Raw genomic sequence first — 52,899 nt, forward strand, 5'->3', positions numbered from 1 at the left:
TTCCTGATCGGCATTCAGTGTTTGGGACATAGTGAGCTCCTTATAGAAAGGTCGTCATAGTACCTATTCAGCGCTCGAAACGGTAGCGGTGCAAGCAGTACAACCGCGCTGAAAATAAAAAAACAGACCCAGTTAATTTCGTTTGAGATGGCAAGCACAACATGAGTGAACATTTAGCGGTTGAGAATAAGCGGGGTCTTTCTCCGGCTGCACTACTGGTCGCCGGGGCCTTCTTTATGGAGTTCATCGATGGCACGGTGATTGCGACGGCCCTACCCGATATGGCAAAAAGTTTCGGCGTGCAGGCCGTTGATCTGAACATCGGCATCAGTGCTTATCTGATTACGCTGGCGGTTCTCATCCCTGCCAGTGGCTGGATTGCCGATCGTTTTGGTGCCCGAAAAGTATTTACCCTGGCACTGGCGATCTTTACCTTCGCCTCAGTCTTATGTGGACTCGCCACCAGCATTGAAGGCTTTGTGGCAATGCGCATTTTACAGGGTGTCGGGGGGGCACTGATGGTGCCGGTCGGCCGCCTCGCCGTTCTGCGTACCACGCCTAAACACCAGTTAATCACCGCAATCGCCACCCTGACCTGGCCTGCCTTAGTGGCCCCAATAATTGGCCCCCCCCTGGGCGGATTTATTACCAGTTACGCCAACTGGCGCTGGATCTTCTTCATTAATGTGCCGCTGGGGTTGCTGGCGATTGCGCTGGCGCTGCGTTTTATCCCGGATATTCATGATGACGAGCGACGCCCGTTCGATTTTCCCGGTTTTATTGCCACATCGGTCGCGATGGTCAGTCTGGTATATGCGATGGAACTGCTGGGAACCCAACAGCCGCAGGGCTGGTTAACCGCGGGACTTCTGGCACTTGGAATAGCCACGTTCCTGTTTGCCCTGCATCATTTTCGCCAATCCGCATGGCCGATGATTCGTCTGGATGCCATGCGCGTGCCTACATTTCGTGTCACGATGTACGGAGGCTCGCTGTTTCGTGCCTCTATCAGCGCGGTACCCTTTCTGTTGCCACTGATGTTTCAGGTTGGGTTTGGTATGAATGCTTTCCATGCCGGTTCGCTGGTGTTGGCCGTGTTTGTTGGCAACCTAACGATTAAACCCGCTACTACGCCGTTAATACGCTGGTTAGGCTTTAAAAAGCTGCTGTTGATAAACGGTGCGCTTAATGTGCTGGCGCTATTGGCGTGTGCGCTGATCACGCCGCAAACTCCCGTATGGGTAATATTACTGGTGCTGTATCTGGGCGGCGTTTTTCGCTCAATTCAGTTTACCGGTGTCAGCACGTTGGCATTTGCGGATGTTCCTGCATCGCAGATGAGCTATGCCAATACGCTGTTTAGTACAGCGACGCAACTGGCTGTTGGATTAGGGATTTCGTTGGCGGCTATCGGGATCCGTATCGGGGATCAAGTGAGTGAATGGTTGTCACTGGGTGCGATACCCGGCATCAGTTTCCGGCTGGCATTCGTCGCTATCGCCATGATTTGCCTGATAGGAATGGTTGATACCCTGCGCCTTACCCGCGATGCGGGAAGCGCAGTGTCAAATAAGCGTCGATAAGCCCGATAGTTCGCGCCATCGGGCCAACCGGGTTTAGCCAATAACTTCACGGACAAAGGCTTCGATCGCTTTATCCTGACAGTTTTCAAAGAAACACTGCTGGAAACGTGGGCCTGAAACGGCGGTCTTCACCAGTTCAGGATCGATAGCGCGCAGGGTATCAAGATAATTTTCTTTTACTACTGCCGCTTTCACCTGGTTTAAAATCCCCGCATTACGCACCTGCGGGTCTTTCCGCTCCGGCGGATAACCTTCACCATTACGACCGGTAAACGCTTTTTCAAACATATACCGGACGTTCAGTTCAGCCCCCCAGCCAAACCCTTTCGCAAAGGCCAGCGAGAACGCATTACCGTTGTTGATCTGCGCAAACAGGAACGCATCCGCGGGATCAAGGCAGTAGCCACACACCACGCCCGGGTGAATATTCAGTGACATCATGGCCCCCTGACCCGTACCGCAGCCCGTGACAACGAAATCAACCGCTTTTGAATTGAGCAGAATGCTGGCCATAATCCCTAAATGGATGTAAGTCAGATGGTGATCATTTTCGTCGCTCATCCCGACGTTGAATACCGGAAAACCCTTTTCATCCGCGACAGACTTAAGCTCATGGTGAATGATCGCGTTTTTGCTTGCCTGGCTGTTTTCCATCATCAATGCAATTTTCATTGTGTATTCTCCTGAATGCGTCGCGGGGGGCCCGCCGTAAGTCATGACATTTCAGCCACATTACTATTTAGCAAATCAGCTTTCAAATTTTATGAAATTAAGTTTCATAAAATATCGAGATGCTCACGGTTTTTACGCCAGCCTTCAGAATTGACTCATAAACAGGGGGTCGTTGCGATTAATCACAGGTGATCTTCTGGCTATTCAGGCCATTGATTAGCCGTGATGTATGTCAGGATAGCGTATCACCGATTTTTCAGAGCGATTTCATGAAGACCTTTATTCTTGCCCTCTTACCGCTCATGCTGACGGGATGCACCATCACCAGACAGGCTCAGGTCAGCGAAGCCAGCAGCATTACCGGCGTGGTTCGTCTGACTTACAACCAGGCCATGCTACAAACAGCACGTACCGACGACTATGTTGCTCAGGGAACGGCGACAAAAGCATGTCAGCGCATGGGTTATGCCAGTGCAGTCGGATTTGGCCAGCCGGTTGCGACCTGCAGCGTTTATGCGGGTTCTCTGTGTTTGAATACCAAAATCACGCTGTCCTGGCAGTGTCACGGTGTTGCCGTACCACAAACTTCCACTTTCCATTATTAATCATTCCGACCAGCACATCTGCTGGTCATCTATTCTATTTTTATTTATATCATCAATTTAATAGCGTTAATGCGTTTTATTCCCATTCGCATTTTTAATAAATAAATTTATTATTTTACCTTTTGCAAATAATTAAATAACAAATTATAGTGGCGCCACGTCAATATATAATAACGTTCGTGGAGCAGAACCATGCTGAAAACAGAAATGATCGACAAACTGAATGAGCAAATGAATCTTGAATTATATTCATCCCTGCTCTACCAACAGATGAGTGCGTGGTGCAGCTATCACAGCTTCGAAGGTGCCGCCGCGTTTCTGCGTCGCCACGCCCAGGAAGAAATGACGCACATGCAGCGTCTGTTCGATTACCTGACGGATACCGGCAGCCTGCCGCGTATTAATACTGTTTCTTCACCGTTTGCAGAATATGCGTCCCTGGATGAGCTGTTCCGTGTAACCTATGAGCACGAACAATTGATCACGCAGAAAATTAATGAACTGGCGCATGCGGCAATGACCCACCAGGATTATCCGACCTTTAATTTCCTGCAATGGTATGTTGCTGAGCAGCACGAAGAAGAGAAGTTATTTAAATCTGTCATCGATAAGTTATCGCTGGCCGGTAAAAGTGGCGAAGGTCTTTATTTCATCGATAAAGAACTGGCAACCCTTGATACACAGAATTAATGTTGTTGGGTAACGGTGGCTGTTTGCCACCGTTATTCGAGAATCTTAGTGACGGCAGATCTTGCTTTCATGCGTAGAGAAGCCGTCTTCTTTGGCAATAAACTTCCCCTTCGCCGCTAAAAACGCGACCAGCTCACCCGCCGTCATGCCTTCTGCTGAACAGGTGTGAAAACGTGCCTGCTCACCAAAACGCGCGGTAATTGCCGCCTCAAGGCTGGCATGTGAATACTGCTCACCAGATTCAATCATCATGTTGAGCACCTCGTGACCGTGAATAGATTCCATACTACCTCCTCAATAAAGCCCGTAGCCTAATGTGAACCGTACAACGCTGCTTTGCGCTAACGCAGGTTTATGCGGGCAGAGAGCAGATAAATATTATTTTTAATACATCTTAATCCCCAAACATCTGTAAACATTAATATACAGCATTTGTAACGGTGATTTGACGAAAATAGCGTTATGCCTTAACCTGCGCCGCAGATATAACCGTTGATTATCTCTGGGACAGAGGAAAGCGTGAAAAACAGAACCCTGGGTAGTATTTTTATCGTGGCGGGAACCACGATTGGTGCCGGTATGTTGGCAATGCCGCTGGCGGCGGCAGGCGTGGGGTTTAGCGTCACGCTGGTGTTGTTGGTTGGGTTATGGGCCCTGATGTGCTACACCGCGCTGTTGCTACTTGAAGTGTACCAGCATGTACCGGCAGACACCGGGCTTGGCACACTGGCAAAACGCTATCTGGGTCGATACGGGCAGTGGGTAACGGGCTTTAGCATGATGTTCTTGATGTATGCCCTGACCGCCGCCTACATCAGTGGTGCAGGCGAGCTGCTGGCCTCCAGCATCAGCGACTGGACCGGAACCAGCATCTCGCCCACCACAGGCGTATTGCTGTTCACCTTTGTTGCCGGTGGCGTGGTATGCGTCGGGACTTCACTGGTTGATTTATTCAATCGTCTGTTGTTCAGCGCCAAAATCATCTTCCTGGTGGTAATGCTCGCGCTGTTGATGCCGCATATTCATAAGGTGAACTTGCTTACCCTGCCGCTTCAACAAGGCCTGGCGCTTTCCGCGATCCCGGTTATTTTTACCTCATTTGGTTTTCACGGTAGCGTGCCCAGCATCGTCAGCTATATGAACGGCAACATCCGTAAACTACGCTGGGTGTTTATCAGCGGTAGCGCCATCCCGTTAGTAGCCTATATTTTCTGGCAACTGGCCACGCTCGGTAGCATTAACTCGTCAACATTTATGGGACTTTTAGCCAATCACGCTGGCTTAAACGGTTTGTTACAGGCATTACGTGAAGTCGTGGCTTCGCCGCACGTCGAACTGGCGGTGCATCTGTTTGCCGACCTCGCACTGGCAACCTCTTTCCTCGGTGTCGCACTGGGGTTATTTGATTACCTGGCAGATCTCTTTCAACGCCGTAATACTGTGGCCGGCAGAATGCAAACTGGCGTCGTGACGTTCCTGCCACCGCTGGCATTTGCTCTTTTCTATCCGCGAGGTTTTGTCATGGCGCTGGGATATGCAGGCGTTGCTCTGGCCGTTTTGGCTCTGTTGATCCCCTCCATGCTGGCCTGGCGGAGCAGAAAGCACAATCCACAGGCAAACTACCGCGTAGCCGGCGGTGCTCCGGCGCTGGCACTGGTATTTCTGTGCGGCATTGTGGTGATAGCAGTACAGTTTTCTATTGCAGCAGGATTACTACCAGAAGTGGGTTAAAACAAAGGGGCTTTCGCCCCTTTCTGTTAATGCAAACAGCACTGCTTATATTTCTTGCCGCTGCCACAGGGACAAGGGTCATTGCGCCCTACTTTGGCATCCACTTTCACCGGTACTTTGACTGGCGTTTCCTGAGGATGCGCCATCCAGTAAGCATGCAGGTCCAGCGCAGCCAGGCGGATGGCATCGACGCTCGCTTCAAATGCCTCTGGCGTCAGTTTCTCTACCACCTCGAAGTTTTCTTCTGTCCCGTGTAGCGCAATAGCATCGAGAGCGGGTTTCAGTGAATCAGGTAGCGTTGACCAATCCGACAACGCGACGCCTCGCATATAGCCAAAGCACCACTCTTCTACAATAGTCAGCTCATGCTCTTCAATTTCCCGCAGGCCGAACAGCGGTTCAAACTGCTCCGGGAACTCATCCAGACGATCGGCCGTATCCGCCATATGCTGGAACGCCAGATTCATAAAACGCGCCATTTCTTTTTCGGAGGACCAGCGCGGAACATACTGTGCACCGCCCCAGATAGCGACCAGCCACTGCTCCGGCTCGATCTCATACGGTGAACTGAGCACCGCCGTCAGTAAGCCATCCAGCTCTGACACATCCAGAATAGACTTGTCCGTATTGTACTTAGTCAGCACATCATCCAGCCATTCCAGCTCGCTCTCGTTTAGTGGTCCCGTTTTCATAACGCTTTTCCTTAGTAAAAATTCTTGCCTGTGATTATCTTACATGGCTGGTGGGATAGCAGATCCAAATGGGCATGAGCGGCTTACAGGTACCGCCAATTCAGGTTAACAGGAAACGAGGGGAATTCCGGTAGTTAACGCACAAAAGGGAGCATCAGCCGCCGGGCATCATACGCGGAAAACAGAACAAAACCACCCGAAGGTGGTTTATTGTGGCTCAATACGGTTCAACGTTGCGGTATATCCCGTTTTCGCCACCGCGTTAAGTAGCGTATCGGTAGAAAATCCCTCCGGGACGATAGCCTCTGCCTGCCGGGTCTTGAGCGAAGATTTGGCTTTAATCACCCCATCAGTTTCACGTAACGCCTGATTGACCGAAATGACACATAACGAGCAGGTCATATTTTGGATATCCAGCACCACTTTCTGATTGGCAGCCTGAGTCCACAATGGCAACAGCAAACATGCGATTAACGTAATAATCTTCACTCAAACACCTCATAAAACCAGGCCACGATCGTGGGGTAAAACAACACGGGCAGAATCAGCGCCAACGCACACCAGTAAAGAACGCGCGCTTGCTTCAGGGACAGCCATCCGGAACACCATAGCTTTTTAGAAAAGTAGAGTCGCCAGAAAACGCGTAATAATAGCCCTAAGGACAGCAACATCAGAGGAACGCGCAGAAACTCAAACTGAGTGAACACGGCAAAGCTCGCCGCCGAAATACCAAACAGCAGATACAGCAGCGGTCCGACGCAACATAAGCCAGCCGTGACGGCAGCCGCGGCGGCCGTCAGCAGGGTCAATCCCGCCCCTTTAGCGTTGTTCTGTTGCGACATAGTGGTAAGAGAACGCTTTCGGGTCATAGAAATTGATGGGGTCACCGTCTACTTCAGCATAAGGATAACCAAAGTTGTTCATCGCTCCCTGCTCAGTAGCTGGGTACAGTTCAAAGTCACGACCATAGTTGAAGCCAACCCAGTTCATTTCCCAGTTGCCAAACAGATAGGTATTCACTGCCTGGACGTCCGCATCCTGATGCGTTTTTTTCTCCGCCAGACGCATTTTGGTCACATCGGCCGGATCGCATGGTAACCAACCGTAACCCGCCAGGTAGAACTCCGCACGGCAGTGCTGTCCCCCGCTAACATCAGCAACACCTGCACTGTCGGCTTTGCCAAATGCGCTTTTTGAGTAGCGCTCCAGCTTGCTTGCTTTCCCCAGACGAATCCCGAACAATTCACGTGCAGGAATGCCGCTGGCTCGGGCCAGGGCGACAAAAACTGAGCTCATGTCGGTGCATTTGCCCTTGAGCTTTCCGCTTTTCAAAATCTCCGCGACATCCCCAGTTCCGCAGCCGATAACGTCATTATCACGCTCCATATGACTGCTCACCCACTCGTATATCAGGCGAGCTTTTTTCAGCGGATCTTGTTCATTACCGGTAATTTTACGCGCCGTTTCCAGGACCTGCCCATCAATCGGTGTGTGCGTTGTTGGCAGCAGATACGGTTTTACATCCAGCGGATACGTAATCTGTTCCGGTGCTTGCCAGTTTTTTAGCGCGTCATGTTGCAGTGGTTCCCAATCGGCTGTCTCAATGTCGAGATCAACCTTGATCAGCAGTTCTCCCTGCGAGTCAGGCCAACTGGCAAACAACGTTTTCGCGCCATAAGCATTGTTGGTTGTGACGTACGCCTGTTTATAATTGCCGCTAAAAGCAAGATTCGTCATTTGCTGGAATGCGGTATCGACCGGCAAAGGGATCCACAACTTCACGACACCATTCGACCCCTTTGGTGGGTTGAGCTTATACGTTTGCGATAGCACAAAGCGCCGACGTGCCACCGGCACGATTGCAGGCTCAGCAGCCTGGACCGTGCGGCTAACAATCGAAGGGCCGACTATACCGGCGGCGGAAAGGAGAACGCTATTTTTGAGAAATTGTCGACGTTGCATTGCTGTCTGTCCATGTTATGAGAGTTGAGCGGCGGCTGAATAACAAACCGTAGGCGATCATCACAGCAGACAGACGCTTCCATAAAAAGGCGAGTCGATGGAGGTTATTCATCAATAACAGACCTGTTAACTGTGAATGAAATAAGAAACTACGTGGTCGCCATTAAGCCACTTACCGGCGAGAAAGTACAGTAATGGCGGCATGAAGATCCCTCATTCTCATTAAGGAAAGACCGCCGAAAACCTGTCTATATTTAAACGCAGGCACTTCCACATGTAGTCCTCCGCTTTCATGTTTCATACACTGAGGGGAAGTCAAAATGGCGATGAGAATACTGTCTATTGATGGCGGTGGCATCAGAGGCATCCTGCCAGGTATGCTATTAGTCGCACTGGAGAAAAAGTTACAAGAAAGAGCAAAAAAGCCAACAGCAAGAATCGCTGATTATTTCGATTTAGTTGCAGGCACCAGTACTGGTGCCATCCTCTGTTCTGCCTATGTGTGTCCCGACGCGACAGGAAACCCCAAATTTTCCGCACAGGAAGCCGTCAACTTCTATCTTCAGGACGGCGATGAGATTTTTGACGTCGGCATTTGGAAAAACATCACTTCATTAGGCGGTGTCAGTGATGAAAAATACTCGGCAACGGAACTGGAGCGAGTATTAAAAACAGCCTTCGGTGATACAAAACTGAGTGAATTATTAAAACCAACCTGCTTTGTTGCTTATGATGTCAGCAGTCGTCTTCCTGTGATCTTCAAACAACACTCTGCCGTAGCCAAAAAACGGGATTTTCTGGTCAGAGATGTTTTACGTGGTACCTCCGCGGCACCAACGTACTTCGAAGCAGCGCGTATTTACTCACTTCCCCCATTGCCGCAAAAGTATGTCCTGGTCGATGGTGGTGTCGTGGCGAACGATCCAGCACTGTGTGCCTATTCCGAGGCGATTAAGTTTTCAAACGTCGCTGGCATCAAAGACATGATCATTGTCTCTCTGGGTACCGGTAAAAAGCTGCAGGGTTATTCATATTCAGAGGTTAAAGACTGGGGACCTTTTGGCTGGGCGAAACCCGCTATCGATATCGCGCTCGAAGGCGGTCCGCAGATGACTGCCTACTATTTACAACAAATCGCCTCAACGGTAAAAAACGCGAATTATTACAGGCTTCAACCCGAATTATATGGTGCCGATCCAACGCTGGATAACGCATCGCGAGAGAATTTAGAACGGCTGCATAACGCAGGACTGCAAAATGCAGCGGAATTCGACAAGACGTTAAATGAAATTGCCGCATTGTTAGTTAGCAACGGCGGGATTTTTAACTTTCAGGGATAAAACAGCCCCTGAGAACAGAGAACTAAAACCTATCCTGGCAGACGTCATTGGCGCAAACAGTTTGAGCACTGCCCAGCGGCGAAATGGCAAGCAAAATAGCCCTGATGGGATAGGTTCTGAATCAAAATATATACACATGGGTGCCAAGTTTACGGGCTAATCCCTTCGCTCCCTCGCGCATTACCGTATCGTGGTTCCAGCGAAATACCGGCGCCGCCAGTGGGGCAAGTATATTCATCCAGCGAATCGTGGTTCGTACATTCCAGTCGTACCTGACAATCGTCTCCTTACCGGTATCAATAAAAGACCATACCCCGCGCCCTTCAACCTCGCCGCTGGCAGCACCTTCAAGAAGAGAGTACTGCATAATATTTAATACATTGATATCAAAGGTTAAACGATACGGAAGTACACCCTTCCAGGTGTAACGATGCAACGCTCCGACCCCCTGTATATCGCCTTTCTTGATCTCAACAACACGCTCAAGGCTTCTCCACCATTCTGGCCACTGATCCGGGTGGGAGAAAACATCCCAGACATCCTGCAGTGAAGCCTCAACCCGCCAGACTGTGGAAAACTGATAGTCAGTCATCGCCTTCTCTCCCCTATGGGGTGAAAAATCTGCGGCACCTGCCTGTGCTACGAACAGGCATAATCACCTGTGAGCTGTTTTTATTATAGTGCTTAATACACAGCCAGGCCCTCCAGAATCACCGCCTCAGCCGCCAGAAAATGGTTTTACCGCCCGGATTAGAGCGCCATTAAACGCTATACTTTAATAGCCACATTATTTATGGGTATTTATCATGAAACTGCCACGGGTATTTTCATGCGCCGTCCTTGCACTACTGCTGTTGACGTCTTCATCTGCTGCAGCCGGCACATTGCAACGTCAGGCTCAACGAGAGCAAGAATTGAGTGCTGCGTTAGCTGCCGGCAATGGCGTTATCGTGATTGGCGGCGCGGATGATTTTGCGTTTACGCTCAGAGCCCGTAGCCGGATCCACAGACCCTTTGCGATTGAGGATGGCATTAACGATCCCCTCATAATAAGCGGTTTTCAGAACCAGAACCCCGCCCGTGATGGGTTCATGAACAACCCGGCCCGGGGAGGGTTTATGCTGAGCACGCCTATTCGCCGATAAGCGAATGGGCTAAATCATGTTGGTGACTGGGCCGTTTTGGCGGTTTTGCTTTATTGGTGGGTATTGTGACGCACGCTATTAGCTGTCAGTAAGTTTCAGGCACAAAAAAACCACCCGTAGGTGGTTTCACGACACTGCTTATTGCTTTGATTATTCTGTTCTTTCCCATGGTACCCGGAGTGGGACTTGAACCCACACAGCGCGAACGCCGAGGGATTTTAAATCCCTTGTGTCTACCGATTCCACCATCCGGGCTCGGGAAGAAATTGGAGGCGCGTTCCGGAGTCGAACCGGACTAGACGGATTTGCAATCCGCTACATAACCGCTTTGCTAACGCGCCGAAATCTTCTGGCTTTACAGCCAAACATCCGCAAATGCCGATGTTTTAAATTTGGAGCGGGAAACGAGACTCGAACTCGCGACCCCGACCTTGGCAAGGTCGTGCTCTACCAACTGAGCTATTCCCGCATCACCAAGTAACTTTGTTAATCACTTGATTTTGTTATCGTCTGGCAATCAGTGCCGCCGTTCGATGCGTTGCATTCTACTTACCTGACGCAATGAGTCAACGATATTTTTCACCACTGACGATCGTTTGCTGAAATTTGCGGCGAAACGATCACTGATCAAGCAAATCTCCCCGTGCAGCGCTCAAATACTGGAACATTGACCATAAAGTCAGAATCGCGGCGACAAAGAAAAGTGCAATCCCGGCATACTCTACCCAGATATTTGGGCGCCACAGCAGCCATGCCAGCGCCGCCATTTGCGATGTCGTTTTGACTTTACCGATCCACGACACCGCCACGCTGCTACGCTTGCCAAGTTCTGCCATCCATTCACGCAGCGCTGAAATGATAATTTCTCGCGCGATCATCGTGGCGGCAGGCAATGTCACCCACCAGCTGTGGTAGTGCTCCGTCACCAGCACCATCGCAATAGCCACCAGGACTTTATCTGCCACCGGATCGAGGAACGCCCCGAAACGTGTGCTTTGGTTCCAGCGGCGCGCCAGAAAACCGTCAAACCAGTCGGTAACGGCTGCGATACAGAAAATCAGCGCACAAACGAAGGGAGCCCAGGTGAATGGCAGATAAAACGCCAATACAAAGAATGGGATCAGAATGACGCGAAACAGCGTGAGCAATGTAGGGATATTAAATTGCATATGACGGATAACTATCTGTTGTCAGTGAAATTACCCCTATGTTGCTACAGAGGGCTTAATGTTTCAACGAGTAGAAGATCTTTTCTGCCAGAGCTTGCGAAATACCCGGCACTTTTGCAATTTCTTCGACACTGGCGTTACGAAGCCCTTGCAAACCCCCCATATATTTCAACAACATTTGTCGGCGCTTAGGGCCAACGCCTTCGATGGTTTCCAGCGTGCTGGTGCTTTTTACCTTCGCCCGTTTTTTACGGTGTCCGCTGATGGCGTGATCGTGAGACTCATCGCGGATATGCTGAATAACGTGCAACGCAGGGGAGTCCGGCGGCAGGCTAAACCCCTCACCTTCCGGTTCGAAGAACAGGGTTTCCAGGCCAGCTTTGCGATCTGCCCCTTTTGCCACACCCAGTAACAGAGGATGCTGTTTATCCCAGGGCACGTCCAGTTCAGCAAAAACAGCTTTCGCCTGCCCTAGCTGGCCTTTACCGCCGTCGATCAAAATAACATCCGGGATCTTACTTTCTTCTATTGCCTTACCGTAACGCCGACGCAGTACCTGGTTCATCGCCGCGTAATCATCACCCGGCGTAATACCCGTAATGTTATAGCGACGATACTCTGCGCGCAGCGGCCCGTTAGCGTCAAAAACCACGCAGGAGGCAACGGTCTGCTCGCCCATCGTGTGGCTAATGTCAAAACATTCCATGCGTTTCACCGCAGGCAGTTTCAGCACGGATGCCAGCGCCGTCAGACGTTGGGTAATAGTGGACTGCTGGGAAAGTTTGGTGGTTAACGCCGTAGCCGCATTGGTACGCGCCAGCTTCAAGTATCGGGCGCGATCGCCTCGCGGTTTCGTCTGGACGTTAATCTTCCGCCCGGCCAGTTCAGACAAAGAGTCAGCCAACAGCGTCTTATCGCTAAGATTAAAATCAAGCAGGATCTCCCCGGGCAAGGTACGCACCTGGCTACCCTGTAAATAGAACTGCCCAACGAAGGTTTCAACTACCTCGCCCAGCTCCGTTCCCCCTGGTACTTTAGGAAAATAGCTGCGACTGCCTAACACTTTACCCTGACGAATGAACAAGACGTGTACACAGGCCATTCCGGCATCAAATGCCACGCCGATAACATCCAGATCGTCGCCAGTATTGGAAACAAACTGTTTTTCAGTGACACGGCGAACCGCCTGAATTTGGTCGCGGATGCGTGCGGCCTCTTCAAACTCAAGGTTCTGGCTGGCCTTCTCCATCCGGGTTATCAGTTGCGTTAACACCTGATCGTCTTTGCCGGATAAAAACAGCCGTACATAGTCGACCTGCTGTGCGTACTCTTCTTCACTCACCAGACCGGCGACGCATGGCCCAAGGCAGCGGCCAATCTGATATTGCAAACACGGGCGTGAACGGTTGCGATAAACGCTATTTTCGCACTGACGTATTGGGAAAATTTTCTGCAATAGCGCCAGCGTCTCGCGGACGGCATAACCGTTAGGAAACGGTCCAAAGTATTCACCTTTAGCATGCTTCGCGCCGCGATGCGTCGCCAGACGCGGATGGGTATCGCCACTGAGGAAAATAAAGGGATAGGATTTATCATCGCGCAGCAATACGTTATAGCGCGGCTGGTACAGCTTGATGTAATTGTGCTCAAGCAATAATGCTTCAGTTTCGGTGTGCGTCACCGTGACATCAATCTGCTGAATTTGTGCCACCAGCGCTTCGGTTTTACGCGACGCGAGATTGCTGCGGAAATAGCTGGAGAGCCGTTTTTTCAGGTCTTTCGCTTTACCGACATAGATAACCGTCCCGGCGGTATCGTACATACGATAGACGCCAGGCTGGCTGGTCACGGTTTTCAGAAACGCTTTAGCATCGAACTGTTCGGTCACAGGCTTGTTAATGTCTCCGCATTACACAGGCCATGGCGAATTGCCAGGTGAGTCAGCTCCACATCGCCATGAATGTTTAATTTACTGAACATTCGATAGCGGTAGCTGTTCACTGTTTTGGGACTAAGATTCAGTTGTTCTGAGATCTCATTGACCTTCTGGCCTTTGGTGATCATCAGCATAATCTGCAACTCGCGTTCAGACAAACTGGCAAACGGGGTTTCCGTTTTCTCTGGCTCAATCTGGCTAAGCGCCATTTGTTGCGCAATATCGGAAGCAATGTAGCGCTGCCCGGAAAAAACCGAACGAATCGCGCTCACGACTTCCTGAGGGGCGGCCCCCTTGCTGAGATAGCCCGCGGCTCCCGCCTGCATAACTTTTGCCGGCAATGAGTTTTCGGTATGAACAGTCAACATGATCACTTTAATGTCAGCCGAGGAACGCGCAATTTTGCGGGTTGCCTCCAGACCGCCAATACCGGGCATATTCATGTCCATCAGCACAACGTCGACGGCGTTAGTGCGGCACCATTTGACCGCATCTTCGCCGCAGCACGCCTCGCCGACAACTTTAATGCCTTTTATATCTTCCAGAATGCGTCGTATCCCTGCGCGCACCAGTTCGTGGTCATCAACAAGAAAAACGTTGATCAAAGGAATATCTCCAGAATAGGGATAACGCTACCGATAGTTAATCGGTCCTATGTTAACGGGTTTTATCTCAACTTTGAAATCTAAAAAACACCCGACTTTCGATTTTGCTCTCGTTTTTGGAAATTAGATTGTACGAACCGTGGAAACTTTCACGGTTGAAGGCTGTTTGCCCGCGCTTATATCTGCATAGCTGTTTCAGAATAGTGACAAAAAATTCATATTCTTACGCTGAATGCTAAATAGGAAGGTAAGCTTGTAACAATAATTAACGAGTAAAATACTCGGAATAAACAATGAATGGAGAAAATATATGCACTGCAACATCTTGTTTATTTTAATCTCATTGGGTTTTGTTTGTGCAAAAAACAACCTCAGATATTTTTAGCCGAGCTTATGGTATACTCCGCCGCCTTGACGTTTGCCATCGCACTTTTTCATTGAAACATAACGAGGAAAATAAATGAGTACGCCTGATTTTTCCACTGCTGAGAATAATCAAGAACTGGCTAATGAAGTCACCTGCCTGAAGGCCATGTTAACGCTGATGCTGCAGGCTATGGGACAAGCCGATGCAGGACGCGTGATTCTTAAAATGGAAAAACAGATCGCGCTGATTGAGGACGAAACACAGGCCGCGGTATTTACCAGCACTGTTAAACAAATTAAACAGGCCTATCGTCAGTGATAAGAAACCGGCTGACAGCGATGCTCTCAGCCGGTTTTGCGTCTGACACTCAGAACGACATTTTATTCAGATAAGCCCTGTTGCAGCGGCATAACAAGCAATCTGTGTTTTGTTTGGCGCGTTAAACTTCTTCTGCATATTCTTCTGATGAAAGTTAACGGTATTTTCAGAGATCGACAGAATCATTGCTATCTCGGAAGAGGTTTTCCCCTCAGCGGTCCATTTCAGAATCTCTTTTTCGCGCTTGCTAAAACGCATCTCCGGCGCCATGACCATGTCATCTTCCAGCCGCATAAGTACTGACAGACTTTCTCGTACCAGCAGTTGCATCCTGAGTTCGACTTCATCCTGGGCATAGCGGCCATTACGCACACTTGCGCGTGAAACGGACAAAAAGCCTAGCGCCCGATTTGGCAACATTAAGCATTGCGTCATCCCCTTGCGCAGACCGTGATTACGCGCGGCGTCCCACAGCGGTTGTGCGTCACGGAACAAGGCGTCATCCCACGGTAAGTGGCCCTGACTGAAGTTTTCGGGTTTCAGTACCGGATCGATAGCGAAATAATTTTCTGATTGGTAGTGTGCGACCCATGCTTTGGGATACGTCGTATGAAGTACCGTTTTAGGTCGGGTAAAGGGTACGGGATGCCGGACACAGAGCGCATAAAAATCGAACTCTAAGTGCTGCGTCTGAAGTTGTAATTCGTTATAGACATCCTCTGCCGCCGCCATTTCCTGAAAGCGTAACAGCATGCTCCGTCGCCAGGTGAAGAAATCATGATCCTGCATACTAAGTGGTAATGCCCCTGAGATTGATAATCATCCAAATGTACGAAACAAGCTAACACATAAATGTATTTTATATATGCAAATTATCGGACAAATAAGAAATTACTTGAGTGTAATGTAACAGCCCACAATGCTGACAGGATGAAGCAATAATAATAAAGCAGTAATTATAAATAGTTATGCAACAAGCACTCACCAAAAAAACTATTTCGATGAGTGCTCTCTGACCTTTTATTGCATCAGGAATTTTTCAAGAAACTGACGGGTTCGCGGTTGCTGCGGATGCGTGAATAATGATTTTGCAGGCCCCTGCTCCACTATCTTGCCCTGATCCATAAATATCGCCCGGTCAGCAACGTCACGCGCAAAACTCATTTCGTGCGTCACAATGACCATGGTGCGTTTTTCCTGCGCCAGTTGACGAATAGTATTAAGCACTTCGCCAACCAGTTCCGGGTCAAGCGCGGAGGTCGGTTCATCAAAAAGAATAACTTCCGGACGCATAGCCAGCGCCCGGGCAATAGCGACACGCTGCTGCTGACCGCCGGATAACCGCCGTGGATAGCTGCTCTCTTTACCCGCAAGCCCAACCTTTGCCAGAAGTTCACGCGCGCGCGCTGTCGCTTCCGCCTTCGGTTCGCCCTTCACAATTACCGGACCTTCAATAATGTTTTCCAGTACTGTGCGATGTGGAAATAAATTAAAGTTCTGGAACACAAACCCCACATGCTGGCGCAACTGGCGAATCTGTCCTTTCTGCTGGCTTAAGGAACGCGCGGTATCAATGGTAATATCTCCAACCTTGATGGTGCCCGCCTCCGGTTGTTCCAGCAAATTTATACTGCGCAGCAGCGTGGTTTTACCTGAACCGCTCGGCCCGATAATCGCCACGACTTCACCAGGCTTAACGTCCAGATCAATGCCGTGCAGTACCGTTTGCCCGTGAAATTTTTTCACCAGGTTTCTGACTTCAATAGTACTCATTTCGGATCTCTCTCCTGGCGGTTGAGCTGTTCTTCAAAATAGTTCTGCAGCGCAGAAAGCACCGTCGCCATGACCCAGTAAATCAGCGAGGCCGCCAGATACATGGTAAACACTTCCAGCGTGCGTGAAGTAATCAGCTGCGCCTGGCGGAACAGTTCCGGTACCTGGATGGTCGCGGCCAGTGATGTGTCTTTCACCAGACTGATAAAGCTGTTGCTCAGCGGTGGAAGCGCAACCCGCGCAGCCTGCGGCAGGATCGCCCTGCGCATCGTCTGCCACGGTGTCATACCGATACTCGCCCCGGCTTCCCACTGACCTTTATCAATGGAGGAGATGGCCGCACGCAGCGTTTCTGCCGCATAGGCCGCAGTATTCAGCGACAGACCGATCATTGCAGCCGGTATCGGGTCCAGCTCAATACCAAACTGCGGCAGACCGTAGTAGATCATAAACAGTTGGGCAATTAACGGCGTACCGCGAAAGATAGAGATATAAAAGCGCGCCAGCCAGCGCACAGGCAACAGTGACGATAAACGCATTAGCGCCAGGATGAACCCCAGCACCAGGCCAAAAAACATCCCGCCGATACTCAGTTGGAGCGTAAATACCGCCCCTTTCAGCAGATACGGCAGCGAATCAATGACCAGTTGGATACTTTCTTGCATTAGTGTTTTTCTACCTGGTTGTCATACATGTGGATGGTAGGCAAACAACGCAGGTGCCCCACCGGTATGAATAAAGAGGATTGGCCCTTCATCTTTAAAGCGTTTCTGGCTGATACCGTCAATCAGGCCTGCCATCGCTTTACCGGTATACACCGGATCCAACAAAATGCCCTCCAGACGCGCCAACAGTTTTACCGCCTCCATGCCTTCTTCATTTGGCGTACCGTAACCCGGCGCAAAGTAATCATCCCACAGTAAAATATCTGCCGCCGCAGTCAGCTCCAGCTCACTGGCAATAGCCTGCTGCAGCGCAACGACTTTTGGTTTTTGGTCAGCAACACTGCGCGAAACGGTGACACCGATAAGCTCAACGTTCGGCATCAATTGTTCCAGCCCTACCGCCAACCCGGCGTGCGTTCCTGCACTGCCCGACGCCACCACGACGGATGAAAGTTCTACGGCACCTTCACACTGCTGAGCAATTTCCAGCGCGCTTTCGACATAACCCAATGCACCCAACGCGTTAGAACCGCCAACCGGGATCACATACGGGCGGAACCCCTGCGCTTCAATCCGCGTCGCCAGTTCCTGAAGCTGCGCATTCGGGTCGGTCAGCGCATCACACATTTCAATCTGGGTATTGAACAGATCCAGCAGCAGGCGGTTACCGTTACTGAGATAATTTTCCGCAGTCGTGCCTATTGGGTTTTCTAACAGCGCCACACAGTGAAGCCCCAGCTTCGCCGCGACCGCCGCCGTCTGACGCACGTGGTTCGACTGGATAGCCCCTGCGGTGATCAATGTGTCTGCGCCTTCACGCAGCGCGTCCGCCGCCAGAAACTCCAGTTTGCGCAGTTTATTGCCGCCCATCGCCATCGGCGTGACGTCATCGCGTTTAATAAAAATATCGCGGCCGAGATAATCAGAGAAACGCGGGAGATATTCGAGCGGCGTGGGCGCGCCAATAAATTCCAGACGGGGAAAGCGCGTTAAGTTATGCAGTGGCATAGAGCCTCCGGTGTTTACTCATCATCTTGTGGGCAACAAGCAGCCCAAAAGCCTGAGAGTAGAAGTTGTTGTGATGTTCTTTTTATTATGCACGTTCAGGCGCAATGGAATAAAAAAAGGCGCTGTTAAAGGCGCCTTTTTTATCCGGATGATGATTATTTCGTCACATCCGCTCCAAACCATTTTTCGGACAGGGCTTTCAGCGTGCCGTCTTTTTGCATATCGGCAATGGCTGCATCCACAGCTTTCAGCAGATCTTCATTGCCTTTACGTAGCGCCACACCAGATTCCTGGCGGGAGAAAGCTTCACCAGTCACGGCCAGTGTGTCTTTGGTTTTCTTCACCAGATCCAACGCTGCCAGACGGTCAACCAGAATGGCATCGATACGGCCTACGCGCAGATCCTGATATTTGGTCGGGTCATCATCATAGGTACGAATATCTACGCCCTGCACGTTCTGACGCAGCCACTCTTCGTAGTTGGTTCCAAGCCCAACACCGACTTTTTTACCTTTCAGGTCCGCCGCGGTTTTAATAACGCCTTCGTTACCTTTTTTCACCAACGCCTGGATACCAGAAACCGTATACGGGGTAGAGAAATCGTATTTCTTCTTACGTTCGTCAGAGATGGTTACCTGGTTTATCACCACATCGATACGTTTGGAATCTAACGACGCTAGCATGCCGTCCCATTTGGTCGGCTTGAGCGAGGCTTTCACACCCAGATGTTTAGCCAGCTCCTCGGCAAATTCCACTTCAAAACCAGTCAGTTTGCCATCGTCGCCCTGGAAACTAAACGGGGGGTAAGTCCCTTCAAGCCCCACCAGCAGCGTGCCGCGCTCTTTCACTTTATTTAACAGACCTTCGTCCGCAAATGTTTTTGCGCTCATACCAGCGACAAGTGCAACAGCCATTACACCCATCAGCGCCTGACGTCCCAGAAGTGCTAATTTCATAGTTACCCCGAATATTGTCATTAGTGACTGCTATTTATCCACAAAATCATTCGAGTTGCATCAAGGCGGCAAGCGAGTAAGTCCCCAGGAGCTTACTAAAGTAAGTGACTGGGGCGCCAACGCAGAGACAGCTTGAAGGATGACGTGTATATGACCGTAGTGTAGAGCGTTTGTCATGATCCACAAACACCACTCTGTTACACCTTATTCGTTTTTAATATATATCAGAACTGGCTGTCCAGGAGGATTTCTGCATATGCCCCATATGTGTATGGGCTTTAAACTGCTCATACTTACGTAGCGCAATGCGGTAGTTATTGGTGCTGGTTTCTGGCAGCCACGGGGCGAGGTTTTCGTCGAGGAACCCTTCCTGCAGCAGGTCATGAGAAATTTTTTGTTCAGTCAGATGATTGCCGAGACGACGCAGGCGAACAACATATTCGCGCACCGTACCGTGGCTCATTTCGGTTTGCTCAAACAAAAATTGTTTAAAGCCGATGATGTCAAAGAAGTCGCTTTGCTCTTTGCAATGCAAATCACCGCAGAAACGGCATAACGCCACCCACTCTTTTTTCTCTTGCGCCCATTCAGCATCATCAAGCAGCGTGTCCAGGCGGGAGATGGCTATCTTATTCACAATCTGCCCGCGACGAACCAGCGTGATCCTATCAAGCAACTTAAAGCAATGGGCGCAATGCGTCTGGCTGTGTTTGAAATCTTTGAGGTAGCGGCTTAGTGGCCGTCTTTTTGATTGCTGCACCGTCATGAGAACTCCTGGTAGTCAATACGTTATGCGGCATTGTTCAGGGGCAAAGATTACCCCTTATAGCTTACCCAGCTTGGTGCGTAGACGTTTGATAGCCTGGCTGTGCAACTGGCTGACCCGTGATTCGCCCACTTCCAGAACAGCACCAATCTCTTTCAGATTCAGCTCTTCCTGATAGTACAGCGTCAATACCAGCTTCTCGCGCTCCGGCAATGCATCAATCGCATCCATCACGCGCTGACGGAGGTTCCCCTCAAGAAGCTGTTGTAACGGGTTTTCTTGCTGATGTTCTTCTGTCACCAGCTCAATACTATCGCCATGCTCTTCCCGCCACTCGTCGTAGGAGAAGAGTTGGCTGTTATTGGTATCAAGCAACATCTGACGATACTCTTGTACAGGGATCCCCAGACGCTCCGCCACTTCAGTTTCCGTCGCGTTGCGCCCTAATTCCTGCTCCAGTTGCCCCATCGCCTGTGCCACTTCGCGGGCATTGCGCCGAACGCTACGCGGCACCCAGTCCCGGCTGCGTAGTTCATCCAGCATAGCCCCACGAATACGCTGCACTGCGTAAGTGGTAAATGCCGTTCCTTGCAAAGCGTCATATCGGTCAACTGCATTCAATAACCCGATGCCGCCCGCTTGTAGCAGGTCATCCAGTTCCACGCTCGCCGGCAAGCGCACCTGAAGGCGCAATGCTTCGTGACGCACCAACGGTACATAACGCTGCCACAGCGAGTGTTTATCCATTACACCTTCAGCGGTATACAGTGAATTCACGATAAACAGCCCTGCGTTAAATGAGTTATCGGCATGATTATCCGTTTCTGCAGGGGTTTTAATCGGGTGAATAGTGGGTGAAATGGGGGGTTATTTGGGGGTTACGGGTAAAGCAGAATGTAAAAAACCCCGCCGGAGCGGGGTTTGCGCGATAAGTGTAAATTAACGCAGCAGAGACAGGACGTTCTGCGTGGTCTGGTTTGCCTGCGCCAGAACAGAAGTACCCGCCTGTTGCAGAATGTTTGCACGAGACATGTTGGACACTTCGGTCGCGTAGTCAGCATCTTCGATACGGCTACGGGCTTCAGACAGGTTGTTTACGGTGTTACCCAGGTTGGTAATGGTAGAGTTGAAACGGTTCTGTACCGCACCCAGGTCGGAGCGCAGGTCAGCAACTTTCGCCAGCGCCGCGTCGATTTTAGCCAGCGGGCTTTCGGTTTTGGTTTTTGCAACTTCGTTCAGCGCGGCACCCGATTTGAAGTTATGATCTTTTACACTGGATGCCAGGTACTCTTTACCACCCACGCTAGCCACTTCGGTTTTACCGTTCACACCACCAAACTGAATCGCTGCCTTCTGGGGAGCGCCTTTGTCATCAGTATAAGCAACCGTTTTAGCAGTGATAGTTCTGGTTTTCTCATCATATTCAGCGGCATATTGTTTACCGTTGTAGCTCAGAGCATAACCTCCATCAATAACTTTGCCATTTTTGTCTTCAAAAGACATTTTGACTAAAGTAGTATTATCCTTATCCGCACCTACAACGCCAGCAGCAACTAATGCTTTTGCTGCGTCTTCAGTCACTGGCTTGCCGCCTGCAAAATCTTCAGCTTGATATTTTGTTACTGTTGTAGTTTCAGCTTTAGTAATATTTGTCTCTTTAGCGCCAATCACTACGGCACCAGTAGTGTCGCTGATAGTCGCTTTGTACATTCCGTTACCTTTACCGGCGTCGGTACTACTTGAGCCAGTGATATTTACATAATGTTGGCCATCTTTGAACTCAACTGTCGCCTTACCCTCGCCTGCAGTACCACCAACAGCGTTATCAATTTCTGTCTGAGTAGGTGCAACAATGTCCACACCATTTTTATAAGTCTTAGGAGCCGTAACCTCAGCAGCAGTCGTCTTATAACCATCCTGCACGCTCAGGCTATCCAGACCCAGGGTTTTGGAGTTGATTTCTTTCAGGTTGATATCGATGGTTTCGCCATCGTTAGCACCGACCTGGATGGTCAGGGTGTTGTCTTTCGCCAGTACTTTCACGCCGTTGAACTGGGTCTGACCGGATACACGGTCGATTTCGTTCAGACGCTGAGTGATTTCAGCCTGGATGGAGTCGAGGTCAGACTGGGAGTTGGTACCAGTAGAAGACTGAACCGCCAGCTCACGAACACGCTGCAGGTTGTTGTTGATTTCAGACAGAGAACCTTCAGTAGTCTGCGCGATGGAGATACCATCGTTGGCGTTACGGGACGCCTGAGTCAGACCTTTGATGTTAGAGGTGAAACGGTTTGCAATCGCCTGACCTGCAGCATCGTCTTTCGCGCTGTTGATACGCAGACCGGAAGACAGACGCTCGATAGCGGAGCTCAGAGAAGACTGAGATTTGTTCAGGTTATTCTGGGTCAACAGCGACAGGCTGTTTGTATTGATGACTTGTGCCATGATCTTTTCCTTATCAATTACAACTTGATGTTATTGGGCTGTTGCCCACGGTTTCTGACCGTAACCCATGTATCGGCACCTTAAATTCGAACTTTAGAAAATTTTTACTTTCCGCCCATTTTTTTCTTAGCCCCGGAAATACCCGCTTTAATTACCACTATTCCGCGCATTATTTTTGCAAAACTATTATTAAACTTTGCGCGCAGATTGCCGATATAGCGGTTAACTACTGTTTGCAATCACAAGGAATTAGGCATGCCTTCATTTACATCACTGGGCGTTGGCTCGAACTTACCACTGGACACATTGCTGACAAACTTAACCACTGCTGAGAAAAAGCGCTTAACGCCCATTACCCAGCAGCAGAGCGCTAACACCTCGCGTCTGACCGCGTACGGTACGCTGAAAAGTGCATTAGAAAAATTTCAAACGGCGAATACCGCACTGAACAATGCCGACCTGTTTAAAAGCACCACGGCAACCAGCAGCACAGAAGACTTAAAGGTCAGTACGACCGCCGGTGCTGCTCCCGGTAAATATACCGTCAGCGTGTCCAAACTGGCACAAGCACAGTCGCTATCAACCACGTCCAAAATTACCTCTACCAAAGAACAGTTGGGCGATACCAGTGTTGATGAACGCACCATAACGATTTCACAACCGGGTCGTAAAGAACCCCTGGAAATCAAATTAGGCAAAGGCGAAACCTCTCTGGAGGATATTCGTGACGCCATTAACGATGCGGACAGCGGTATTTCGGCAAGTCTGGTAAAGGTTAAGGAAGACGATTATCAGTTAGTGTTAACCGCGGAAAGCGGCACTGAAAGCGAAATGACCATCTCAGTCTCGAATGATTCGAAACTGAGCGATTTACTGTCCTATGACAGCAAAGCGGGCAGCGGCAAAATGAAGCAACTGGTCGGTGCGCAAAATGCGAAACTGACCGTCAACGGCATTGATATTGAACGTCAAAGCAATACCGTAACTGACGCACCGCAGGGCATCACGCTGCAACTGACCAAAGAAGTCAAAGATGCCTCAATCACGGTAACAAAAAGTGATGAAAAGGCCACAACGGCAATTAAAGCCTGGGTGGAAGCCTATAACTCACTGGTCGATACCTTTGGTACGCTGACTAAATATAAAGAAGTTGAACCGGGTGAAGCGGCCAGTGCAGATAACGGCGCATTACTGGGCGACAGTGTTCTCCGTACCATTCAAAACGGTATTCGTGCGCCATTTGCTAACAGCGGCAGCGAGTCCCCGTTTAAAACCATGTCTGAGATTGGCATTACTCAGGACGGTGGTACCGGCAAGTTAAAAATTGATGAAGAAAAACTGGCTAAGGCACTGAAAGATAACACAGCAGCGACCCGTGAACTGTTGGTGGGTGACGGCAAAGAAACCGGTATTACCACCAAGATTGCCACCGAAGTAAAAAGCTATCTGGCCGATGACGGTATTATCGACAATGCGCAAGACAATATTAACGCCAACCTGAAACTGCTGACTAAGCAGTATCTGACCGTGAGTAACAGCATTGATGAAGTCGTGGCTCGCTATAAAGCACAGTTTACCCAACTCGATTCCATGATGAGTAAGCTGAACAGCACCAGTACCTATCTGGGCCAACAATTTTCAGCGATGAATAATTCCTGATAACACGAGGTAAGCATGTATACCGCGAGCGGTACCAAAGCCTATGCACAGGTCAGCGTGGAAAGCGCCGTGATGAGCGCCAACCCGCATCAGTTGATCGAAATGTTGTTTGATGGCGCACATAGCGCCCTGGTGCGCGCTCGTCTGTTTATGCAGCAAGGCGATATCGTTGCCAAAGGTGAGGCATTAAGCAAGGCAATCAATATCATCGATAATGGTCTGAAGGCGGGCCTGGACCACGAAAAAGGAGGAGAGATCGCCACCCATCTTTCTTCGTTGTACGACTATATGGTTCGCCGTTTATTGCACGCAAATCTGAATAATGATTGTCAGGCGATTGAAGAAGTCGAAGGGTTGCTCGGAAACATCGCGGATGCCTGGAAACAGATCTCACCAAACGCGTCGTCCCAGGAGTCCCGTTAATGACCTCAGCCGTGGAGTTTATCAACCGTTGGCAGCGCATTGCGCTGCTCAGTCACTCGCTGCTGGAACTGGCGCAGCGAGGTGAATGGGACCTTTTACTGGAACAGGAAGTTAGCTATCTGCAAAGTATTGAAGTGGTCATGGAAGAACAAACTCCATCTGGCATCACGCGAAGCGTTCAGGATTTGATTGCCGGGTATATTAAACAGACGCTGGATAACGAACAGTTGCTCAAAGCATTACTACAGCAGCGTCTGGATGAACTCAGCACGCTGATCGGTCAGTCAACCCGCCAGAAGACGCTAAATAACGCCTACGGTCGGCTTTCCGGTATGTTACTGGTTCCGGATGCGCCAACTGCCCCACAATAATTTCCCGCTTCGTCTGAATAATCTTCCATACTCCAGAGGTCGGCCAAACGGCTTCTGGAGCACGGAAGATGAAAAACCCCACCTTATTGCAGTACTTCCACTGGTATTACCCTGATGGCGGCCAGCTCTGGTCGGAACTCGCCGCACGCGCGGACGGACTTAATGATATCGGCATCAATATGATATGGCTGCCTCCTGCCTATAAAGGTGCGTCCGGCGGATACTCCGTTGGCTATGACACCTACGATCTGTTTGATTTAGGCGAATTCGACCAGAAAGGCACTATTGCCACCAAATACGGCGATAAAAATCAGTTACTGGCGGCAATCGACGCGTTAAAGCACAACGATATCGCGGTACTGCTGGATGTGGTGGTCAACCACAAAATGGGGGCCGACGAGAAAGAACACATTCAGGTTCAGCGCGTAAACGCCGATGACCGCACGCAGATTGACGATGAGATTGTCGAATGCGAGGCCTGGACGCGGTACACCTTCCCTGCCCGTGCGGGTCAGTACTCTCAATTCATTTGGGACTACAAATGCTTTAGCGGCATCGATCATATTGAAAATCCCACCGAGGACGGCATTTTTAAAATCGTGAATGATTATACCGGCGAAGGCTGGAACGATCAGGTCGATGACGAACTGGGCAACTTTGACTATCTGATGGGCGAAAATATCGATTTTCGCAATCATGCCGTGACAGAAGAGCTCAAATACTGGGCACGCTGGGTGATGGATCAAACCCATTGCGATGGTTTTCGCCTGGATGCCGTCAAACATATCCCGGCATGGTTCTATAAAGAGTGGATCGAGCACGTCCAGGAGGTGGCACCCAGGCCGCTGTTTATCGTCGCGGAATACTGGTCCCATGATGTCGATAAACTGCAAACCTATATTAACCAGGTCGAGGGGAAAACCATGCTGTTTGATGCCCCTTTGCAAATGAAGTTTCACGAAGCGTCCCGCCAGGGTCGCGATTATGACATGAGCCAGATTTTCACCGATACGCTGGTGGAGGTCGATCCCTTTCATGCGGTGACGCTGGTTGCGAACCATGACACCCAGCCGTTACAGGCGCTGGAAGCCCCCGTCGAGGCGTGGTTTAAGCCGCTGGCCTACGCGCTGATCCTGCTGCGCGAAAACGGTGTGCCGTTGGTGTTCTACCCCGATCTTTACGGGGCACATTACGAAGACACTGGCGACGATGGCGAAACTTATCCTATCGACATGCCCATCATCGAACAGCTTGATGAACTGATCCTCGCACGTCAGCGCTTCGCTCACGGCGTACAGACGCTCTTTTTCGATCATCCTAACTGTATCGCCTTTAGCCGCAGCGGAACGGACGACGATCCCGGCTGCGTGGTTGTTCTGTCTAACGGCGATGACGGGGAGAAGACCATCAATCTCGGCGCGAATTACGGCAATAAAACCTGGCGTGATTATCTGGGAAATCGCGAGGAAAGCGTGGTCACCGATGAAAATGGCGAAGCAACGTTTTATTGTAACGGCGGGAGCGTCAGCGTGTGGGTCATTGAAGAAGTGATTTAAAACTCAACCCCGGTGGCCATTGGCTACCGGGGCGTATGGCTTATGGCAATGGCGTAGGCAACGGCGTTTTCTTTAACGCATCGGCGCACTCCTGCGTCGGGCGATCAACCCGCTGCAGCGTCATACCGTCATATTCCAGCGTATTGCCGTCACGCTCAATCTCATACAGCTCGCGTTTCACCGTCACGTTGGTGAGATCGCCAGAGAGCATCGTTAGCTTGCCCGGCAGCGCGATCACTCGCTGCCACTGACGGCAATCCAACGTATCCCCCTCTTTTGTGACAATCAGACTGGCGATCGCTTCCGGGCTCACCAGCGCGCGCTGCGGACCTTTCGACTGCCAGTATCCTGCCAGACCGGCAGGAGCTGGTGTTTTCACCACGTCATTATAATTTTGTACCTCGGCGCAGCCAGCAAGCACCAACAATGCACCAACGATTGCTAATTTTTTCATCATTCATCCTGCATGCGAAGAAAAGGGGATTGTGGCATTAAAGCCCTGATGTCGCCAGCCTTTCGGCAGCCCGGAGAAAGATTGATCCAGACGGTGTTACCTCTTATTACTCATAGTCAAAAATTCTGATCGGTGTAATATCCACGCTTCTTGTTACATACCTTCTGAGTTCAGAGGCAAAACGCATGTCATGGCAACACTTCAAACAGGCCTGGTTAATTAAATTTTGGGCCCCTGCCCCTGCGGTTATCGCAGCGGGTATTCTCTCCACTTACTATTTCGGCATTACGGGAACCTTCTGGGCCGTTACCGGCGAATTTACCCGCTGGGGTGGGCAAATCCTGCAACTGTTTGGCGTGCACGCCGAAGAGTGGGGATACTATAAACTGATCCACCTCGAAGGTTCGCCCCTGACGCGTATCGACGGGATGATGATCCTCGGTATGTTCGGCGGCTGTTTCGCTGCCGCACTGTGGGCCAACAACGTCAAATTACGCATGCCGCGCAGTCGGATCCGCATTCTGCAGGCGGTGGTCGGCGGGATGATCGCCGGTTTCGGCGCCCGTCTGGCAATGGGCTGTAACCTGGCCGCGTTTTTTACCGGCATTCCACAGTTCTCGCTGCATGCCTGGTTCTTCGCGCTGGCAACGGCTATGGGCTCATGGTTTGGCGCCCGCTTTACCCTGCTACCGATGTTTCGTATTCCGGTCAAAATGCAGAAAGTTTCCGCCGCCTCGCCGCTGACGCAAAAACCGGAACAAGCGCGTCGTCGTTTCCGCCTCGGTATGCTGGTATTTATCGGCATGATCGGCTGGGCGCTATTGACCGCAATGGACAAGCCGAAGCTGGGTCTGGCCATGTTGTTTGGCGTTGGGTTCGGCCTGCTGATTGAACGGGCGCAAATCTGCTTTACCTCGGCCTTCCGCGATCTGTGGATTTCCGGGCGCACCCATATGGCAAAAGCCATTATCTTCGGCATGGCGGTGAGCGCCATTGGTATCTTTAGCTATGTGCAACTGGGCGTTGAGCCGAAGATTATGTGGGCTGGTCCAAATGCGGTGATCGGCGGCTTACTGTTTGGTTTCGGTATCGTGCTGGCGGGCGGGTGTGAGACCGGCTGGATGTACCGCGCGGTTGAGGGCCAGGTGCATTACTGGTGGGTGGGGCTGGGAAACGTTATCGGCTCGACCATTCTGGCTTACTACTGGGATGACTTTGCCCCTGCCCTTGCCACTCGCTGGGATAAAGTGAATCTGCTCGACACCTTTGGGCCGCTCGGCGGGCTACTGGTGACTTATCTGCTGTTGTTTATTGCATTGATGCTCATCATCGGTTGGGAAAAACGTTTCTTCCGCCGCGCAGGGCTGACGCCTGCTAAGGAATCCGCATGAAAAATATCGTCCCTGATTATCGCCTCGACATGGTCGGTGAACCGTGCCCTTACCCGGCGGTCGCCACGCTGGAAGCCATGCCGCAGTTGAAGAAAGGTGAAATTCTGGAAGTGGTCAGCGATTGCCCGCAGTCAATCAACAATATTCCGCTGGATGCGCGTAACCATGGGTACACGGTGCTGGATATTCAGCAGGATGGGCCAACGATTCGCTATCTGATTCAAAAATAAGTGTAGGCCGGATAGCGCTGCGCTTATCCGGCCTACATTCTCTGCTTATTGCACCTACACCTGCATGGACATCACTTCCTGGTAGGCTGATACCAGTTTGTTGCGCACCTGAATACCCATCTGCATCGAAACCGACGCTTTCTGCATATCGGTCATCACATCATTCAGCGCAATGCCTGGTTCACCCAGGGTAAATTTTTCAGCCTGAACGCGAGAGGCGGTTTGCACATCGCTGATTCTGTCCAATGCCGCGTGCAGCTGACCGGCAAAACTCACGGTCGATTGTGGCTGCACATCCTGCATTTTCGCTGACATTGCCGTGGCCTGTAGCTGACTGATAACCCCTTCAATCCCCTGTATTGCCGACATTCTGATCCCCTGGATGATTTTTTACGTAGCAGAGATTACCAGCTCGTCAATAAGATAAAGGCGCTAAATAACGATAAAAAACCTCGGTTTTTAACGCATAGAAAAATTCGAAACCGCAAATAATGAGACCGTCAATTTTTCGAGTTTGCTGACCCGGGAGTGAGTCTTGTTCCACTTTGCAAAAAACGCCGTCCACGATAAGCCACGAGGTGCGAGATGAGTGCGACAGCATCGACTGCAACCCAACTGAAACCTCTCGAGTGGTTAAATCGCCTGCGCGCGAATCCCAAAATCCCTCTGATTGTGGCGGGTGCCGCTGCCGTCGCTATCATCGTTGCGATGGTCCTGTGGGCCAAAGCACCTGACTACCGCACACTGTTCAGCAACCTATCCGATCAGGACGGTGGCGCGATTGTCACGCAGCTGACGCAGATGAACGTTCCTTATCGTTTCACTGAGGGAAGCGGCGCCATTGAAGTCCCTGCTGATAAAGTTCATGAACTGCGTTTACGCCTGGCACAGCAAGGCCTGCCGAAAGGCGGCGCGGTGGGCTTTGAGTTACTGGACCAGGAAAAGTTTGGTATCAGCCAGTTTAGCGAGCAGGTCAACTACCAGCGAGCTCTGGAAGGCGAATTAGCCCGTACCATTGAAACACTGGGGCCGGTAAAACGCGCCCGTGTCCATCTTGCGATGCCCAAACCATCACTGTTCGTACGTGAACAAAAAGCCCCTTCTGCCTCCGTCACGGTAAACCTGGAGCCGGGTCGAGCACTGGACGAAGGTCAGATTAGCGCGGTAACGCATCTGGTCTCCAGCGCTGTCGCAGGCTTGCCGCCGGGCAACGTGACGCTGGTCGATCAGGCAGGACATCTGTTAACCCAGTCGAACACCAGCAGCCGCGACCTGAACGATGCGCAGCTGAAATATGCCAGCGATGTTGAAGGTCGCGTACAGCGTCGTATTGAATCAATCCTGTCGCCCATTGTCGGTAACGGCAACGTACATGCACAGGTTACTGCCCAGCTGGATTTCGCCAACAAAGAGCAAACCGAAGAGAAGTACAGCCCAAATGGCGACGACTCACAGGCTGTTCTGCGTTCACGTCAGCTTAACGTCAGCGAGCAGATAGGAAGCGGAGCGCCTGGCGGCGTACCGGGCGCACTGTCTAACCAGCCCGCGCCGGCGAATACGGCCCCGATTAATACACCACCGGCAAATCAGCAAAACCCGCAGAATGCGCAAACCACGCAAACGGCGAATAACGCCAATGCCGGACCGCGCAGCACGCAGCGTAACGAAACCAGCAACTATGAAGTTGACCGTACAATTCGTCACACCAAGATGAATGTGGGTGATGTACAGCGCCTGTCGGTGGCGGTAGTGGTCAACTATAAAACGTTACCGGATGGCAAACCGCTGCCGTTAACCGCCGACCAAATGAAACAAATTGAGGACCTGACCCGCGAGGCCATGGGCTTCTCTGAAAAACGCGGCGATACCCTGAATGTCGTGAACTCCCCCTTCACCGCAAGTGATGACGCGGGCGGAGAGCTTCCATTCTGGCAACAGCAGTCCTTTATTGATCAGCTAATGTCCGCTGGCCGTTGGTTGCTGGTTCTGTTGGTGGCCTGGATCCTGTGGCGTAAAGCGGTGCGTCCGCAGTTGATGCGTCGCAGCGAAGAGGTCAAAGCCGCACAAGAACAAACACGTATTCGCCAGGAAACGGAAGAAGCGGTTGAAGTTCGCCTCAGCAAAGACGAGCAGACCCAGCAGCGCCGTAACAACCAGCGGCTGGGTGCTGAAGTCATGAGCCAGCGTATTCGTGAAATGTCAGATAACGATCCGCGCGTCGTGGCGCTGGTCATTCGCCAGTGGATAAATAACGAACATGAGTAATCTTAGCGGCACCGATAAAAGCGTCATCTTATTGATGACCATTGGCGAAGATCGCGCGGCGGAGGTCTTTAAGCACCTTTCCACGCGCGAAGTACAGGCCCTCAGTACGGCAATGGCCAACGTGCGTCAGATCTCCAACAAGCAGTTGACGGAGGTTCTGGCCGAATTTGAACAAGAAGCCGAGCAGTTTGCCGCACTGAACATCAACGCCAACGAATACCTGCGCTCCGTGCTGGTAAAAGCGTTGGGCGAAGAACGTGCCTCCAGCCTGCTGGAAGACATTCTGGAAACTCGCGATACCACCAGCGGCATTGAAACGCTCAACTTTATGGAGCCACAAAGCGCCGCCGATCTTATTCGCGACGAGCACCCGCAGATTATCGCCACCATTCTGGTTCACCTCAAACGGGGCCAGGCCGCCGATATTCTGGCGCTGTTCGACGAGCGCTTACGCCACGATGTCATGCTGCGTATCGCGACTTTCGGCGGCGTACAGCCTGCCGCACTGGCAGAACTGACCGAAGTGCTGAACGGGTTGCTCGACGGTCAGAACCTCAAGCGCAGCAAAATGGGCGGCGTGAGGACAGCAGCAGAAATTATCAACCTGATGAAGACGCAGCAGGAAGAAGCGGTTATTACCGCGGTACGCGAATTCGACGGCGAGCTGGCGCAGAAAATTATCGACGAGATGTTCCTGTTCGAAAATCTGGTGGATGTCGACGATCGCAGCATCCAGCGTCTGTTGCAGGAAGTGGATTCCGAATCGCTGCTGATAGCCCTGAAAGGTGCCGAGCAACCATTACGCGAGAAGTTCCTGCGCAACATGTCGCAGCGTGCCGCCGATATCCTGCGCGACGATCTTGCCAACCGCGGTCCGGTACGTTTGTCGCAGGTGGAAAACGAACAGAAAGCAATTCTGCTTATCGTACGTCGTCTGGCCGAGACCGGCGAGATGGTGATCGGCAGCGGCGAGGATACCTATGTCTAACGATCTGCCATGGAAAGTCTGGACGCCTGACGATCTCGCCCCGCCAATGGCGGAGTTCATACTGGCCGATCATACCGACGATCAGCCGTCCGACGAGACAGAGGAGCCACAGCTATCTGCGGAACAACAGCTTGAGCAGCAGTTGGCGCAAATGCAGCTCCAGGCCCATGAGCAAGGATATAATGCCGGCCTGGCTGAAGGTCGGCAAAAAGGGCACGCACAAGGTTATCAGGACGGACTGGCCCAGGGTCTGGAGCAGGGTCAGAACCAGGCTCGCGCCCAACATGCGCCGATTCATGCCCGCATGCAGCAACTGGTCAGTGAGTTTCAGAATACACTGGATGCCCTGGACAGCGTCATTGCATCGCGCCTGATGCAAATGGCGCTGGAAGCGGCGCGCCAGGTTATCGGCCAGACACCCATCGTGGATAACGCCGCGCTGATTAAGCAAATCCAACAGCTGTTGCAACAGGAGCCGCTGTTTAGCGGTAAACCGCAGTTGCGCGTCCATCCGGACGATCTGCAGCGGGTGGAAGATATGCTGGGGGCGACCCTCAGTCTGCACGGCTGGCGACTGCGTGGCGATCCAACGTTGCATCACGGTGGCTGTAAAGTCTCTGCTGATGAAGGCGACCTGGACGCCAGTGTTGCCACCCGCTGGCAAGAGCTCTGCCGTCTGGCAGCGCCGGGAGTCGTGTAATGACCACTCGCCTGACTCGCTGGCTCAACACGCTGGACAACTTCGAAGAAAAAATGTCGCTGCTGCCTGCGGTGCGTCGTTACGGGCGTCTGACCCGCGCCACCGGGCTGGTACTGGAAGCCACAGGTCTGCAGTTGCCGCTGGGTGCCACCTGCGTCATTGAGCGTCAGGATGGCAACGAAACCCAGGAAGTCGAAAGCGAAGTGGTTGGCTTTAATGGTCAACGCCTGTTTCTGATGCCGCTAGAAGAGGTCGAAGGCGTTCTGCCGGGCGCGCGCGTTTACGCGAAAAACATCGCCGGCGAAGGGCTGCAAAGCGGGAAACAATTACCGCTGGGTCCTGCCCTGCTGGGGCGTGTTCTCGATGGCAGCGGGAAGCCGCTTGATGGGTTGCCTGCACCCGACACCACGGAAACAGGGGCGCTAATCACCCCGCCATTTAACCCCCTGCAACGTACCCCGATTGAACACGTGCTGGATACTGGCGTACGGCCTATCAATGCGCTGTTAACCGTCGGGCGCGGTCAGCGAATGGGGCTTTTCGCTGGTTCCGGTGTGGGTAAAAGCGTCCTGCTCGGCATGATGGCACGCTATACCCAGGCTGACGTCATTGTTGTCGGTCTGATTGGCGAGCGTGGACGCGAAGTTAAAGATTTTATTGAAAATATTCTTGGCGCCGAGGGACGTGCACGCTCGGTGGTGATTGCCGCTCCGGCGGACGTTTCCCCGCTGTTGCGTATGCAGGGTGCAGCCTACGCCACGCGCATCGCCGAAGATTTTCGCGATCGCGGCCAGCACGTGCTGCTGATTATGGATTCCCTCACCCGTTATGCAATGGCACAGCGTGAAATTGCACTGGCGATCGGCGAACCTCCGGCAACGAAAGGCTATCCGCCGTCGGTGTTTGCTAAATTACCCGCACTGGTTGAACGGGCTGGTAACGGTATTCATGGCGGCGGTTCCGTGACCGCATTTTATACCGTACTGACCGAAGGCGACGACCAACAGGACCCTATTGCTGACTCCGCCCGTGCCATTCTCGACGGTCACATTGTCCTGTCCCGTCATCTGGCCGAGGCCGGTCACTATCCGGCCATTGATATTGAAGCCTCAATCAGCCGCGCAATGACCGCATTGATCAGCGAGAAACATTATGCGCGGGTACGCAACTTTAAGCAGCTACTGTCCAGTTTCCAGCGTAACCGCGATCTGGTCAGCGTAGGCGCCTACGCCAAAGGCAGCGATCCCATGTTGGATAAAGCCATTGCCTTATGGCCACAGCTGGAAGCATTTTTACAGCAAGGCATCTTTGAACGAGCCGACTGGGAAGACTCCCTGCAGGCTTTGGATCTGATTTTCCCTGGTGTGTGATTAAGCAGGAGAGCATAGGTCATGGCACAACATGGTGCGCTGGCAACACTTAAAGACCTGGCTGAAAAAGAAGTCGATGACGCAGCTATCTTATTAGGCGAGATGCGCCGCGGATGTCAGCAGGCGGAAGAGCAGTTGAAGATGCTGATCGATTATCAGCATGAATATCGCAACAATCTTAATAGCGATATGGGTCAGGGTATTACCAGTAATCGCTGGATTAACTATCAACAATTTATTCAGACGCTGGAAAAAGCGATTGAGCAACATCGCCATCAGCTCAACCAATGGACGCAGAAAGTGGACCAGGCGTTGAGCAGTTGGCGCGATAAAAAGCAGCGACTGCAGGCATGGCAGACTCTGCAGGACAGGCAAACCACAGCCGCGTTACTGGCTGAAAACCGCCTGGATCAGAAAAAAATGGATGAATTTGCTCAGCGTGCAGCTATGAGGAAACCCGAATGATTACTTTACCCCAACTGATTACCACCGACACCGACGTAGCCGCAGGTCTTCAGTCAGGCAAAGCGGTAGATTCCCCCGAGGATTTTTTAGCGTTGCTGGCAGGTGCATTAGGTGCAGGCGATGCACAGGGTAAAGACGCCCCGCTGTCACTGGCCGATTTACAGGCCGCAGGCAGCAAACTGCAAAAAGGGTTATTGCAAAAGAATGGTGATACCGCGCAGACGCTAAAATTAGCCGATCTGCTGACACAAAAAGAGGTCCAGACCGAGGCGTCGCTGGCCGACCTGACTGATGCACAACAGTTGCTGTCTGCGCTCACGCCGTCACTGAAGGTTAATGCCCTGACAACACTGGGCAAAACCGCACAGCAGGATGAAAAAACCGCCCGTCTGAGCGATGACGATCTCGCCAACCTGAGTGCGCTGTTCGCTATGCTGCCAGGGCAACAGGTAACCACTCCGGCTGTTGATGCCACCCCAGCCCCTGCGGATGCTACGCTGTCGGTGCTGTTACGTGGTAATGCCCCCAGCACGACTGCCGATAGCGCCAGTGAATTACTGACCGGCGAAGGGAAAAAAGGTAAAGCAGATACAGCGATGCATGCCAGTGGCGCGGATCAGACCAACAATGCTGGTTTCACCCCATTAACGGCAGCGGCAGCAACGCGCGCAGAGATTGAAAGTTCACCGTCACCAACCAGCGTTGGCGCAACAATAGCTCCGCTGGCTGGCACACAGACACATGCGCAGCCGTTACCGACTGCCGCGGCTCCGGTATTGAGCGCCCCGCTGGGAAGCCATGAATGGCAGCAATCACTGAGTCAACACGTCACGCTGTTCACCCGCCAGGGCCAGCAAAGTGCGGAACTGCGCTTGCATCCGCAGGATCTGGGGCAAGTGCAGATTTCCCTCAAGCTTGATGACAACATGGCGCAACTGCAAATGGTCTCGCCTCATAGCCACGTTCGCGCGGCGCTGGAAGCGGCATTACCCATGCTGCGCACGCAGTTGGCTGAAAGCGGGATCCAACTGGGGCAAAGCAGTATCAGCAGCGAAAGTTTCGCCGGTCAGCAACAGTCGTCTTCACAGCAACAACAGGCTGGGCGTGCACATGGACAAGATATTTTTGCTCCCGAAGATGATGCTGTTCTGGCCACGCCTGCCGCACTGCAAGCCGCGGCTCGCGGTGATGGTGCAGTAGACATCTTCGCCTAACGCCAGAGGTAGCATGATTATCCGCGTCTTTTCCACGCTTTGTCGTGGTCAGGACACGGGATAATCAGCCTATAAGCTGTACCGAAACAGGAAGCCCGTATCTGATGACTGACTCCGCGATTAACAAAAAGAGTAAACGCGCTATTTGGATCCCTCTGCTGGTGTTAATTACGCTCGCCGCCCTCGCTACTGCGGGCTATAGCTACTGGCGCATGCAGCAGCAACCGTCCGCCAGCGTAAAAGCGGAACCGGCTCCACCGCCTGCCCCAGTGTTCTTTGCACTGGATACGTTTACCGTCAATTTAGGTGATGCGGATCGCGTGCTGTATATCGGTATCACACTGCGCATGAAAGACGAGGCGACACGCTCGCGTCTGAACGAATATCTGCCAGAAGTGCGCAGCCGTCTGCTGCTATTGTTCTCTCGCCAGAACGCCGCCACGCTCGCAACAGAAGAAGGCAAACAGCAGCTGATTGCCGCTATCAAAGAGACGCTCGCGACTCCGCTCGTTGTCGGGCAGCCGAAACAGGTTGTCACCGACGTTCTTTATACAGCTTTTATTCTGCGGTAAAGACATGGGCGACAGTATTCTTTCTCAGGCTGAAATCGACGCATTGCTTAACGGCGATAGCGAAACTAAAGACGAACCCATTTCCGGTATCGCAAATGAAAGCGATATTCGTCCTTATGATCCCAACACTCAGCGCCGCGTCGTTCGTGAGCGTTTGCAGGCGCTGGAGATCATTAACGAACGCTTTGCGCGCCAGTTCCGTATGGGGTTATTTAACCTGCTACGCCGCAGCCCGGATATTACCGTGGGCGCGATCCGTATCCAGCCCTACCACGAGTTTGCACGTAACTTACCGGTTCCGACCAACCTGAACTTAATCCACCTGAAACCGTTACGCGGGACAGGTCTGGTGGTGTTCTCACCGAGTCTGGTGTTTATCGCCGTAGATAACCTGTTCGGCGGTGATGGTCGTTTCCCGACGAAAGTCGAAGGCCGTGAATTTACGCACACTGAACAACGCGTCATCAACCGCATGCTGAAACTGGCGCTGGAAAGCTACAGCGACGCGTGGAAGGCTATCAACCCGCTGGAAGTGGAATATGTCCGTTCCGAGATGCAGGTGAAGTTTACAAATATCACCACCTCCCCGAACGACATCGTGGTGAACACCCCGTTCCACGTTGAAATCGGCAACCTGACCGGTGAATTTAACATCTGTCTGCCATTCAGCATGATTGAACCGTTGCGCGAACTGCTGGTAAACCCACCGCTGGAAAACTCGCGTAATGAAGATCAGAACTGGCGCAATAATCTGGTGCGTCAGGTTCAGCATTCTGAACTGGAACTGGTAGCAAACTTTGCTGACATTCCGCTGCGGCTGTCCCAGATTTTGAAGCTGAAACCCGGCGATGTACTGCCGATTGAAAAACCCGACCGCATTATTGCTCATGTGGACGGCGTACCTGTGCTGACCAGCCAATATGGCACCGTAAATGGTCAGTATGCGTTACGCGTAGAACATTTGATAAACCCGATTTTGAATTCGCTGAATGAGGAACAGCCCAAATGAGTGACATGAATAATCCGTCCGATGAGAACACTGGTGCATTGGACGATCTGTGGGCTGACGCGTTAAACGAGCAAAAAACAACGACCACCAAAAGTGCGGCCGATGCGGTATTCCAGCAGTTAGGTGGCGGCGATGTCAGCGGTGCGCTGCAGGATATCGACCTGATCATGGATATTCCGGTCAAGCTGACCGTTGAATTGGGCCGCACCCGCATGACCATCAAAGAGCTACTGCGCCTGACGCAGGGTTCGGTCGTCGCGCTGGACGGTCTGGCGGGCGAGCCGCTGGATATTCTGATCAACGGTTATTTGATTGCTCAGGGTGAAGTTGTGGTAGTCGCAGATAAATACGGTGTACGTATTACTGACATTATTACCCCATCTGAACGTATGCGTCGTCTGAGCCGTTAACGATGAATACCCAGGCCACCGTCGCTCAGCCCGCTGCTGTACCCGGCTCACCGTTAGTGCAGGTCAGCGGCGCGCTGCTGGGGATCATTGTGTTGATCCTGGGAGCCGCCTGGCTGATTAAGCGCCTGGGATTTGCCCCCAAAAGCGTCGGTACGCGTGGACTGAAAGTTTCAGCCAGTACCTCATTAGGCCCACGTGAGCGGGTGGTAATTGTTGAGGTCGAAGACGCGCGCCTGGTGCTGGGCGTTACAGCGTCGCAGATCAACGTTCTGCATACCCTCCCCCCGGCACCTGCCAGTGCAGAAGAAAAAGCGGCCTCCCCTGCGGATTTCCAGGCCATGATGAAGAGTTTGCTGAAGCGTCCTGGGAGATCCTGATGCGCCGTTTGTTATTCCTCACGCTGACGGGTGTGTGGCTGTTCAGCCCAGCAGCCCTGGCCCAACTACCGGGTCTGGTTAGCCAGCCGCTGCCCGGCGGCGGACAAAGCTGGTCATTGCCCGTCCAAACGCTGGTGTTTATCACCTCGCTGACGTTCCTGCCCGCTATTTTGCTGATGATGACCAGCTTCACCCGCATCATCATCGTTTTTGGCCTGTTACGTAATGCGCTGGGAACACCGTCAGCACCGCCGAACCAGGTTTTACTTGGACTGGCGCTGTTTTTGACCTTTTTCATCATGTCGCCGGTGATCGACAAAATCTACATTGATGCGTATCAACCCTTCAGCGAAGAGAAGATCTCCATGCAGGAAGCCATGGAGAAAGGCGCACAGCCGTTGCGTGAGTTTATGCTGCGTCAGACCCGTGAGGCCGATCTGGCTCTGTTCGCCCGCCTGGCAAACAGCGGCCCGTTACAGGGGCCTGAAGCCGTACCGATGCGCATTTTGCTGCCGGCTTATGTCACCAGTGAGTTGAAAACGGCATTCCAGATAGGTTTTACCATTTTCATTCCATTTCTGATAATCGATCTGGTTATCGCCAGCGTCCTGATGGCGCTCGGGATGATGATGGTGCCACCTGCCACCATTGCACTCCCATTCAAGCTCATGCTGTTTGTGCTGGTTGACGGCTGGCAGCTGCTTGTCGGCTCGCTTGCACAAAGCTTTTACAGTTAGAGGCGCGAAATGACTCCTGAATCGGTCATGATGATGGGCACTGAGGCGATGAAAGTTGCCCTTGCCCTTGCCGCACCTTTGTTGCTGGTTGCCCTCGTTACGGGTCTTATCATCAGTATCCTGCAGGCGGCAACCCAGATTAACGAAATGACGCTGTCCTTCATTCCGAAAATTGTCGCGGTCTTTATTGCCATCATCGTTGCCGGTCCGTGGATGCTTAATTTGCTGCTCGACTACGTGCGTACGCTGTTCAGCAATATTCCCTACATCATCGGGTAAACGACGCTATGTTGCAGGTGACCAGCGTTGAGTGGCTCCACTGGCTGAATCTTTACTTCTGGCCCCTGCTGCGCATACTGGCGCTCATTTCAACGGCTCCGATACTCAGCGAACGCGCCATCCCCAAACGGGTAAAACTGGGGCTGGGGTTAATGATTACCATGGTTATCGCTCCGCTGCTTCCCCCCGTAAACGTGCCCATCTTTTCTGTCGGCGCGATATGGCAGGCGATGCAGCAAATCCTGATCGGCATCGCATTAGGGTTCACCATGCAATTTGCGTTTGCCGCGGTGCGTACCGCCGGGGAAATCATCGGTCTGCAAATGGGTCTCTCCTTCGCAACCTTCTTCGACCCGGGCAGCCGCCTGAATATGCCCGTTCTGGCACGTCTGATAGATTTGCTGGCGATGCTGCTGTTCCTCACCTTTAATGGTCACTTGTGGCTTATCTCGCTATTGGTGGATACCTTCCATACTCTGCCTATCGGTGGCAATCCGGTTAATAGCAATGCCTTTCTCGCGCTGGCGCGGGCGGGGGGACTCATCTTCCTCAATGGTCTGATGCTGGCTCTGCCGGTGATGACGCTGCTGCTCACACTCAACCTCGCACTCGGTTTGTTAAACCGTATGGCGCCGCAGCTATCGATATTTGTCATTGGTTTCCCACTCACCCTGACCGTGGGTATTTCATTAATGGCCGCGCTAATGCCATTAATTGCCCCCTTCTGTGAGCGCTTATTCAGTGAGATTTTTAATTTGCTGGCTGACATCATCAGTGAAATGCCTTCAAAATAATAACCCTTATTTTTTATCCTGTTTTACTAAGGATTGTCCTAAATTCAAATACAGGCAACATCCACCAGGATAACGCTGTCGCGGTTTATTTGTTTTTGCCTCACTCACATAACGCAACATTTACTTTACTTTAAGATGTTTCCTGGCAAATTATACGCAACTTTACGGGATAGTAAATTCGCCTGAAAACAGCGAAAGCGTCATATTGGGTCGTTATTATTCCGTTTAGTTGTGATGAAATAATCAGGTAAGGGGAATTATCGTTACGCATTGAGTGAGGGTATGCCATGTCAACGATTATTATGGATTTATGCAGTTACACCCGGCTAGGGTTGACCGGATATCTGGTAAGTCGGGGGGTGAAGAAAAGGGAAATCAACGATATTTCAAGCGTTGATGAACTCAGCGTCGCCTGTGTCTCACTGCAGCCGTCTGTGGTGTTTATTAATGAAGACTGCTTTATTCACGATCCGGATAACAGCCAGAGAATTAAGCAAATCATTAATCAACATCCCAGCACTTTATTTATTGTATTTATGGCGATTGCCAATGTCCATTTTGATGAGTATCTCTTAGTAAGAAAAAATTTATTAATCAGTTCTAAGTCGATTAAACCAGATTCACTGGATGAACTTCTTGGCGATATTCTGAAAAAGGAAGTGGATATTGTCATTGATGTGAACCTGCCAACACTATCATTAAGCCGCACCGAATCCAGCATGCTACGTATGTGGATGGCCGGTCAGGGAACAATACAGATATCCGATCAAATGAATATCAAGGCGAAGACAGTCTCATCCCATAAGGGGAATATAAAACGAAAGATCAAGACACATAATAAACAAGTTATCTATCACGTTGTACGACTCACAGATAACGTCACCAATGGTATCTTTGTGAATATGCGTTAGGACATTCTGACTGGTGGGTTTACCACCAGTCAGAATCAGCGTCTGGATTACTCCACTTTTTCCACAAAGATCCCATCCTGATGGCCTGACTCATTAAAGAACCAGATACCGAGCGGGTAGTCTTCCAGAGAAACCAGGTACATGGTGCCTTCACTAAACTCTTCAATCGCCAGTACCCGGCCTGGCCGACGCGGCCCACCGTCCGTTTTGACTGTAACCCGATCATTCACCTTCATCGTTTTCCTCCTGTGGCTTTGTGCCAGTGTAGAACAAATTCCTTTTCCTGGCAGCGCCCTGCTCGCGTGATTGCGGGTTTTCTCGACGGTCTATACTTAACTTGTACGCATCAGAGATTCTGATACGTGCCCCGGTATCCTTAACGGTTGAGAGGTATGAGGATGAAAACCGCGAAAGAGTACAGCGATACGGCCAAACGTGACGTCAGCGTCGATGTGGACGCGCTATTGAAAGCTATCAACGAAATCTGCGAGAGCGAAATTCATCGCAGCCATGATGACCCCGATCGCGTCAGCGTTGATGGCCGGGATTATCATACATGGCATGAACTGGCCGACGCGTTCGAGCTTGATATCCATGATTTTAGCGTGACGGAGATCAATCGCTGACTTTGGGCGAAAAAAATCCCGGCCCGTATCGGGTCGGGATCAAGCTTGCTTATGCAAGAAGCACTTGAAAATTCGTTACACCAGGAAATCTGATGCGAAACCAACCTTATCTGCAATTTTTTTGCCTGACAAGTAAATAATTCTCACCAAAATGATAAATATAACTAATGGTTGAGAGATCACCAGGTTACGCCAGCCTGCGGTATTCAGGCATCCTGGCGCAGCGGACTGCGTTCGCCAGGAACCAGTTCATCTTCACGAAATGCCTCCCGTTTGACGCCAAAACCGTCATACCAGCGGCACTCCACCATTCCGCTGGCATACCCGGTAACGATCATGCGTGGGCCACCCTCTTTCGCGGTGACTTCCTCACTGACAGAAAAGACCATACCCGCCTCCTGTATCAAGAGAAACCTTTTCACCTTAGACGACAAAGAGACGTTTTGCGTAGTCTGGCAGGCGACAATTAGTGCGAAACTCCGCGTAACCTGGCAACCATTTTTACCAGCACCACCACGATCCCACCGATAATAAAGCCGAGCACCAGATTAAGCAGAGTCGGAAGCATCAGAGCAATGAATGAACTCTGCTGTTGGGCAAATTGCTCAATCGCATGATGCAGCGGCGCAATGCCGTGTACCACAATGCCGCCACCGACTAAAAACATCGCCAGCGTGCCGACCACGGAAAGTGATTTCATGAGCCAGGGAGCAACCACCAGCAATCCCTTACCCAGGGCCTGAGCCAGTGCGCTGCGCTTTTCTGCCAGCCAGTAGCCAATATCATCGAGCTTCACAATAATACCGACCAGACCATATACGCCAACGGTCACCACCAAAGCAATACCCGACAAAACCAGTACCTGATTCAACAACGGCGCATCCGCCACAATACCCAACGTAATGGCCACAATCTCTGCAGATAAAATAAAGTCGGTACGTATCGCCCCTTTGATTTTATCTTTCTCAAAGGTGAGAGGATCCTGCGCCGCCAACGATGTCAGACGCTGCTGACGCTCCTCTGGGGTCTCTTTTTGTTTTCGCGCTTCCAGGGTGTGAAGCACTTTTTCCACGCCCTCAAAACAGAGGAACGCCCCACCAATCATCAATAAGGGGGTGATCGCCCATGGAATGAAGGCGCTGATCAATAGCGCCAGCGGCACCAGGATAACTTTGTTGACGAAAGATCCTTTGGCCACACTCCAGACTACCGGAAGCTCGCGGTTCGCCCGCACGCCCGATACCTGTTGCGCGTTAAGCGACAAATCGTCTCCCAGCACACCCGCCGTTTTTTTCGCGGCCAGTTTTCCCATCACTGAGATATCGTCCAGAAGCGTGGCGATGTCATCAAGCAAGGTGAGTAAGCTACTTCCTGCCAAAATTTTAATCCTCAATATTATTGTTTTGCAGCCATAAGTATGAAGTAAAACACGCCATGCTGAAACAGACCTTTCTGGTCAACAATTATTTAACAACAGCAGGCAATTATAAGTCTCGCCAGCATGATAGTTTTGACGTTTACTATGTTGCACCTTTTTATTTCCACCGTGAGGGATTATGCGTTTCAGGCAATTGTTACCGCTTTTCAGTGCGCTATTTGCGCTGTACATCATTTGGGGTTCCACGTACTTCGTTATTCGCATTGGCGTTGAAAGTTGGCCGCCGTTGATGATGGCTGGCGTACGTTTTCTCTCTGCTGGAGTGTTATTAACACTTTTTTTACTTCTTCGCGGACACAAGCTACCGCCTCTGCGCCAGCTCCTGAACGCCGCGTTAATTGGTATCCTGCTGCTGGCCGTGGGTAATGGGCTGGTTACTGTTGCAGAACATCAAAATGTTCCTTCCGGTATTGCCGCCGTAGTGGTTGCCACCGTCCCACTGTTTACGCTGTGCTTTAGCCACTTTTTTGGCATCAAAACACGCAAACTGGAATGGATGGGGATCGCAATTGGACTCGCCGGGATTATCATGCTTAACAGCGGTGGTAACTTGAGTGGTAATCCCTGGGGGGCAGTATTAATCCTGATTGGTTCAATGAGCTGGGCATTTGGCTCCGTGTACGGCTCACGTATAACCTTGCCCGTTGGCATGATGGCCGGTGCTATTGAAATGTTAGCCGCGGGTATTGTACTGATGTGCGCATCGCTGCTCAGTGGAGAAAAGCTGACCACGATGCCAACCTTCTCCGGTTTTATGGCGGTGGCATATCTCGCCCTGTTCGGCTCAATTATTGCGATTAACGCTTATATGTTCCTTATTCGTAATGTAAGCCCGGCGTTAGCCACCAGCTATGCCTACGTCAACCCTGTAGTGGCGGTTCTGTTAGGTACGGGGCTGGGAGGTGAAAGCCTGGCGTTGATCGAGTGGCTGGCGCTCGGAGTCATTGTTTTTGCCGTGGTATTGGTGACGCTGGGGAAATACTTATTCCCGGTCAAAGCTGACGCGGTCGCAGCCCCATCGGAAAAGTCGTTACAGTAAATGAATGCCCTGAGTGTCGATCTGCGCGGTGGCGCCGCCGCCGCAGATCCACTCGATAACCCGTTCAGACAGTGCCTCATTATCCAGTTTATCACGCCCACGCAGGGCGCATTCCCAGACAATCAAGACCCGCCATCCCAACGACTGCAATTTTTCGCAGTCCCGCTTATCACGCACCACATTTTTTCCTATCTTCTCCAGCCAGAACGCCGTGCGGGTTGCCGGGACTTTAAAGAGATAGCAGTTGTGCTGATGCCAGAAACAGCCGTGGGTAAAGAGAACGCAACGGTAGTCATCCACCACAAAATCGGGGCGACCGGGCAACGTTGCATCCTGCGCGCGAAACGTTACCCCCTGCTCCGTCAAGATGTCGGCCAGACGTTTTTCGATCGCCGTATCGCGGGTCCCTATCGCCCGCATATTTTTACTGCGTGTCGCCTTATCGTGAACGTCTGCCATGCTGCTGTTCTTTCTCACGGAGCGCAACAGCCTGTTTGATCTTCGGCTCCAGCAGTTTGGCTACCGCCGCAAATGCCGGGACGACCACCGAATTACCGAACTGGCGGTAAGCCTGGGTATCTGATACCGGAATGCGAAACTGGTAACCCTGAGGAGACTCAAACCCCATCAGGCGAGCGCACTCTCTTGGCGTTAATCGACGAGGACGATGTCGCTGATTGGCGGGATCATCGAAATCCTGTTCACCCAGCGCCATATCCCAGCCACGGTCTATCAAAATTTCAGCCCCATCCTTATAGTAACGTGCGGATAATGTACGCGTTACGCTATCGGGATTGCCGGGATAGACCATACCGTAGCCAAACCCATTGCCCCGTGCCTGATGTTTTTTCGCATAGCGATACAGGTATTTCCACAGGACCGGTGTCAGCACATATTTCGCATCAACAGTCGGTTCAAGCAGCTCTGCGAGCGTCGTTCGACGCTGAGGGTAGCGGCTGACAATATCGCGCAACGTAAAGTCTGACTTCAAGCTCAGATCACGTCGAAAGCCGACGAGCACGATACGTTCGCGATGCTGGGGTAAAAAATGTTGCCCATCGATAATCTTCGGATCATCAGGGCCATTATCTGCTGCATCCGCCACGTCATAGCCCAGTTCATCCAGCGTTTGCATGATGATGCGAAAGGTTTTTCCCTGGTCATGACTCTTCAGATTTTTAACGTTTTCGAGCACAAATATAGCCGGTCGCCGCGCGTCGATAATTCGCACCACGTCAAAAAAAAGCGTGCCTTGCGTATCACAGGCAAAACCGTGGGCACGCCCTAACGCGTTTTTCTTTGATACACCCGCCAGAGAAAATGGCTGGCAAGGGAAGCCGGCCAGCAGGACATCATGCTCGGGAACATGTTGACGAATATGCTCTGCAGCCTGCTCGTCACTCACCCCCTCATGATGGCTGAGCGTAATATCACGAATATCTTCATTAAAGTGGTGCTGCAGAGGATCGCAGTAGTGATTCGCCTTGTAGGTGCGCACCGCATGCTTGTTCCACTCGCTGGTAAACACGCACTGCCCGCCGATCGCTTCAAAACCGCGACGAATTCCGCCAATACCAGCAAAAAGATCGATAAAGCGAAAAGCATAATGTGGATGATGCGCAGGCGGTGTCGGTAGCATGGCGTTCAGATGAGCCAGCTCAGCGTCGCTGAGCCGATGCCATGTTTCATTGGCGACCACACGCTTAAAGATGGCCGGACTCCAGCGATTCTCACCAACACCATTCAGATGAGCAACCAGCGTTTTCACATCGTATATTTCAAGCAACTTAGCCAAAATCACCTGAACGGTAACTCCGGTATCATCTGTCATCGGTTTCATGGAGCCTGCTACTGAAAAATTATCCTGCATACGTTTAACCGGGCGAAATGGATAGTCGACAGGTTAACATAAATTGGTGCAATTGACGTTTCAGCAATGACGACTACAGATATGCTTTAAGGGGTTGAATCGCCGCAAGATCCAACATTTCATATTCTCCTTTTAATTCTGCGCTGAGTTTTGCCATATACGTCAATAAAAAGTCAGCATTATGCTGTGCCAAATGCCGCCCTTGTTCAGTTTGCATTGTCAGTGGCAACGTCAGCAGTTTGGTCTGGAAATGATCAAGCGCGTACTGTTTATCATCGAGGCTACGCTGCCGGGCAAACGGATCCTCCGCATCAAACAATGCCACACCCAGCGAGCCAGAAACGGCGAACACGCGCGCCAGACCGATAGCACCGAGCGCCTCAAGTCGATCGGCATCCTGAACGATTTTGGCTTCAAGTGTCGCGGGCGTAATTTTTGCGCTAAAACTGTGCGCTGCGATAGCGTGACTCACCGCATGCAGCCGATCCTGAGGAAATTCAGGAAAGTCCTGTGACAGTACACGACAGGTTTCCTGGGCTGCCAGTACCGATGAGCGATGACGTTCCGGATGATTTTTCGGTAAGCTGACAAGATCGTGGAAATAGCACGCGGTCAGCACCACCAGCCAGTCTACGTTCGCATCCGTGCTCAGCTTTTGAGCCGTCTGCCACACGCGGCGAAAGTGAAAGATGTCATGGGCAGCGTCGTGCCCTGAATGATTTTCACGTAACCAGGCTTCAAATCTCGACTGCCAGTCGTGGAGTTCCATGCTCTCTCCCTTTACATAAAGAAAACCACCTTAGCAATAATTTTTACCCTGAACCACTGTCTGTCTTCTTTTATAGCAAAAATCAATTATTAAATAATATTCATAATAAATATCAATTTATAATTTCCACATACAGCATTGATAATAAATTATTCTGACAAGCATAAAAACAATAATAAAAACATATAAAATACACACGGCAGATATCAGAACAAAAGATATAAATCAATTGATAATCATGTATTTATGTTTTGAATGAAAACAATAAATATATATAAAAATAATTTAAAAAACTCAAATAGAAACATTTTGAAATATCTAAAATATAATTGTTACATGTTATTCTTTAAATTAAATGAACTTCATAGATAGTATCAAAATGTAGTTTTTGGGACATCACTACATATTCATTTTAATTATTAAATAAAGGGGATACATAATGAAAAGAAAAGTACTGGCACTGCTTCTCCCAGCTTTATTAGCTGCAGGCGCAGCAAATGCGGCTGAAATTTATAATAAAAACGGCAATAAACTGGATCTGTACGGAAAAGTCGATGGTCTGCGTTATTTCTCTGACGATGCTGGCAGCGACGGCGATCAAACCTATGCGCGTCTGGGCTTTAAGGGCGAAACGCAGATCAACGATATGCTGACTGGCTACGGTCAGTGGGAATATAATATTCAGGCCAACGGCACCGAAGGTGACAAAGGCGATTCCTGGACTCGTTTGGCTTTCGCAGGCCTGGGCTTTGCTGAAAACGGCACCTTCGATTACGGTCGTAACTACGGCGTCGTGTACGACGTTGAAGCCTGGACCGATATGCTGCCAGAATTCGGTGGTGATACTTACACTCAGACCGACGTGTATATGCTGGGTCGTACCAACGGCGTTGCTACTTATCGTAACCACGGCTTCTTTGGTCTGGCTGATGGCCTGAACTTCGCCCTGCAGTATCAGGGTAATAATGAAGGTAGCAGCGTAGGTCAGGAAGGTTCTGGTAATAGTGAAAACCGCAAACTGGCGAAAGAAAACGGCGACGGTTTCGGTATGTCCACCTCTTATGACTTTGACTTCGGTTTAAGCCTCGGTGCAGCGTACTCCAGTTCTGATCGTACTGATGACCAGGTTGCTCGCGGTTACCAGGATGGTATAAACAAACGCAACAACTACGCTGGCGGCGAAACAGCTGAAGCCTGGACTGTTGGTGCGAAGTACGACGCTAACAACGTTTACCTGGCAGCCATGTATGCAGAAACCCGCAATATGACCTATTACGGCGGCGGTAATGGCGAAAGCAATGGCGGTATCGCAAACAAAACGCAAAACTTTGAAGTTGTAGCTCAATACCAGTTCGATTATGGTCTGCGTCCGTCCATCGCTTACCTGCAGTCCAAGGGCAGTGATTTAGGTGGTCAGGAAGTGAGCCATGGTAACTGGCGTTACGTCGACAAAGATCTGGTCAAATATGTTGATGTGGGTATGACTTATTACTTCAACAAAAACATGTCCACCTACGTTGATTACAAAATCAACCTGCTGGACGAAGACGACAGCTTCTATGAAAGCAATGGTATCGCGACTGACGATATTGTTGCCGTTGGTTTAGTCTACCAGTTCTAATTTTGCACAATACGTATCAGGCCTGCTTCATATGAAGCGGGCTTTTTGTTTATTTGAAGCGGATTTTTATGTCACGAAGGCAATAGAACGACAAACTTGTGAGGATACTCAAAGAAAAAAACATCCGTGACTGCTGTCGTTGAAAGCAAGGCGTGCAAGTGTTTGAATAGTGGCGGAGAGAGGGGGATTTGAACCCCCGGTAGAGTTGCCCCTACTCCGGTTTTCGAGACCGATTTTATCGGTAATATTTTCAATAACTTAAATTTTCTCGTTGGTATATCCACAATATTTCCACTTCATAAAATTCAGCTACTTGCGCATTTATCCATAGTTAATATACCAACACTTTCTGAGCTAAAATCTATACTTCAAAGTACAGCCTGGAGGTGAAAATGTGTGGGAGATTTTCCCAGTTAATGACGCGTGAAGACTATCTCGCTCTGCTTTAAGACTGGGCATCCTACTGATTATCTGTATTAGCTCAGACTCAAACTGACAGTCTGCTTTGAGCGAGGAGCAGAAGTTCGTAATCCCTTTAGACAATCCTCCAGGGAGGTTATGATAAAAGATACAGCCATAAAGCCTAAAGGGAGTGGACATGACATTGTTTGAGGAATGTAAGGAACTGCTCAAGACAGATTTTAATGTTGTGGAAGGGGATGATTTGAGCGCGATAATGGATATTTTTCATCAATATCCATGGCATAGCGGTAATCTCAGATGGTCGGAAATGGACTTCAGCGATTATGAACTTAGTCATGATATGTTTAACGGGGGCGGTTTAGGCAATGAAACTGTATTTGTCATAGCGGATGATGCGAATGTACCCGTGTTCAGAACCCATCTACAACTCATTGTGGATAATATCTACGATGTCATCGCCATATCACCTAACCTATTTATTTTTAATGATAAAATAATGATTAAACCTTTATTCCCTCATAATTATATACGGTTTGGTCTGCGAAAGTGATGAGCAGAAATACTGACCAGCTCCCCGTTGTTCAACTAAGACTTGTTATTGACAACCTCCGCTAATGGCACAAAGCGAACTGTCATAGGTGGAAGGTCCGCTATTGGCACAAAGCGAACTGTCATAGGTGGAAGGTCCGCTATTGGCACAAAGCGGACGAAGGTATCTGATGAGACTCATCTGACTGGGTAAGAGGGTTCACCGGATTTTCCCGGATGCTGACATCACCGTCTTTCTGCCGCAGCATATGAAGTAGTTTAATTTAGGAATTCCTGTTACTAACTCAGATGTAGAACATACAACCACATACAATTCTTTACATTCATTGTTTTTTATGAATACTACTTAGTAATTACGTTGATGTAATGAAATTCAATGGATGAAATATGAATATATTTGAACAAACACCACCTAACCGCAGACGTTATGGCCTTGCTGCTTTTATCGGGTTAATCGCCGGTATCGTATCAGCATTCGTTAAATGGGGTGCTGAAGTACCCTTGCCGCCCCGTAGCCCGTCGGATATGTTCACTACTGCATGTGTTCCGGAATCATTAATCAGAGCGGCGGGACAAATTGATTGCTCCCGCAATTTCCTGAACCCTCCATATATTTTCCTTCGGGACTGGATGGGACTTGCAGATCCTAACGCAGCGGTCTACACCTTTGCCGGGCATGTGTTTAACTGGGTTGGTGTAACACACATCATTTTTTCTATTGTGTTCGCCGTAGGCTACTGTGTAGTTGCAGAAGTCTTTCCCAAAATTAAACTCTGGCAGGGGTTGTTGGCTGGTGCATTAGCCCAGCTTTTCGTACATATGATTTCTTTCCCTCTCATGGGACTGACCCCTCCTCTCGCTGACCTTCCATGGTATGAGAATGTATCCGAAATTTTTGGTCATTTAATCTGGTTCTGGTCCATCGAAATTATTCGACGAGATCTACGTAACAGGATTACTCACCAACCGGATCCGGAAATCCCTTTGGGGACAACCCGCTGATACCATCAATGAGATAGTAAAATGGCGCATATACAGCGCCATTTTTAGTATCTATGTGCTGAATACCACCAGCGATCAATACTGACGCCAGCAAGCATGAGAAAGAGCAGATAAGCCGTACTGTCCAGGAAATGTTTGAAGAGGCTGAGTTCTGGTTAGTGAGTGAATGAAATTCTTAAATATCCGCTACAACCTTGTTTTGATTAATTTGCAGCGGATAAATTCTCAATTCCGCCCCTATTGGTCTGGCTTGTCCGGCCAGACAATTTCCAGCGGTTTACTGGTATTAATCCTGCTTAGCAGTACCGAATATCTTTCCCATTCAGTGAGCAGTGATATTTCTTTATCGGTTGCCATGCCTAACCTGACTGCCCGTTCAAGTGGTGTAATCGCGGCATCGGCTTCCATAAGCAGCGCCTGTTTTTTTGCTTCTGCCTGCCGCTTTAGTTCTTCATCTGTGTACTGGCGGGGAATAACTTTTTCCCCGTCAAATACCCATCCCCCGAAGATGTCACAACCATCAGGAATACTGTCAACATCAACAACCGTCAAACCACCGGGATAAAGCCGTGATGCATCTTCGCTGATACTACGAATAATGCCAGTATCGTTTTCGATTGCCAGGCTGTATTTCTTTGTGAATTGAGACAGCGATTTATACCAGTCCTTTCCTGTGGCATCGATAAAATACTGAATATCATCACCCAAAAAATACTCGTCAGGAATATAGCGTTGTAAATTAGTTAATTTCATTTTTTAATCACCAATCGTTACCCAGCCACCATTTCGCCATACTTGCAGAGGACGATATAAAGCGATACCGACCTGATTGCTCTCGTTTCCGTTCCCGCCAGTCAGGACGCAGCCAGAAGGAGCTTCCACCAGTCCGCCATCCATAACCATACTGCTCTGTGCACCACGTTTCACACCAGTAATAAAATTTTGGTTAACCCATGTTTTCGCCTCATTAATGCGATTGTTTATCCAAATATTTATCCAGCCCGAATTACCGTTCTCTCCCCATGCAGCGCCGTAAATATTTGCATCAGCCTGGATGATACCCGACCCAAATCTTATACTGGCCTGCGGAATACTGAACTCGCCAGTTTCCAGATCGAACGTAAATTGTTTAACAGGACCACCACCCCACGGAACACCAAAAATACGAAACCTTCTGTCAATAAGGTCCATATTCACAGATGCCCCCGTTGTGGTATTAATAATTGTGTACTGCGGGCTGTCTGAACTGGATGTTTTTAGGACAATATCACTTTCTACCAGCGTCAGTCCCCCGGTCATTGTGTCGCCGTTTTTATCAACGGCATTAGCAGCCTTATCAACTGTGGGCTTTAAACCGATATTCTGGACAAACAACTGCGGATTAGGAATATCATTGCCGTTCCGGTCTTTAGCCAGTCGCGCATTCGCATTATCCATCGCGATTTTGACAGCCAGCGGAGTCGCCGATTGTGTTTCACTGGTGCTGTTCACCGCACTGTTAAGCTGGAGCAACCCCTTTTGTTGTGTAGAACCATCAACGACACCAATTGACTCCCGCGATGTCTTTTGTGCTTCCGCGCCACGCGCTTTTATCTCTTTCAGGTTCTGGTCTATACGCAGAAACAACCCGTCTCCTGTGGAAACATTCAGCGTGATGCTTGAGGTATCTGATACTGCCAGGCGAAACTGCATATTTACGCTGACACCACCAACAGGTTTATCGATCGATGGGCAGTTTGCCACCGCGTAAAGTTCTCCGGTATCCGTCATTAAACCAACTTCACGAACGGTAAATCCACCAATCCCGGTCGGCAGAACGATTTTCGCCATTAACTGTGTGGACTGTTCCGGTGACACAACCAGTTCAGCGATATCTCCCCGGTAAGTTTCATTAATCAACCGGACTTGCGCCGGATCAGGCTTGACCTGCTTGCCATTACTGTCACCCACCACAAAGTGAGTCAGTGTAATCAGACGACCACTGGCAAGCGCCTCTGCCTCCAGTTCTTTACCCCGGTTCGTGATAATTGAGTAGTAATCAGCCATGAGATTCCCCGGCAAAAATGTCCACATCGATATGCGCTGTTGTCGCACCCGAAATATAAAAAGCACCGTCCACACCCACATTCGCCATCACATCAATTTTGCTCAGATAGCTACGCAGGTTCTTGGCACGGTCAGTAAGCTGGCGTATCTGATGATAGAGAGCGTCACTGACCCCTTCACTGCTCTGTACTTCGATCCGGAAGGTGTAAGGTACAGCGCGTGGGGTGTCTTCCCACCACTCAACCACGGTCGTGGGCAGGTTCACTGACCCAAGAGAACGGCGTACCGCCCCGGCCGTTCCCCTGTGCTGATGAACATAAGCGGCATCTTTTATCACCTGCCGCTTTTGCGCCTCTGTCCAGCTGTCATCCCAGAAATCAACAGCATGCTCCCAGGCCAGCCAGGGGAGAAGATGCGCCGGGCAGGTATCAGGGTTTTTGGACTTGCGCACCATATTGGTATCGAGAGTGGCGATTTGCTCAGTGCTGGCCTGCTCCTGCGCCCGCTCTTCATGAAATGCGCCAGGAGGCAGCAGGGATCTAAACTTAGCCGTCATTGCTGCTGACCTCCCTGCGGGTGACATTGATGGCGGTACACCACGGTGCTTTACCCGCTTCCGCTTCCAGATCTGCCACCGGAGAAATCAGTCTTACCCTGACCACACCGGATTGCTGCAGAGCTGCATAAATGGCGGACAGGGGGACGACGGTTTTAATCCGATGGGAAAGCGTGGTGTATGACCGTAATACATCGATGGCATTATTCAGCACTGTACTGGCGTCCGGTCCTTCCGGAATTTCCAGTTCTGCCGTAACAGCATAGTTTGCAATCGTGGCACTTTTTATCGTCACATAGTCCGTTAACGGGCGGATTTCATCCGCATTCAGTGTGCTGTTAACCTTATCAAGCAGGG

The 52,899-nt window shown here is 50.7% G+C and carries 62 protein-coding genes, 4 tRNA genes and 4 pseudogenes (1 of these 70 cut by a window edge); 35 read left to right on the forward strand and 35 right to left on the reverse strand.

Annotated features, from left to right (window positions below):
- Nucleotides 1-30: the 5' portion of a DUF2766 family protein gene (locus EHN13_RS05175; RefSeq protein WP_005127709.1), read on the reverse strand. 222 nt of this gene lie to the left of the window's left edge; 30 of the gene's 252 nt are visible here — the first part of the coding sequence; its start codon is at nt 28-30; the stop codon falls past the left edge of the window.
- 131 nt (nt 31-161) lie between these two features.
- On the opposite strand from EHN13_RS05175, the gene EHN13_RS05180 reads away from it, so the two are divergent.
- Nucleotides 162-1,583 (forward strand): MFS transporter, encoded by a 1,422-nt coding sequence (locus tag EHN13_RS05180; RefSeq protein WP_048211339.1) that lies wholly within the window; start codon nt 162-164, stop codon nt 1,581-1,583.
- Between the two features lie 33 nt (nt 1,584-1,616).
- Here the strand turns inward: EHN13_RS05180 and EHN13_RS05185 are convergent, their stop codons facing one another.
- The gene (locus EHN13_RS05185) at nt 1,617-2,255 is read right to left on the reverse strand and encodes an RpiB/LacA/LacB family sugar-phosphate isomerase (RefSeq protein WP_124021003.1); all 639 of its coding nucleotides are present in this window, start codon (nt 2,253-2,255) and stop codon (nt 1,617-1,619) included.
- 269 nt (nt 2,256-2,524) lie between these two features.
- On the opposite strand from EHN13_RS05185, the gene yecR reads away from it, so the two are divergent.
- Together yecR and ftnA are read left to right on the forward strand one after the other, a co-directional pair.
- On the forward strand, nt 2,525-2,860 hold the full coding sequence (yecR, locus tag EHN13_RS05190) for a YecR family lipoprotein (RefSeq protein WP_048211338.1): 336 nt from the start codon (nt 2,525-2,527) through the stop codon (nt 2,858-2,860).
- A gap of 192 nt (nt 2,861-3,052) precedes the next feature.
- The gene (ftnA, locus tag EHN13_RS05195) at nt 3,053-3,550 is read left to right on the forward strand and encodes a non-heme ferritin (RefSeq protein ID WP_005127719.1); all 498 of its coding nucleotides are present in this window, start codon (nt 3,053-3,055) and stop codon (nt 3,548-3,550) included.
- A gap of 45 nt (nt 3,551-3,595) precedes the next feature.
- Here ftnA and EHN13_RS05200 read toward each other — a convergent pair whose 3' ends face one another.
- Nucleotides 3,596-3,835 carry a YecH family metal-binding protein gene (locus tag EHN13_RS05200; RefSeq protein ID WP_005127720.1) on the reverse strand — a complete coding sequence of 80 codons (240 nt, stop codon included), beginning with the start codon at nt 3,833-3,835 and terminating at the stop codon, nt 3,596-3,598.
- A 234-nt stretch (nt 3,836-4,069) separates the two neighbouring features.
- Here EHN13_RS05200 and tyrP point away from each other — a divergent pair, with 234 nt between their 5' ends.
- Nucleotides 4,070-5,281 (forward strand): tyrosine transporter TyrP, encoded by a 1,212-nt coding sequence (gene tyrP, locus EHN13_RS05205; RefSeq protein ID WP_124021004.1) that lies wholly within the window; start codon nt 4,070-4,072, stop codon nt 5,279-5,281.
- Between the two features lie 26 nt (nt 5,282-5,307).
- On the opposite strand, the gene EHN13_RS05210 is transcribed toward tyrP, so the two are convergent.
- The 4 genes from EHN13_RS05210 to EHN13_RS05225 form a co-directional block, all read right to left on the reverse strand.
- Complete coding sequence (locus EHN13_RS05210) at nt 5,308-5,973, reverse strand: YecA/YgfB family protein (RefSeq protein ID WP_048211335.1); 666 nt, start codon at nt 5,971-5,973, stop codon at nt 5,308-5,310.
- 207 nt (nt 5,974-6,180) lie between these two features.
- A complete protein-coding gene (locus EHN13_RS05215; protein ID WP_048211334.1) occupies nt 6,181-6,462 on the reverse strand; it encodes a heavy-metal-associated domain-containing protein in 282 nt (93 codons plus the stop codon).
- Nucleotides 6,459-6,815: a mercuric transporter MerT family protein gene (locus tag EHN13_RS05220; protein WP_048211333.1), complete on the reverse strand. Its 357-nt coding sequence runs from the start codon at nt 6,813-6,815 to the stop codon at nt 6,459-6,461. The genes EHN13_RS05215 and EHN13_RS05220 overlap by 4 nt, the downstream gene beginning before the upstream one ends.
- Nucleotides 6,793-7,935, reverse strand: coding sequence for a transglutaminase-like domain-containing protein (locus tag EHN13_RS05225; protein WP_124021005.1), 1,143 nt, complete (start codon nt 7,933-7,935; stop codon nt 6,793-6,795). Before EHN13_RS05225 ends, EHN13_RS05220 begins: the two co-directional genes overlap by 23 nt.
- A 320-nt stretch (nt 7,936-8,255) precedes the next feature.
- On the opposite strand from EHN13_RS05225, the gene EHN13_RS05230 reads away from it, so the two are divergent.
- Nucleotides 8,256-9,275, forward strand: coding sequence for a patatin-like phospholipase family protein (locus tag EHN13_RS05230; protein WP_124021006.1), 1,020 nt, complete (start codon nt 8,256-8,258; stop codon nt 9,273-9,275).
- 121 nt (nt 9,276-9,396) lie between these two features.
- On the opposite strand, the gene EHN13_RS05235 is transcribed toward EHN13_RS05230, so the two are convergent.
- Complete coding sequence (locus EHN13_RS05235; protein WP_101742204.1) at nt 9,397-9,867, reverse strand: SRPBCC family protein; 471 nt, start codon at nt 9,865-9,867, stop codon at nt 9,397-9,399.
- Between the two features lie 214 nt (nt 9,868-10,081).
- On the opposite strand from EHN13_RS05235, the gene EHN13_RS05240 reads away from it, so the two are divergent.
- Nucleotides 10,082-10,420: a hypothetical protein gene (locus EHN13_RS05240; protein ID WP_124021007.1), complete on the forward strand. Its 339-nt coding sequence runs from the start codon at nt 10,082-10,084 to the stop codon at nt 10,418-10,420.
- Between the two features lie 168 nt (nt 10,421-10,588).
- Here EHN13_RS05240 and EHN13_RS05245 read toward each other — a convergent pair.
- The 6 genes from EHN13_RS05245 to uvrY all read right to left on the reverse strand — a co-directional run bounded on the left by EHN13_RS05245 (nt 10,589) and on the right by uvrY (nt 14,130).
- Nucleotides 10,589-10,675, reverse strand: a tRNA-Leu gene (locus tag EHN13_RS05245).
- A 12-nt stretch (nt 10,676-10,687) separates the two neighbouring features.
- Nucleotides 10,688-10,761 (reverse strand) — tRNA-Cys (locus EHN13_RS05250).
- Nucleotides 10,762-10,813: 52 nt separating this feature from the next.
- Nucleotides 10,814-10,889, reverse strand: a tRNA-Gly gene (locus tag EHN13_RS05255).
- Between the two features lie 151 nt (nt 10,890-11,040).
- Nucleotides 11,041-11,589: a CDP-diacylglycerol--glycerol-3-phosphate 3-phosphatidyltransferase gene (pgsA, locus tag EHN13_RS05260; RefSeq protein ID WP_003030490.1), complete on the reverse strand. Its 549-nt coding sequence runs from the start codon at nt 11,587-11,589 to the stop codon at nt 11,041-11,043.
- A gap of 55 nt (nt 11,590-11,644) precedes the next feature.
- Nucleotides 11,645-13,477, reverse strand: coding sequence for an excinuclease ABC subunit UvrC (uvrC, locus tag EHN13_RS05265; protein ID WP_061068101.1), 1,833 nt, complete (start codon nt 13,475-13,477; stop codon nt 11,645-11,647).
- Nucleotides 13,474-14,130, reverse strand: a complete 657-nt coding sequence (gene uvrY / locus EHN13_RS05270; RefSeq protein ID WP_124021008.1) for a UvrY/SirA/GacA family response regulator transcription factor — start codon at nt 14,128-14,130, stop codon at nt 13,474-13,476. Before uvrY ends, uvrC begins: the two co-directional genes overlap by 4 nt.
- A gap of 297 nt (nt 14,131-14,427) precedes the next feature.
- Here uvrY and EHN13_RS24535 point away from each other — a divergent pair.
- From EHN13_RS24535 to EHN13_RS05280, 3 genes and pseudogenes are all read left to right on the forward strand, one after another.
- Nucleotides 14,428-14,508 (forward strand): annotated as a pseudogene (locus tag EHN13_RS24535) (hypothetical protein); the annotation flags it as partial.
- Nucleotides 14,481-14,594, forward strand: coding sequence for a hypothetical protein (locus EHN13_RS05275; protein ID WP_101743137.1), 114 nt, complete (start codon nt 14,481-14,483; stop codon nt 14,592-14,594). The pseudogene EHN13_RS24535 and the gene EHN13_RS05275, both read left to right, overlap by 28 nt.
- Entirely contained in the window at nt 14,591-14,815 is a 225-nt protein-coding gene (locus EHN13_RS05280; protein ID WP_005127733.1) for a DUF2594 family protein, read from the forward strand. Before EHN13_RS05275 ends, EHN13_RS05280 begins: the two co-directional genes overlap by 4 nt.
- A gap of 66 nt (nt 14,816-14,881) precedes the next feature.
- On the opposite strand, the gene sdiA is transcribed toward EHN13_RS05280, so the two are convergent.
- The 8 genes from sdiA to EHN13_RS05320 form a co-directional block, all read right to left on the reverse strand.
- On the reverse strand, nt 14,882-15,604 hold the full coding sequence (gene sdiA / locus EHN13_RS05285) for a quorum-sensing transcriptional regulator SdiA (protein WP_048211322.1): 723 nt from the start codon (nt 15,602-15,604) through the stop codon (nt 14,882-14,884).
- Between the two features lie 231 nt (nt 15,605-15,835).
- Nucleotides 15,836-16,588, reverse strand: a complete 753-nt coding sequence (gene tcyN / locus EHN13_RS05290) for an L-cystine ABC transporter ATP-binding protein TcyN (RefSeq protein WP_005127735.1) — start codon at nt 16,586-16,588, stop codon at nt 15,836-15,838.
- On the reverse strand, nt 16,585-17,253 hold the full coding sequence (tcyL, locus tag EHN13_RS05295) for a cystine ABC transporter permease (RefSeq protein WP_061068102.1): 669 nt from the start codon (nt 17,251-17,253) through the stop codon (nt 16,585-16,587). Before tcyL ends, tcyN begins: the two co-directional genes overlap by 4 nt.
- Before the next feature lie 21 nt (nt 17,254-17,274).
- A complete protein-coding gene (gene dcyD / locus EHN13_RS05300; RefSeq protein WP_115643231.1) occupies nt 17,275-18,261 on the reverse strand; it encodes a D-cysteine desulfhydrase in 987 nt (328 codons plus the stop codon).
- 155 nt (nt 18,262-18,416) lie between these two features.
- Nucleotides 18,417-19,217, reverse strand: coding sequence for a cystine ABC transporter substrate-binding protein (gene tcyJ, locus EHN13_RS05305; RefSeq protein WP_005127738.1), 801 nt, complete (start codon nt 19,215-19,217; stop codon nt 18,417-18,419).
- Nucleotides 19,218-19,431: 214 nt separating this feature from the next.
- Entirely contained in the window at nt 19,432-19,983 is a 552-nt protein-coding gene (gene fliZ / locus EHN13_RS05310; RefSeq protein ID WP_005127739.1) for a flagella biosynthesis regulatory protein FliZ, read from the reverse strand.
- A gap of 57 nt (nt 19,984-20,040) precedes the next feature.
- Nucleotides 20,041-20,760, reverse strand: coding sequence for an RNA polymerase sigma factor FliA (gene fliA / locus EHN13_RS05315; protein WP_005127740.1), 720 nt, complete (start codon nt 20,758-20,760; stop codon nt 20,041-20,043).
- Between the two features lie 162 nt (nt 20,761-20,922).
- The gene (locus tag EHN13_RS05320; protein WP_040232444.1) at nt 20,923-22,428 is read right to left on the reverse strand and encodes a FliC/FljB family flagellin; all 1,506 of its coding nucleotides are present in this window, start codon (nt 22,426-22,428) and stop codon (nt 20,923-20,925) included.
- A 255-nt stretch (nt 22,429-22,683) separates the two neighbouring features.
- Here EHN13_RS05320 and fliD point away from each other — a divergent pair, with 255 nt between their 5' ends.
- The 4 genes from fliD (at nt 22,684) to amyA (ending at nt 26,437) form a co-directional block, all read left to right on the forward strand.
- Entirely contained in the window at nt 22,684-24,087 is a 1,404-nt protein-coding gene (fliD, locus tag EHN13_RS05330; RefSeq protein WP_101743183.1) for a flagellar filament capping protein FliD, read from the forward strand.
- A 15-nt stretch (nt 24,088-24,102) separates the two neighbouring features.
- Nucleotides 24,103-24,510, forward strand: a complete 408-nt coding sequence (gene fliS / locus EHN13_RS05335) for a flagellar export chaperone FliS (protein ID WP_005127744.1) — start codon at nt 24,103-24,105, stop codon at nt 24,508-24,510.
- Nucleotides 24,510-24,881, forward strand: coding sequence for a flagella biosynthesis regulatory protein FliT (fliT, locus tag EHN13_RS05340; protein WP_048211316.1), 372 nt, complete (start codon nt 24,510-24,512; stop codon nt 24,879-24,881). The genes fliS and fliT overlap by 1 nt, the downstream gene beginning before the upstream one ends.
- Nucleotides 24,882-24,949: 68 nt before the next feature.
- A complete protein-coding gene (amyA, locus tag EHN13_RS05345) occupies nt 24,950-26,437 on the forward strand; it encodes an alpha-amylase (RefSeq protein ID WP_124021009.1) in 1,488 nt (495 codons plus the stop codon).
- A gap of 40 nt (nt 26,438-26,477) precedes the next feature.
- Here amyA and yedD read toward each other — a convergent pair whose 3' ends face one another.
- On the reverse strand, nt 26,478-26,891 hold the full coding sequence (gene yedD / locus EHN13_RS05350; protein ID WP_048211314.1) for a lipoprotein YedD: 414 nt from the start codon (nt 26,889-26,891) through the stop codon (nt 26,478-26,480).
- 137 nt (nt 26,892-27,028) lie between these two features.
- Between yedD and yedE the strand changes: the two genes are divergently transcribed.
- Together yedE and yedF are read left to right on the forward strand one after the other, a co-directional pair.
- A complete protein-coding gene (yedE, locus tag EHN13_RS05355) occupies nt 27,029-28,282 on the forward strand; it encodes a selenium metabolism membrane protein YedE/FdhT (RefSeq protein ID WP_323528139.1) in 1,254 nt (417 codons plus the stop codon).
- Nucleotides 28,279-28,512: a sulfurtransferase-like selenium metabolism protein YedF gene (gene yedF / locus EHN13_RS05360; protein ID WP_000790504.1), complete on the forward strand. Its 234-nt coding sequence runs from the start codon at nt 28,279-28,281 to the stop codon at nt 28,510-28,512. The genes yedE and yedF overlap by 4 nt, the downstream gene beginning before the upstream one ends.
- Before the next feature lie 54 nt (nt 28,513-28,566).
- Here the strand turns inward: yedF and fliE are convergent, their stop codons facing one another.
- Nucleotides 28,567-28,881 (reverse strand): flagellar hook-basal body complex protein FliE, encoded by a 315-nt coding sequence (gene fliE / locus EHN13_RS05365; RefSeq protein WP_005127749.1) that lies wholly within the window; start codon nt 28,879-28,881, stop codon nt 28,567-28,569.
- 216 nt (nt 28,882-29,097) lie between these two features.
- Here fliE and fliF point away from each other — a divergent pair, with 216 nt between their 5' ends.
- The 14 genes and pseudogenes from fliF to rcsA all read left to right on the forward strand — a co-directional run bounded on the left by fliF (nt 29,098) and on the right by rcsA (nt 40,603).
- A complete protein-coding gene (gene fliF / locus EHN13_RS05370; protein WP_048211312.1) occupies nt 29,098-30,777 on the forward strand; it encodes a flagellar basal-body MS-ring/collar protein FliF in 1,680 nt (559 codons plus the stop codon).
- A complete protein-coding gene (gene fliG / locus EHN13_RS05375) occupies nt 30,770-31,765 on the forward strand; it encodes a flagellar motor switch protein FliG (protein WP_048211311.1) in 996 nt (331 codons plus the stop codon). The genes fliF and fliG overlap by 8 nt, the downstream gene beginning before the upstream one ends.
- On the forward strand, nt 31,758-32,465 hold the full coding sequence (gene fliH / locus EHN13_RS05380) for a flagellar assembly protein FliH (protein WP_124021010.1): 708 nt from the start codon (nt 31,758-31,760) through the stop codon (nt 32,463-32,465). Before fliG ends, fliH begins: the two co-directional genes overlap by 8 nt.
- Nucleotides 32,465-33,835 carry a flagellar protein export ATPase FliI gene (gene fliI / locus EHN13_RS05385; RefSeq protein WP_005127755.1) on the forward strand — a complete coding sequence of 457 codons (1,371 nt, stop codon included), beginning with the start codon at nt 32,465-32,467 and terminating at the stop codon, nt 33,833-33,835. Before fliH ends, fliI begins: the two co-directional genes overlap by 1 nt.
- A 21-nt stretch (nt 33,836-33,856) precedes the next feature.
- Nucleotides 33,857-34,300 (forward strand): flagellar export protein FliJ, encoded by a 444-nt coding sequence (gene fliJ, locus EHN13_RS05390; protein ID WP_124021011.1) that lies wholly within the window; start codon nt 33,857-33,859, stop codon nt 34,298-34,300.
- On the forward strand, nt 34,297-35,514 hold the full coding sequence (gene fliK / locus EHN13_RS05395) for a flagellar hook length control protein FliK (protein ID WP_115643226.1): 1,218 nt from the start codon (nt 34,297-34,299) through the stop codon (nt 35,512-35,514). Before fliJ ends, fliK begins: the two co-directional genes overlap by 4 nt.
- A 104-nt stretch (nt 35,515-35,618) precedes the next feature.
- Nucleotides 35,619-36,086, forward strand: a complete 468-nt coding sequence (gene fliL, locus EHN13_RS05400) for a flagellar basal body-associated protein FliL (protein WP_048211308.1) — start codon at nt 35,619-35,621, stop codon at nt 36,084-36,086.
- Between the two features lie 4 nt (nt 36,087-36,090).
- A complete protein-coding gene (fliM, locus tag EHN13_RS05405; protein ID WP_005127760.1) occupies nt 36,091-37,095 on the forward strand; it encodes a flagellar motor switch protein FliM in 1,005 nt (334 codons plus the stop codon).
- Nucleotides 37,092-37,505 (forward strand): flagellar motor switch protein FliN, encoded by a 414-nt coding sequence (gene fliN, locus EHN13_RS05410; protein WP_005127761.1) that lies wholly within the window; start codon nt 37,092-37,094, stop codon nt 37,503-37,505. Before fliM ends, fliN begins: the two co-directional genes overlap by 4 nt.
- A 2-nt stretch (nt 37,506-37,507) precedes the next feature.
- The gene (gene fliO / locus EHN13_RS05415) at nt 37,508-37,882 is read left to right on the forward strand and encodes a flagellar biosynthetic protein FliO (protein ID WP_048211307.1); all 375 of its coding nucleotides are present in this window, start codon (nt 37,508-37,510) and stop codon (nt 37,880-37,882) included.
- The gene (fliP, locus tag EHN13_RS05420) at nt 37,882-38,619 is read left to right on the forward strand and encodes a flagellar type III secretion system pore protein FliP (protein WP_124021012.1); all 738 of its coding nucleotides are present in this window, start codon (nt 37,882-37,884) and stop codon (nt 38,617-38,619) included. The genes fliO and fliP overlap by 1 nt, the downstream gene beginning before the upstream one ends.
- Nucleotides 38,620-38,628: 9 nt before the next feature.
- Nucleotides 38,629-38,898, forward strand: coding sequence for a flagellar biosynthesis protein FliQ (fliQ, locus tag EHN13_RS05425; RefSeq protein WP_003030425.1), 270 nt, complete (start codon nt 38,629-38,631; stop codon nt 38,896-38,898).
- 8 nt (nt 38,899-38,906) lie between these two features.
- Nucleotides 38,907-39,699 (forward strand): annotated as a pseudogene (fliR, locus tag EHN13_RS05430) (flagellar biosynthetic protein FliR); the annotation flags it as partial.
- A gap of 280 nt (nt 39,700-39,979) precedes the next feature.
- Nucleotides 39,980-40,603 carry a transcriptional regulator RcsA gene (gene rcsA / locus EHN13_RS05435; protein WP_048211304.1) on the forward strand — a complete coding sequence of 208 codons (624 nt, stop codon included), beginning with the start codon at nt 39,980-39,982 and terminating at the stop codon, nt 40,601-40,603.
- A 47-nt stretch (nt 40,604-40,650) separates the two neighbouring features.
- On the opposite strand, the gene dsrB is transcribed toward rcsA, so the two are convergent.
- A complete protein-coding gene (gene dsrB / locus EHN13_RS05440) occupies nt 40,651-40,839 on the reverse strand; it encodes a protein DsrB (RefSeq protein WP_005127768.1) in 189 nt (62 codons plus the stop codon).
- Between the two features lie 162 nt (nt 40,840-41,001).
- On the opposite strand from dsrB, the gene yodD reads away from it, so the two are divergent.
- Nucleotides 41,002-41,229: a YodD family peroxide/acid resistance protein gene (gene yodD, locus EHN13_RS05445; RefSeq protein WP_048211303.1), complete on the forward strand. Its 228-nt coding sequence runs from the start codon at nt 41,002-41,004 to the stop codon at nt 41,227-41,229.
- A 206-nt stretch (nt 41,230-41,435) separates the two neighbouring features.
- Here yodD and EHN13_RS05450 read toward each other — a convergent pair whose 3' ends face one another.
- Both EHN13_RS05450 and EHN13_RS05455 read right to left on the reverse strand, forming a co-directional pair.
- Nucleotides 41,436-41,618, reverse strand: coding sequence for a YodC family protein (locus EHN13_RS05450; protein ID WP_061068109.1), 183 nt, complete (start codon nt 41,616-41,618; stop codon nt 41,436-41,438).
- Between the two features lie 77 nt (nt 41,619-41,695).
- Nucleotides 41,696-42,607, reverse strand: coding sequence for a DUF808 domain-containing protein (locus EHN13_RS05455; protein WP_048211301.1), 912 nt, complete (start codon nt 42,605-42,607; stop codon nt 41,696-41,698).
- A 178-nt stretch (nt 42,608-42,785) separates the two neighbouring features.
- Here EHN13_RS05455 and yedA point away from each other — a divergent pair, with 178 nt between their 5' ends.
- Nucleotides 42,786-43,706 (forward strand): drug/metabolite exporter YedA, encoded by a 921-nt coding sequence (gene yedA / locus EHN13_RS05460; protein ID WP_061068110.1) that lies wholly within the window; start codon nt 42,786-42,788, stop codon nt 43,704-43,706.
- Here yedA and EHN13_RS05465 read toward each other — a convergent pair.
- The 3 genes from EHN13_RS05465 to EHN13_RS05475 form a co-directional block, all read right to left on the reverse strand.
- Nucleotides 43,698-44,165 carry a very short patch repair endonuclease gene (locus EHN13_RS05465; RefSeq protein WP_101743177.1) on the reverse strand — a complete coding sequence of 156 codons (468 nt, stop codon included), beginning with the start codon at nt 44,163-44,165 and terminating at the stop codon, nt 43,698-43,700. The two genes, yedA and EHN13_RS05465, sit on opposite strands and share 9 nt — an antisense overlap.
- Nucleotides 44,146-45,576: a DNA cytosine methyltransferase gene (locus EHN13_RS05470; protein ID WP_370528885.1), complete on the reverse strand. Its 1,431-nt coding sequence runs from the start codon at nt 45,574-45,576 to the stop codon at nt 44,146-44,148. The genes EHN13_RS05465 and EHN13_RS05470 overlap by 20 nt, the downstream gene beginning before the upstream one ends.
- 73 nt (nt 45,577-45,649) lie before the next feature.
- Nucleotides 45,650-46,345, reverse strand: a complete 696-nt coding sequence (locus EHN13_RS05475; protein WP_124021013.1) for a phosphohydrolase — start codon at nt 46,343-46,345, stop codon at nt 45,650-45,652.
- A gap of 439 nt (nt 46,346-46,784) precedes the next feature.
- On the opposite strand from EHN13_RS05475, the gene ompC reads away from it, so the two are divergent.
- Nucleotides 46,785-47,966 carry a porin OmpC gene (gene ompC, locus EHN13_RS05480; RefSeq protein WP_048211296.1) on the forward strand — a complete coding sequence of 394 codons (1,182 nt, stop codon included), beginning with the start codon at nt 46,785-46,787 and terminating at the stop codon, nt 47,964-47,966.
- 170 nt (nt 47,967-48,136) lie between these two features.
- On the opposite strand, the gene EHN13_RS24000 is transcribed toward ompC, so the two are convergent.
- Nucleotides 48,137-48,259: transfer RNA gene (locus EHN13_RS24000), tRNA-OTHER, on the reverse strand.
- Nucleotides 48,260-48,564: 305 nt separating this feature from the next.
- Between EHN13_RS24000 and EHN13_RS05485 the strand changes: the two genes are divergently transcribed.
- From EHN13_RS05485 to EHN13_RS05495, 3 genes and pseudogenes are all read left to right on the forward strand, one after another.
- Complete coding sequence (locus EHN13_RS05485) at nt 48,565-48,939, forward strand: CDI toxin immunity protein (protein WP_016150400.1); 375 nt, start codon at nt 48,565-48,567, stop codon at nt 48,937-48,939.
- A 386-nt stretch (nt 48,940-49,325) separates the two neighbouring features.
- Entirely contained in the window at nt 49,326-49,940 is a 615-nt protein-coding gene (locus EHN13_RS05490) for a YagU family protein (RefSeq protein WP_040231974.1), read from the forward strand.
- 68 nt (nt 49,941-50,008) lie between these two features.
- Nucleotides 50,009-50,110: pseudogene (locus tag EHN13_RS05495) on the forward strand (DinI-like family protein); the annotation flags it as partial.
- Nucleotides 50,111-50,177: 67 nt separating this feature from the next.
- Here EHN13_RS05495 and EHN13_RS05500 read toward each other — a convergent pair.
- The 4 genes and pseudogenes from EHN13_RS05500 to EHN13_RS05515 form a co-directional block, all read right to left on the reverse strand.
- On the reverse strand, nt 50,178-50,693 hold the full coding sequence (locus EHN13_RS05500; RefSeq protein WP_124021014.1) for a tail fiber assembly protein: 516 nt from the start codon (nt 50,691-50,693) through the stop codon (nt 50,178-50,180).
- Nucleotides 50,694-50,696: 3 nt separating this feature from the next.
- Nucleotides 50,697-51,986, reverse strand: a complete 1,290-nt coding sequence (locus EHN13_RS24485) for a phage tail protein (protein WP_306308095.1) — start codon at nt 51,984-51,986, stop codon at nt 50,697-50,699.
- Complete coding sequence (locus tag EHN13_RS05510; protein WP_124021015.1) at nt 51,979-52,542, reverse strand: phage tail protein I; 564 nt, start codon at nt 52,540-52,542, stop codon at nt 51,979-51,981. The genes EHN13_RS24485 and EHN13_RS05510 overlap by 8 nt, the downstream gene beginning before the upstream one ends.
- Nucleotides 52,532-52,899 (reverse strand): annotated as a pseudogene (locus EHN13_RS05515) (baseplate assembly protein); the annotation flags it as partial. The gene EHN13_RS05510 and the pseudogene EHN13_RS05515, both read right to left, overlap by 11 nt.

The organism is Citrobacter youngae, assembly GCF_003818115.1.
Taxonomy (GTDB): domain Bacteria; phylum Pseudomonadota; class Gammaproteobacteria; order Enterobacterales; family Enterobacteriaceae; genus Citrobacter; species Citrobacter youngae.

Bases quoted from the DNA above. Each gene is read 5' to 3' on its own strand.
- EHN13_RS05475 (WP_124021013.1), bottom strand. From the start codon at position 46,345: ATGGAACTCCACGACTGGCAGTCGAGATTTGAAGCCTGGTTACGTGAA.
- EHN13_RS05240 (WP_124021007.1), top strand. From the start codon at position 10,082: ATGAAACTGCCACGGGTATTTTCATGCGCCGTCCTTGCACTACTGCTG.
- yedF (WP_000790504.1), top strand. From the start codon at position 28,279: ATGAAAAATATCGTCCCTGATTATCGCCTCGACATGGTCGGTGAACCG.
- EHN13_RS05230 (WP_124021006.1), top strand. From the start codon at position 8,256: ATGGCGATGAGAATACTGTCTATTGATGGCGGTGGCATCAGAGGCATC.
- fliM (WP_005127760.1), top strand. From the start codon at position 36,091: ATGGGCGACAGTATTCTTTCTCAGGCTGAAATCGACGCATTGCTTAAC.
- yecR (WP_048211338.1), top strand. From the start codon at position 2,525: ATGAAGACCTTTATTCTTGCCCTCTTACCGCTCATGCTGACGGGATGC.
- dsrB (WP_005127768.1), bottom strand. From the start codon at position 40,839: ATGAAGGTGAATGATCGGGTTACAGTCAAAACGGACGGTGGGCCGCGT.
- EHN13_RS05210 (WP_048211335.1), bottom strand. From the start codon at position 5,973: ATGAAAACGGGACCACTAAACGAGAGCGAGCTGGAATGGCTGGATGAT.
- EHN13_RS05185 (WP_124021003.1), bottom strand. From the start codon at position 2,255: ATGAAAATTGCATTGATGATGGAAAACAGCCAGGCAAGCAAAAACGCG.
- EHN13_RS05485 (WP_016150400.1), top strand. From the start codon at position 48,565: ATGACATTGTTTGAGGAATGTAAGGAACTGCTCAAGACAGATTTTAAT.
- rcsA (WP_048211304.1), top strand. From the start codon at position 39,980: ATGTCAACGATTATTATGGATTTATGCAGTTACACCCGGCTAGGGTTG.
- fliH (WP_124021010.1), top strand. From the start codon at position 31,758: ATGTCTAACGATCTGCCATGGAAAGTCTGGACGCCTGACGATCTCGCC.
- ompC (WP_048211296.1), top strand. From the start codon at position 46,785: ATGAAAAGAAAAGTACTGGCACTGCTTCTCCCAGCTTTATTAGCTGCA.
- fliO (WP_048211307.1), top strand. From the start codon at position 37,508: ATGAATACCCAGGCCACCGTCGCTCAGCCCGCTGCTGTACCCGGCTCA.
- tcyL (WP_061068102.1), bottom strand. From the start codon at position 17,253: ATGCAAGAAAGTATCCAACTGGTCATTGATTCGCTGCCGTATCTGCTG.
- EHN13_RS05470 (WP_370528885.1), bottom strand. From the start codon at position 45,576: ATGCAGGATAATTTTTCAGTAGCAGGCTCCATGAAACCGATGACAGAT.
- fliK (WP_115643226.1), top strand. From the start codon at position 34,297: ATGATTACTTTACCCCAACTGATTACCACCGACACCGACGTAGCCGCA.
- fliE (WP_005127749.1), bottom strand. From the start codon at position 28,881: ATGTCGGCAATACAGGGGATTGAAGGGGTTATCAGTCAGCTACAGGCC.
- fliG (WP_048211311.1), top strand. From the start codon at position 30,770: ATGAGTAATCTTAGCGGCACCGATAAAAGCGTCATCTTATTGATGACC.
- EHN13_RS05465 (WP_101743177.1), bottom strand. From the start codon at position 44,165: ATGGCAGACGTTCACGATAAGGCGACACGCAGTAAAAATATGCGGGCG.
- EHN13_RS05320 (WP_040232444.1), bottom strand. From the start codon at position 22,428: ATGGCACAAGTCATCAATACAAACAGCCTGTCGCTGTTGACCCAGAAT.
- amyA (WP_124021009.1), top strand. From the start codon at position 24,950: ATGAAAAACCCCACCTTATTGCAGTACTTCCACTGGTATTACCCTGAT.
- fliS (WP_005127744.1), top strand. From the start codon at position 24,103: ATGTATACCGCGAGCGGTACCAAAGCCTATGCACAGGTCAGCGTGGAA.
- EHN13_RS05510 (WP_124021015.1), bottom strand. From the start codon at position 52,542: ATGACGGCTAAGTTTAGATCCCTGCTGCCTCCTGGCGCATTTCATGAA.
- EHN13_RS05235 (WP_101742204.1), bottom strand. From the start codon at position 9,867: ATGACTGACTATCAGTTTTCCACAGTCTGGCGGGTTGAGGCTTCACTG.
- sdiA (WP_048211322.1), bottom strand. From the start codon at position 15,604: ATGCAGGATCATGATTTCTTCACCTGGCGACGGAGCATGCTGTTACGC.
- fliL (WP_048211308.1), top strand. From the start codon at position 35,619: ATGACTGACTCCGCGATTAACAAAAAGAGTAAACGCGCTATTTGGATC.
- fliP (WP_124021012.1), top strand. From the start codon at position 37,882: ATGCGCCGTTTGTTATTCCTCACGCTGACGGGTGTGTGGCTGTTCAGC.
- tcyJ (WP_005127738.1), bottom strand. From the start codon at position 19,217: ATGAAATTAGCACTTCTGGGACGTCAGGCGCTGATGGGTGTAATGGCT.
- fliI (WP_005127755.1), top strand. From the start codon at position 32,465: ATGACCACTCGCCTGACTCGCTGGCTCAACACGCTGGACAACTTCGAA.
- EHN13_RS05200 (WP_005127720.1), bottom strand. From the start codon at position 3,835: ATGGAATCTATTCACGGTCACGAGGTGCTCAACATGATGATTGAATCT.
- EHN13_RS24485 (WP_306308095.1), bottom strand. From the start codon at position 51,986: ATGGCTGATTACTACTCAATTATCACGAACCGGGGTAAAGAACTGGAG.
- EHN13_RS05500 (WP_124021014.1), bottom strand. From the start codon at position 50,693: ATGAAATTAACTAATTTACAACGCTATATTCCTGACGAGTATTTTTTG.
- fliF (WP_048211312.1), top strand. From the start codon at position 29,098: ATGAGTGCGACAGCATCGACTGCAACCCAACTGAAACCTCTCGAGTGG.
- yedA (WP_061068110.1), top strand. From the start codon at position 42,786: ATGCGTTTCAGGCAATTGTTACCGCTTTTCAGTGCGCTATTTGCGCTG.
- EHN13_RS05280 (WP_005127733.1), top strand. From the start codon at position 14,591: ATGAGTACGCCTGATTTTTCCACTGCTGAGAATAATCAAGAACTGGCT.
- fliT (WP_048211316.1), top strand. From the start codon at position 24,510: ATGACCTCAGCCGTGGAGTTTATCAACCGTTGGCAGCGCATTGCGCTG.
- yodD (WP_048211303.1), top strand. From the start codon at position 41,002: ATGAAAACCGCGAAAGAGTACAGCGATACGGCCAAACGTGACGTCAGC.
- fliJ (WP_124021011.1), top strand. From the start codon at position 33,857: ATGGCACAACATGGTGCGCTGGCAACACTTAAAGACCTGGCTGAAAAA.
- ftnA (WP_005127719.1), top strand. From the start codon at position 3,053: ATGCTGAAAACAGAAATGATCGACAAACTGAATGAGCAAATGAATCTT.
- fliZ (WP_005127739.1), bottom strand. From the start codon at position 19,983: ATGACGGTGCAGCAATCAAAAAGACGGCCACTAAGCCGCTACCTCAAA.
- EHN13_RS05450 (WP_061068109.1), bottom strand. From the start codon at position 41,618: ATGGTCTTTTCTGTCAGTGAGGAAGTCACCGCGAAAGAGGGTGGCCCA.
- EHN13_RS05490 (WP_040231974.1), top strand. From the start codon at position 49,326: ATGAATATATTTGAACAAACACCACCTAACCGCAGACGTTATGGCCTT.
- fliD (WP_101743183.1), top strand. From the start codon at position 22,684: ATGCCTTCATTTACATCACTGGGCGTTGGCTCGAACTTACCACTGGAC.
- dcyD (WP_115643231.1), bottom strand. From the start codon at position 18,261: ATGCCACTGCATAACTTAACGCGCTTTCCCCGTCTGGAATTTATTGGC.
- EHN13_RS05225 (WP_124021005.1), bottom strand. From the start codon at position 7,935: ATGCAACGTCGACAATTTCTCAAAAATAGCGTTCTCCTTTCCGCCGCC.
- EHN13_RS05220 (WP_048211333.1), bottom strand. From the start codon at position 6,815: ATGTCGCAACAGAACAACGCTAAAGGGGCGGGATTGACCCTGCTGACG.
- yedD (WP_048211314.1), bottom strand. From the start codon at position 26,891: ATGAAAAAATTAGCAATCGTTGGTGCATTGTTGGTGCTTGCTGGCTGC.
- fliQ (WP_003030425.1), top strand. From the start codon at position 38,629: ATGACTCCTGAATCGGTCATGATGATGGGCACTGAGGCGATGAAAGTT.
- EHN13_RS05180 (WP_048211339.1), top strand. From the start codon at position 162: ATGAGTGAACATTTAGCGGTTGAGAATAAGCGGGGTCTTTCTCCGGCT.
- tcyN (WP_005127735.1), bottom strand. From the start codon at position 16,588: ATGAGTACTATTGAAGTCAGAAACCTGGTGAAAAAATTTCACGGGCAA.
- fliN (WP_005127761.1), top strand. From the start codon at position 37,092: ATGAGTGACATGAATAATCCGTCCGATGAGAACACTGGTGCATTGGAC.
- pgsA (WP_003030490.1), bottom strand. From the start codon at position 11,589: ATGCAATTTAATATCCCTACATTGCTCACGCTGTTTCGCGTCATTCTG.